The 57,044-nt window shown below is 47.9% G+C and carries 58 protein-coding genes and 1 tRNA gene (2 of these 59 running past the window's edge); 21 read left to right on the forward strand and 38 right to left on the reverse strand.

Annotated elements, in window-relative coordinates:
- On the reverse strand, positions 1-312 hold the 5' end (the start) of the coding sequence (locus GWC95_RS03155) for an NmrA family NAD(P)-binding protein (protein WP_161817213.1). It extends 579 nt beyond the left edge of the window; 312 of the gene's 891 nt are visible here — the first part of the coding sequence; its start codon is at positions 310-312; its stop codon lies beyond the left edge, outside the window.
- 53 nt (positions 313-365) lie between these two features.
- Entirely contained in the window at positions 366-794 is a 429-nt protein-coding gene (locus GWC95_RS03160; protein WP_161817214.1) for a MarR family winged helix-turn-helix transcriptional regulator, read from the reverse strand.
- A gap of 126 nt (positions 795-920) precedes the next feature.
- Between GWC95_RS03160 and ruvB the strand changes: the two genes are divergently transcribed.
- Positions 921-1,952 (forward strand): Holliday junction branch migration DNA helicase RuvB, encoded by a 1,032-nt coding sequence (gene ruvB, locus GWC95_RS03165; RefSeq protein WP_161817215.1) that lies wholly within the window; start codon positions 921-923, stop codon positions 1,950-1,952.
- Between the two features lie 129 nt (positions 1,953-2,081).
- Here the strand turns inward: ruvB and GWC95_RS03170 are convergent, their stop codons facing one another.
- The 6 genes from GWC95_RS03170 to GWC95_RS03195 form a co-directional block, all read right to left on the reverse strand.
- Positions 2,082-2,777, reverse strand: a complete 696-nt coding sequence (locus tag GWC95_RS03170) for a response regulator transcription factor (RefSeq protein ID WP_161817216.1) — start codon at positions 2,775-2,777, stop codon at positions 2,082-2,084.
- 234 nt (positions 2,778-3,011) lie between these two features.
- The gene (locus tag GWC95_RS03175) at positions 3,012-3,245 is read right to left on the reverse strand and encodes a helix-turn-helix domain-containing protein (RefSeq protein WP_161817217.1); all 234 of its coding nucleotides are present in this window, start codon (positions 3,243-3,245) and stop codon (positions 3,012-3,014) included.
- Between the two features lies 1 nt (position 3,246).
- Complete coding sequence (locus GWC95_RS03180) at positions 3,247-4,134, reverse strand: DUF2975 domain-containing protein (RefSeq protein WP_161817218.1); 888 nt, start codon at positions 4,132-4,134, stop codon at positions 3,247-3,249.
- Positions 4,135-4,242: 108 nt separating this feature from the next.
- Complete coding sequence (locus GWC95_RS03185) at positions 4,243-4,875, reverse strand: DUF2975 domain-containing protein (protein ID WP_161817219.1); 633 nt, start codon at positions 4,873-4,875, stop codon at positions 4,243-4,245.
- A 72-nt stretch (positions 4,876-4,947) separates the two neighbouring features.
- A complete protein-coding gene (locus tag GWC95_RS03190; RefSeq protein WP_161817220.1) occupies positions 4,948-6,849 on the reverse strand; it encodes a RecQ family ATP-dependent DNA helicase in 1,902 nt (633 codons plus the stop codon).
- A 95-nt stretch (positions 6,850-6,944) separates the two neighbouring features.
- Positions 6,945-9,098 carry a heavy metal translocating P-type ATPase gene (locus GWC95_RS03195; RefSeq protein ID WP_161817221.1) on the reverse strand — a complete coding sequence of 718 codons (2,154 nt, stop codon included), beginning with the start codon at positions 9,096-9,098 and terminating at the stop codon, positions 6,945-6,947.
- Positions 9,099-9,305: 207 nt separating this feature from the next.
- Between GWC95_RS03195 and tsaE the strand changes: the two genes are divergently transcribed.
- Both tsaE and GWC95_RS03205 read left to right on the forward strand, forming a co-directional pair.
- Positions 9,306-9,713 (forward strand): tRNA (adenosine(37)-N6)-threonylcarbamoyltransferase complex ATPase subunit type 1 TsaE, encoded by a 408-nt coding sequence (gene tsaE, locus GWC95_RS03200; protein ID WP_161817222.1) that lies wholly within the window; start codon positions 9,306-9,308, stop codon positions 9,711-9,713.
- Positions 9,714-9,794: 81 nt separating this feature from the next.
- The gene (locus tag GWC95_RS03205; RefSeq protein WP_161817223.1) at positions 9,795-11,006 is read left to right on the forward strand and encodes an alanine dehydrogenase; all 1,212 of its coding nucleotides are present in this window, start codon (positions 9,795-9,797) and stop codon (positions 11,004-11,006) included.
- Positions 11,007-11,027: 21 nt separating this feature from the next.
- On the opposite strand, the gene GWC95_RS03210 is transcribed toward GWC95_RS03205, so the two are convergent.
- Together GWC95_RS03210 and GWC95_RS03215 are read right to left on the reverse strand one after the other, a co-directional pair.
- On the reverse strand, positions 11,028-11,501 hold the full coding sequence (locus tag GWC95_RS03210; protein WP_161817224.1) for a response regulator: 474 nt from the start codon (positions 11,499-11,501) through the stop codon (positions 11,028-11,030).
- A gap of 163 nt (positions 11,502-11,664) precedes the next feature.
- Positions 11,665-12,258: a biliverdin-producing heme oxygenase gene (locus GWC95_RS03215; protein ID WP_161817225.1), complete on the reverse strand. Its 594-nt coding sequence runs from the start codon at positions 12,256-12,258 to the stop codon at positions 11,665-11,667.
- A 171-nt stretch (positions 12,259-12,429) separates the two neighbouring features.
- Between GWC95_RS03215 and GWC95_RS03220 the strand changes: the two genes are divergently transcribed.
- Positions 12,430-12,945, forward strand: coding sequence for a pyridoxamine 5'-phosphate oxidase family protein (locus GWC95_RS03220; protein WP_161817226.1), 516 nt, complete (start codon positions 12,430-12,432; stop codon positions 12,943-12,945).
- A gap of 33 nt (positions 12,946-12,978) precedes the next feature.
- Here GWC95_RS03220 and GWC95_RS03225 read toward each other — a convergent pair whose 3' ends face one another.
- From GWC95_RS03225 to GWC95_RS03245, 5 genes are all read right to left on the reverse strand, one after another.
- Positions 12,979-13,911 carry a hypothetical protein gene (locus GWC95_RS03225; protein ID WP_161817227.1) on the reverse strand — a complete coding sequence of 311 codons (933 nt, stop codon included), beginning with the start codon at positions 13,909-13,911 and terminating at the stop codon, positions 12,979-12,981.
- A gap of 74 nt (positions 13,912-13,985) precedes the next feature.
- Complete coding sequence (locus GWC95_RS03230) at positions 13,986-14,192, reverse strand: hypothetical protein (RefSeq protein ID WP_161817228.1); 207 nt, start codon at positions 14,190-14,192, stop codon at positions 13,986-13,988.
- Positions 14,193-14,256: 64 nt separating this feature from the next.
- On the reverse strand, positions 14,257-14,754 hold the full coding sequence (locus GWC95_RS03235; protein ID WP_161817229.1) for a DinB family protein: 498 nt from the start codon (positions 14,752-14,754) through the stop codon (positions 14,257-14,259).
- A gap of 108 nt (positions 14,755-14,862) precedes the next feature.
- Positions 14,863-15,825 (reverse strand): helix-turn-helix transcriptional regulator, encoded by a 963-nt coding sequence (locus GWC95_RS03240; RefSeq protein WP_161817230.1) that lies wholly within the window; start codon positions 15,823-15,825, stop codon positions 14,863-14,865.
- A 63-nt stretch (positions 15,826-15,888) separates the two neighbouring features.
- Positions 15,889-16,179 carry a hypothetical protein gene (locus GWC95_RS03245; protein ID WP_161817231.1) on the reverse strand — a complete coding sequence of 97 codons (291 nt, stop codon included), beginning with the start codon at positions 16,177-16,179 and terminating at the stop codon, positions 15,889-15,891.
- Between the two features lie 101 nt (positions 16,180-16,280).
- On the opposite strand from GWC95_RS03245, the gene bla reads away from it, so the two are divergent.
- Positions 16,281-17,153, forward strand: coding sequence for a subclass B3 metallo-beta-lactamase (gene bla, locus GWC95_RS03250; protein WP_161817232.1), 873 nt, complete (start codon positions 16,281-16,283; stop codon positions 17,151-17,153).
- Between the two features lie 19 nt (positions 17,154-17,172).
- Here bla and GWC95_RS03255 read toward each other — a convergent pair whose 3' ends face one another.
- From GWC95_RS03255 to GWC95_RS03275, 5 genes are all read right to left on the reverse strand, one after another.
- The gene (locus tag GWC95_RS03255; RefSeq protein ID WP_317164075.1) at positions 17,173-17,820 is read right to left on the reverse strand and encodes an ABC transporter ATP-binding protein; all 648 of its coding nucleotides are present in this window, start codon (positions 17,818-17,820) and stop codon (positions 17,173-17,175) included.
- Positions 17,821-17,909: 89 nt separating this feature from the next.
- A complete protein-coding gene (lpxA, locus tag GWC95_RS03260) occupies positions 17,910-18,707 on the reverse strand; it encodes an acyl-ACP--UDP-N-acetylglucosamine O-acyltransferase (protein WP_161817234.1) in 798 nt (265 codons plus the stop codon).
- Positions 18,708-18,805: 98 nt separating this feature from the next.
- Positions 18,806-20,218 carry a bifunctional UDP-3-O-[3-hydroxymyristoyl] N-acetylglucosamine deacetylase/3-hydroxyacyl-ACP dehydratase gene (locus GWC95_RS03265; protein ID WP_161817235.1) on the reverse strand — a complete coding sequence of 471 codons (1,413 nt, stop codon included), beginning with the start codon at positions 20,216-20,218 and terminating at the stop codon, positions 18,806-18,808.
- 130 nt (positions 20,219-20,348) lie between these two features.
- Positions 20,349-21,401 carry a UDP-3-O-(3-hydroxymyristoyl)glucosamine N-acyltransferase gene (lpxD, locus tag GWC95_RS03270; protein WP_161817236.1) on the reverse strand — a complete coding sequence of 351 codons (1,053 nt, stop codon included), beginning with the start codon at positions 21,399-21,401 and terminating at the stop codon, positions 20,349-20,351.
- A gap of 107 nt (positions 21,402-21,508) precedes the next feature.
- Positions 21,509-22,723 (reverse strand): HD domain-containing protein, encoded by a 1,215-nt coding sequence (locus tag GWC95_RS03275; protein ID WP_161817237.1) that lies wholly within the window; start codon positions 22,721-22,723, stop codon positions 21,509-21,511.
- Between the two features lie 289 nt (positions 22,724-23,012).
- On the opposite strand from GWC95_RS03275, the gene porX reads away from it, so the two are divergent.
- The 7 genes from porX to GWC95_RS03310 all read left to right on the forward strand — a co-directional run bounded on the left by porX (position 23,013) and on the right by GWC95_RS03310 (position 31,058).
- Positions 23,013-24,575, forward strand: a complete 1,563-nt coding sequence (gene porX / locus GWC95_RS03280) for a T9SS response regulator signal transducer PorX (protein ID WP_161817238.1) — start codon at positions 23,013-23,015, stop codon at positions 24,573-24,575.
- A 144-nt stretch (positions 24,576-24,719) separates the two neighbouring features.
- Positions 24,720-24,992: a hypothetical protein gene (locus GWC95_RS03285; protein WP_161817239.1), complete on the forward strand. Its 273-nt coding sequence runs from the start codon at positions 24,720-24,722 to the stop codon at positions 24,990-24,992.
- Between the two features lie 64 nt (positions 24,993-25,056).
- Positions 25,057-25,833: an MBL fold metallo-hydrolase gene (locus tag GWC95_RS03290; protein WP_317164076.1), complete on the forward strand. Its 777-nt coding sequence runs from the start codon at positions 25,057-25,059 to the stop codon at positions 25,831-25,833.
- Between the two features lie 37 nt (positions 25,834-25,870).
- Positions 25,871-26,791, forward strand: coding sequence for a ComEA family DNA-binding protein (locus GWC95_RS03295; protein WP_161817240.1), 921 nt, complete (start codon positions 25,871-25,873; stop codon positions 26,789-26,791).
- A gap of 105 nt (positions 26,792-26,896) precedes the next feature.
- Positions 26,897-27,712: a coiled-coil domain-containing protein gene (locus tag GWC95_RS03300; protein WP_161817241.1), complete on the forward strand. Its 816-nt coding sequence runs from the start codon at positions 26,897-26,899 to the stop codon at positions 27,710-27,712.
- A gap of 178 nt (positions 27,713-27,890) precedes the next feature.
- Positions 27,891-29,033 carry an acyl-CoA dehydrogenase family protein gene (locus tag GWC95_RS03305; RefSeq protein WP_161817242.1) on the forward strand — a complete coding sequence of 381 codons (1,143 nt, stop codon included), beginning with the start codon at positions 27,891-27,893 and terminating at the stop codon, positions 29,031-29,033.
- 105 nt (positions 29,034-29,138) lie between these two features.
- Positions 29,139-31,058 (forward strand): ATP-binding protein, encoded by a 1,920-nt coding sequence (locus GWC95_RS03310; protein WP_161817243.1) that lies wholly within the window; start codon positions 29,139-29,141, stop codon positions 31,056-31,058.
- Between the two features lie 65 nt (positions 31,059-31,123).
- On the opposite strand, the gene GWC95_RS19575 is transcribed toward GWC95_RS03310, so the two are convergent.
- From GWC95_RS19575 to GWC95_RS03335, 6 genes are all read right to left on the reverse strand, one after another.
- Entirely contained in the window at positions 31,124-31,285 is a 162-nt protein-coding gene (locus GWC95_RS19575; protein ID WP_202630191.1) for a hypothetical protein, read from the reverse strand.
- Between the two features lie 120 nt (positions 31,286-31,405).
- Positions 31,406-32,647, reverse strand: coding sequence for an ATP-dependent Clp protease ATP-binding subunit ClpX (gene clpX, locus GWC95_RS03315; RefSeq protein ID WP_161817244.1), 1,242 nt, complete (start codon positions 32,645-32,647; stop codon positions 31,406-31,408).
- Between the two features lie 134 nt (positions 32,648-32,781).
- Positions 32,782-33,429, reverse strand: a complete 648-nt coding sequence (locus GWC95_RS03320; RefSeq protein WP_202630192.1) for a ClpP family protease — start codon at positions 33,427-33,429, stop codon at positions 32,782-32,784.
- Between the two features lie 78 nt (positions 33,430-33,507).
- Positions 33,508-34,200, reverse strand: coding sequence for an ATP-dependent Clp protease proteolytic subunit (locus GWC95_RS03325; RefSeq protein WP_161817245.1), 693 nt, complete (start codon positions 34,198-34,200; stop codon positions 33,508-33,510).
- Positions 34,201-34,417: 217 nt separating this feature from the next.
- Positions 34,418-35,779 (reverse strand): trigger factor, encoded by a 1,362-nt coding sequence (gene tig, locus GWC95_RS03330; RefSeq protein WP_161817246.1) that lies wholly within the window; start codon positions 35,777-35,779, stop codon positions 34,418-34,420.
- Between the two features lie 140 nt (positions 35,780-35,919).
- Positions 35,920-36,333 (reverse strand): hypothetical protein, encoded by a 414-nt coding sequence (locus GWC95_RS03335; protein ID WP_161817247.1) that lies wholly within the window; start codon positions 36,331-36,333, stop codon positions 35,920-35,922.
- Positions 36,334-36,532: 199 nt separating this feature from the next.
- On the opposite strand from GWC95_RS03335, the gene GWC95_RS03340 reads away from it, so the two are divergent.
- The 5 genes from GWC95_RS03340 to GWC95_RS03360 all read left to right on the forward strand — a co-directional run bounded on the left by GWC95_RS03340 (position 36,533) and on the right by GWC95_RS03360 (position 43,107).
- On the forward strand, positions 36,533-36,868 hold the full coding sequence (locus GWC95_RS03340) for a DUF6686 family protein (protein WP_161817248.1): 336 nt from the start codon (positions 36,533-36,535) through the stop codon (positions 36,866-36,868).
- Positions 36,869-37,092: 224 nt separating this feature from the next.
- Positions 37,093-38,016: a DUF6607 family protein gene (locus GWC95_RS03345; protein ID WP_202630193.1), complete on the forward strand. Its 924-nt coding sequence runs from the start codon at positions 37,093-37,095 to the stop codon at positions 38,014-38,016.
- A 92-nt stretch (positions 38,017-38,108) separates the two neighbouring features.
- Positions 38,109-40,187, forward strand: coding sequence for a TonB-dependent receptor plug domain-containing protein (locus GWC95_RS03350; protein WP_161817249.1), 2,079 nt, complete (start codon positions 38,109-38,111; stop codon positions 40,185-40,187).
- A 12-nt stretch (positions 40,188-40,199) separates the two neighbouring features.
- Entirely contained in the window at positions 40,200-40,793 is a 594-nt protein-coding gene (locus tag GWC95_RS03355) for an HmuY family protein (protein ID WP_161817250.1), read from the forward strand.
- Positions 40,794-40,932: 139 nt separating this feature from the next.
- A complete protein-coding gene (locus GWC95_RS03360; RefSeq protein WP_161817251.1) occupies positions 40,933-43,107 on the forward strand; it encodes an outer membrane beta-barrel protein in 2,175 nt (724 codons plus the stop codon).
- A gap of 234 nt (positions 43,108-43,341) precedes the next feature.
- Here the strand turns inward: GWC95_RS03360 and GWC95_RS19580 are convergent, their stop codons facing one another.
- From GWC95_RS19580 to arfB, 10 genes are all read right to left on the reverse strand, one after another.
- Positions 43,342-43,731, reverse strand: a complete 390-nt coding sequence (locus GWC95_RS19580) for a hypothetical protein (protein ID WP_202630194.1) — start codon at positions 43,729-43,731, stop codon at positions 43,342-43,344.
- A 148-nt stretch (positions 43,732-43,879) separates the two neighbouring features.
- Positions 43,880-43,961, reverse strand: a tRNA-Leu gene (locus GWC95_RS03370).
- Between the two features lie 112 nt (positions 43,962-44,073).
- On the reverse strand, positions 44,074-45,606 hold the full coding sequence (locus GWC95_RS03375) for a PAS domain S-box protein (RefSeq protein WP_161817252.1): 1,533 nt from the start codon (positions 45,604-45,606) through the stop codon (positions 44,074-44,076).
- A gap of 100 nt (positions 45,607-45,706) precedes the next feature.
- A complete protein-coding gene (locus tag GWC95_RS03380) occupies positions 45,707-46,930 on the reverse strand; it encodes a serine hydrolase domain-containing protein (RefSeq protein WP_161817253.1) in 1,224 nt (407 codons plus the stop codon).
- A 138-nt stretch (positions 46,931-47,068) separates the two neighbouring features.
- Complete coding sequence (locus tag GWC95_RS03385; RefSeq protein ID WP_161817254.1) at positions 47,069-48,331, reverse strand: DEAD/DEAH box helicase; 1,263 nt, start codon at positions 48,329-48,331, stop codon at positions 47,069-47,071.
- Positions 48,332-48,561: 230 nt separating this feature from the next.
- Positions 48,562-49,032 (reverse strand): GAF domain-containing protein, encoded by a 471-nt coding sequence (locus tag GWC95_RS03390; RefSeq protein ID WP_161817255.1) that lies wholly within the window; start codon positions 49,030-49,032, stop codon positions 48,562-48,564.
- A 49-nt stretch (positions 49,033-49,081) separates the two neighbouring features.
- On the reverse strand, positions 49,082-50,590 hold the full coding sequence (locus tag GWC95_RS03395) for a lipopolysaccharide biosynthesis protein (RefSeq protein ID WP_202630195.1): 1,509 nt from the start codon (positions 50,588-50,590) through the stop codon (positions 49,082-49,084).
- Positions 50,591-50,737: 147 nt separating this feature from the next.
- Positions 50,738-51,805, reverse strand: a complete 1,068-nt coding sequence (locus tag GWC95_RS03400) for a cytochrome-c peroxidase (RefSeq protein WP_161817256.1) — start codon at positions 51,803-51,805, stop codon at positions 50,738-50,740.
- On the reverse strand, positions 51,802-52,536 hold the full coding sequence (locus tag GWC95_RS03405) for an MbnP family protein (RefSeq protein WP_161817257.1): 735 nt from the start codon (positions 52,534-52,536) through the stop codon (positions 51,802-51,804). Before GWC95_RS03405 ends, GWC95_RS03400 begins: the two co-directional genes overlap by 4 nt.
- On the reverse strand, positions 52,537-52,944 hold the full coding sequence (gene arfB, locus GWC95_RS03410) for an alternative ribosome rescue aminoacyl-tRNA hydrolase ArfB (RefSeq protein ID WP_161817258.1): 408 nt from the start codon (positions 52,942-52,944) through the stop codon (positions 52,537-52,539). It abuts the gene before it with no gap.
- A 35-nt stretch (positions 52,945-52,979) separates the two neighbouring features.
- On the opposite strand from arfB, the gene dtd reads away from it, so the two are divergent.
- The 4 genes from dtd (at position 52,980) to GWC95_RS03430 (ending at position 55,282) form a co-directional block, all read left to right on the forward strand.
- A complete protein-coding gene (dtd, locus tag GWC95_RS03415; protein WP_161817259.1) occupies positions 52,980-53,432 on the forward strand; it encodes a D-aminoacyl-tRNA deacylase in 453 nt (150 codons plus the stop codon).
- Between the two features lie 73 nt (positions 53,433-53,505).
- Positions 53,506-53,895 carry a group III truncated hemoglobin gene (locus GWC95_RS03420; RefSeq protein ID WP_161817260.1) on the forward strand — a complete coding sequence of 130 codons (390 nt, stop codon included), beginning with the start codon at positions 53,506-53,508 and terminating at the stop codon, positions 53,893-53,895.
- A 40-nt stretch (positions 53,896-53,935) separates the two neighbouring features.
- Positions 53,936-54,262, forward strand: coding sequence for a nucleotide pyrophosphohydrolase (locus tag GWC95_RS03425; protein WP_161817261.1), 327 nt, complete (start codon positions 53,936-53,938; stop codon positions 54,260-54,262).
- A 45-nt stretch (positions 54,263-54,307) separates the two neighbouring features.
- A complete protein-coding gene (locus tag GWC95_RS03430) occupies positions 54,308-55,282 on the forward strand; it encodes a YihY/virulence factor BrkB family protein (RefSeq protein ID WP_161817262.1) in 975 nt (324 codons plus the stop codon).
- Positions 55,283-55,289: 7 nt separating this feature from the next.
- Here the strand turns inward: GWC95_RS03430 and GWC95_RS03435 are convergent, their stop codons facing one another.
- Together GWC95_RS03435 and GWC95_RS03440 are read right to left on the reverse strand one after the other, a co-directional pair.
- Entirely contained in the window at positions 55,290-55,802 is a 513-nt protein-coding gene (locus tag GWC95_RS03435; protein WP_161817263.1) for a hypothetical protein, read from the reverse strand.
- Positions 55,803-55,992: 190 nt separating this feature from the next.
- Positions 55,993-57,044 carry the 3' portion of an aminopeptidase P N-terminal domain-containing protein gene (locus tag GWC95_RS03440; protein ID WP_161817264.1) on the reverse strand. The gene runs 367 nt beyond the window's last position, so 1,052 of the gene's 1,419 nt are visible here — the last part of the coding sequence; the start codon falls outside the window, past its right edge; it ends in the stop codon at positions 55,993-55,995.

Below are 57,044 nucleotides of genomic sequence, written 5' to 3' on the forward strand. Positions count from 1 at the left end.
AACATACCTGGCGCCGGAGGTCCTGATTGCATCAGCATAATTCTTGCCAACGGCGGCGATCTCTGCTTTCCAGTTGGTGGGGTTGTGCATGGGAGGCACCATCGTGTAAACCGCATCTGCTCCCGCAAAAGCCGTGGCGAGAAAACCTGCATCGGTTACCGAGCCGATGGCGGCGGTAACGCCGGCATTGGTGAGCGTTGTGAGATGAGCAGCATTGCGGCCGATAACAGTTACCTGGTGGCCGGCTCTCAACAGGGCCAGGGAAAGCGGAAGCGAGATGTTTCCTGCACCGCCTGTAATTACATACTTCATGAGATGGTTTTTAGATTTGATATTTGTATATACAAATAATGAGTGAAAAAAAATTATATTTCTATTTTATCCGAAACCTGGTGCATGTTTTTGAGCAACTGCCTGCATTCTTCTTTTCCAAAAATCTTTCCATAGCGTTCGGTTGCTTCGTCAACACATGCTTTCATGGTTGGTTTCAGGTCTTTTGCCTTTTGCGTTGGGTACACATTGGTTTGTTTCCCCTCCGATGCACGGATCACGAGCTTTTTTTCTTCCAATTTCTCCAGCAAACGGGTAATGGTGCTGGGTGTCAGTTGCAGTTGACCGGCAAGCTGCCCGGCCTGTATACCCGGTTCATCCAGCGCAAGCATCAATAAATAGGCGTGGCTCGGCGAAAGACCAACCTTTTTCCAGGTCTCTATCGCGATCTTTTCTACTTTCCTCGCCAGGGCATTGGCGGTGAAATAAAGACAGCCAGCATATTTACTATCGCATGTTTTCATTGACAGAACAAAGGTAATGGGTTTTTGTTTGTATGTACAAATATTTTTTTTGGGGCCGGTGCCGTCTATTGGTGGTTCACTACTTCCAATCGCCCCCGATCAAACAAAACGCTTACTTTTGAGTTCATGCCCAACAGCAATCTCAATACTGATCCCGGAAATTTATCTTCTTCAGACAAGGAGTTTGAGAATACGATACGCCCCAGGGAGATCGACGATTTCTCCGGCCAGCCGCAATTGATCGAGAACCTTAGCATCTTCATCAAGGCCGCCAAGCTCCGTGGAGAGGCATTGGATCATGTGTTGTTTCATGGGCCTCCCGGTCTCGGTAAAACCACGCTCAGCCGTATCGTGGCGAATGAGCTGGGTGTGAACATCAAGGAAACATCGGGCCCGGTAATTGAAAAGCCCGGCGACCTGGCGGGCCTGCTAACGAACCTGCAACCCAACGATGTATTGTTCATCGACGAGATCCATCGCCTGAGCACGGTGGTGGAAGAATACCTGTATGCGGCCATGGAAGATTTCAGGATCGATATCATGATCGATACCGGGCCGAATGCGAGAAGCGTTCAGATCAATCTGAACCCGTTCACCCTGGTGGGTGCCACTACAAGAAGCGGTTTGCTTACGGCGCCGTTGTTGTCGCGCTTTGGCATTAAATCAAGGCTCGAATATTACAATGCCGAGGTTTTGAAAAAGATCATCGAGCGGAGCGCGGCCATCCTTCATACTTCTGTTACCAAAGACGCGGCGTTTGAAATTGCCAGAAGAAGCCGCGGCACACCGCGTATTGCCAACGGTCTCCTTCGCCGCGTGCGCGATTTTGCGCAGGTATTGAACGATGGGCAGATCGATATCGGCATTACCCAACATTCTCTCAAGGCATTGAATGTGGATGAGCACGGACTGGATGAAATGGACAACCGCATCTTATCGGCCATCATCGACAAATTCAAGGGTGGCCCTGTAGGACTTACCACCATCGCCACAGCCGTTGGCGAAGAAGCCGGAACGATCGAAGAAGTATACGAGCCGTTTTTGATACAGGAAGGCTTCCTGCAGCGCACACCACGCGGAAGGGAAGTTACCGCCAAAGCATACGAACACCTGGGAAGAAGCCCTTTCAGGGGAAACGGAACCAATTTGTTTTCGTAAAAGTGAACGGTTGAAAAACAGGAGACGTAAAAAGTCAAACGATTAAGATCGGGTAAACAAAAGGGGTTAAAGATGTAAACACATTCTTTAACCCCATTTAATTTCTTTGATCACGTAACCGGTTGCGGCCTAAGGCGCCACCAGCCTGAACCCGTTGCCATGAATGTTCACGATCTCAATGTTTGGATCGTCTTTCAGGTATTTGCGGAGTTTGGCGATGTATACATCCATACTGCGGCCGTTGAAATAGGTATCGCTGCCCCAGATTTTTTTAAGGGCGCGTTCCCTTGGCAAAAGGTCGTTCTTGTGTTCTGCAAGCATTTTGAGCAGTTCGTTTTCTTTTGGAGAAAGCGTTTGTGTAAGCTCATCGTGTTTCAACTCACGGAGTTTCGGGTTGAAATGATATTTGCCGAGGTCGAACTCAACATTATCGCTAACGCGGTTCTCTTCTTCGTTGCGTTTAAGGATCGCTTTGATCTTCAGCAGGAGTACTTCGCTGTCAAATGGCTTGGTGATGTAATCGTCTGCACCCAGCTTATAACCCTGGATGATGTCTTCTTTCATCGTTTTTGCGCTCAGGAAGAACAGGGGAATATCAGGATCCACATCACGGATCTCTTCGGCCAGTGTAAAACCATCCATGTTAGGCATCATTACATCCAGCAGGCAGATATCAAATTTCTCGCGCTGGAAAGCGGCAAGGCCTAGGCGGCCATCCCTTTCAAGCGTTACGTCGTAGTCGTTCAGTTCTAAATAATTCTTTAATACCATGCCAAGATTTGCGTCGTCTTCGCATAAGAGTATTTTACTTTTTTTGTCTTCCATATATTCTTATTTAACGTGAAATAAAGCCAAAAGAATGCGAATTCACATTGTGTCCGCGCAATCTTTTGTTAAAAAGACCGTGCCAGCCTTTCTATATCCACCTAAGTTACTAAATTATCGCGAAGCACCGATACACAGGAACCGATGACCGATTTTAACGAAGCGACGTTAAACTTTGACCCGGCGCTGAATTGGAAAAAAATCACTGATCTTATCAATGGGATGATGCCGCCCTCACCTGTTAAACAACTTATCATACTCTTCCTCTTCCATATATTCCAATAAATCTCCGGGCTGGCATTGCAGTATTTTACAGATTTCTTCGAGCGTTGAGAAACGGATGGCTTTCGCTTTCCCGCTTTTTAAAATGCTCATGTTGGCGATGGTGATGCCTATGCGGTCGCTGAGCTCTGTGAGACTCATCTTCCGGCGGGCGAGCATAACATCAAGGTTGACTACTATGGGCATATTAAATGGTTAAATCCTGGTCCTGCTGTAATTTATATCCTTTTGCAAAAGCGCTTGCAATGGCGAGTAAGATTGTTCCAAAAAGAAGCAAATTCAGTTGGTTGGTGAATACATCGGAAAAAGAGATCACAAAAGCGTCGGGGATCTTCTTGATAAAGACCAGGCCGACCAGGTAGGGCATCAACAACTGCAGCAATACACATCCTAATGTGGTATAGGCAAGGATCTTGAGCTTCCGGATGTTTCCCCTGGTAAATACATTTCCCGAAGATATATTGATCAACACGATGATGGGCAGCACGATGTAAATATAAATGGCAACGCCTATGGCAATAATCATTATGGCGCCAAAAAATTTGCGCATCACGTCGTAACTGCTTTTTTCGATCGGTATCAAAACCGTTTGCGTGCGGGTAAGGTACGCTACATCAATGGCAGTACTGTCGTTTCGCTTTTTGACCAGGTAATTTTTCCCATCCTGGTAGGCATAGCGGTACGGTGGTGTGAGCGCGTAATTGGGTATGGCGATGAAATAGTTTGGATTCAAATGGCTTTGCCCGTCTCCATAATAATCGTAGTAGTAACTGGAGGTTTGTATCAAGCCTAAAAAACCTGCGCCGATCCTGTAATCCGGCGATAATGTGTTGCGGCTCTTGTTCATCTCCTCAACTTTATCGATGCTGTCGCGTACGATCTTGTATTGGTAATAAGGCAGCGAATCAATATGGGTAGGAACTTCTTTTGGTGCGATCTGATAGGCAGTATCGATTATTACATTATCAGCGATCATTTTATCACGCTGGTAAGCAACCGAAAAAAAACCGATCAGTCCCAACCCAAAAACGATGGTGAGGAACAAGGTTGTGTTGGGTACTATTTTTTTTAACATGACAAACGTTTTTTAATAATGATTATCCGAGCGGCTTCTTTACATTTTTTTATGCTGCGATAGCGACAATTTGATCAGGTCATAAACGGTTTTTCATATCGATTTTTTTTAAACGGTCAGGTCCTGCTCTTCCTGCAGTTTTACACCGCGTTTGTAAATAGAAGCGAATGCCAGTAATACAAGCGCGAAATTCGACTCTACTATCATGAGGATCGGGAAGGAGTGAATGCTTGTAAATGCCCGGTCCGTGCGCCCTTCAACGAGTTCGGGGATCAGTACGATATCGCGGTACATAACCAGCAGGGCATGCGCCATTATCAGGTACCCAAGCCACCGCAATGCATCGGAAATATCGCGCCTGAAAAGATTGTTCTGCTGGAGTTTTGGTATGACCAGCACAATGATGAGGCTGATCACAAAAAGAAAGAACAGCGAAACCAGGTCGATGCCATCCGCGGGATCGGTCAACAGGATGCGTTCAAAAGGGTCGGGATGCTGGATCGTAAGTTCATGACTGTAGTAAACAACCGCCTTTCCGTAGAAAGCCTTTGTTTTTCTTTCAACACTGTCTTTCGCAAAAGGTTTTACCGGGATGGTGATCAGATCGCTGTTCGAGAAGCCAATGACGATAAACAACAAACTAAAAAGCATCATCCCCAAAAAACTACGCCTGATCCTGGGCAAAAGCGGGAAACTTTGCGCAAGCGCAGCGGACACGGAGCGGAACAGGTTTGGCTTCATATTGCAATAAATATACCGCAATAGTATAAATATTTATTGATAAACGATAAATATTTATTTAAAAGGATTTATTTATGAAGATGGATTTGACACAAGTCCCTGTTCGTCAATCGTTATCAACTGTTCGGACTGCAGGTGATCCAGTACCGACCAGATCTTTTCCTTGTTGAATTTATTGAGTTGATCCAATAAAGTTGTCAATCGTATCGGCGCCGCATTGCTGATGTGTTTTTGAATGGCCTCAAACTCTTCACTGCTCAAGGCCTTTCTTTTTTTTGCCAGGCAATTATCGCACACGCCGCATTCTTTTGAGGCGCTGTCTCCAAAATAAGAAGCGATGTAAAGGCTGCGGCATTGGTTTTCAAGTTTAATATAGCTGAGCATGGTTTCAACACGCTCCGTATACAATTTCTTACGCAACAGGTAACGGTCCTGGTTGATCTGTAAATATTGTGCAGACGCGCGGTTGAGCAGGTAGTGAATTTGTGGCGTGTCTTTCTGCGGCAGGTATTCGATGATGCCATAGGAGCGCATCAGGAGCAATTGTTCATGAACTTCTTCCATCGTAAGGCGGCACAACCTCGCCAGTTGTTTTTCATGAACCGATACGCGGTTGTCGAGAATGCCTGCATAGGTGCGCAGCAAACATTTGATCAGCGGTTCGGTATGCGGATAGCTGTCTTCAAAAAGCTGCAGTGATTCTTTGGACGCAGTAAAGTTTACCTGCGATGGCAGGAAGATGTTTTCTGAGAATGTGATGTGCCCTTCCTGTTCCAATACTTTCAGCGTATTCACCACAAGCATCCCATCCAGTTTAAAATTTTTGATGAAGGTCATCAGGTCAAAATCATAATACTGCCCTTCTCCAATACCCACCGGCACCTGCAGATAATCCGCCAGCGCCTGGTAGATCTTTTTGATCTCGCTGATGGGCGGAAAACGCTTGTCGGGCATGGCGGCCAGCGCCTGCAGGTTTTCTTCCTGGTATACGAGAACGGCGTAAGATTTTTTCCCGTCCCTGCCCGCGCGGCCCGCTTCCTGGTAATAGTTCTCGAGGCATTCCGGTATATCAAAATGGATCACACTGCGCACATCGGGCTTATCGATGCCCATTCCGAATGCATTGGTACAAACCATTACCCGTACTTCGCTGTTGATCCATGCATGTTGTTTCGCGTTACGGATCTCCTGTGGCAAACCTGCGTGGTAATAGTCGGCGGGTATGTTCTGCAACGTCAACAGGTGCGCAAGTTCTTTGGTTTGCCGCCTGCTGCTGCAATATACAATGCTGCTGCCCGGTATTTTGGTGAGCACTTCTATTACCTTGTTCACTTTGCTGTCTACCTTAAAACAACTGTATGAAATATTCGGCCGCTCGAACGATTGCCTGAACACATTGCCCTGCGTGAACTTTAATTTTTGGGTGATGTCTTCCTGCACCACCGGCGTTGCCGATGCTGTGAGTGCGATCATCGTTACATCCGGCAGCTCGTTGCGGAGGGCGGCGATGCGGAGGTAGGGCGGACGAAAATCGTATCCCCATTGCGATACGCAATGCGCCTCGTCAACCACCAACAAACCTACATTCAGCGCAGGCAGATATTCTTTGAAGAGATTTGTTTCCAGTCGCTCGGGCGACAGGTACATGAATTTGAAATCCCCATGCGTTGCCTGTTGCAGGATCTGTTTTACCTCATAGAAACTCAACCCGCTGTGCAGCGCCACTGCCGGAATGCCTTTTTGCAGGAGGCTCTCTACCTGGTCGCGCATCAGTGCAATAAGCGGGCTGATAACCAGGCACAGCCCATCGGTCAATAACCCCGGCACCTGGAAGCAGATCGATTTTCCACCACCGGTGGGTAGCAGGGCAAGCGTATCGTTCCCGTTCAATACAGAATGGATGATGTCTTCCTGCATGGGGCGGAAGCTGTCGTGTTTCCAATAGTATTTCAGTATCGATTGGGGTGATTCCATCGCGTTGTGAAAGTACGCCGTAATGGCGATTGTTGTGAGCGTAATAATACGTGGTATGGATCAGCTGGTGATGTTCAACCGGCCTGCACAAGCCACTAATACACTTTTTTGAAATTCAGCCGTACGGAGTTGATGGCGAGCACAACATCGCTCAGTCCCATCACCAGTGCCCCAAAGGTTGGGTTCAATAATCCAAATGCTGCAATGGGGATCGCGACCACGTTGTATGCGAATGCCCAGAACAGGTTTTGTTTAATGGTGATGTAGGTATGTTTTCCCAGCCCGAGCGACAATGGCAGGTTCTTTAAACCATGGTTCATCAAAACAACCTGCGCGCTTTGCATGGCAATCTGCGAGGCATCGCTCAGCGAGATACCCACCGTTGCTTTTGCAAGGGCGGGTGCATCGTTGATGCCGTCGCCCACCATGGCGGTGGGGGCCTCCTGGTTCAGCGCGGTGATCTTTTCGAGTTTTTGTTGTGGCGATTGTTCTGCGTAAATATCGTCGATACCACAGGCCTGCGCTACCTGCTCGCATTTCTCCCTTCGGTCGCCGCTGAGCAGGATTGTTTTGATGTTTTTCTGTTTCAGCAAACGCACCACTTCTTTTGCTTCGGGCCTGATCTCGTCTGCCACATCTATCCATCCCAGCAATGCATTATTGCGGATGATGTAGATATTGTGCGTGGCATCGGTTGTAAGATGCGAGGCCGTTTTGTAAGAGCCCGCCGTATATTCATTGCCTTCTTTGTCTGTGGCACGCATGCCCAGCCCTTTCACCTCTTCGATCTTTGCCCAGCGGATCTCGTCCTTTGTCTTCCATTCCCCCGCAATTGCTTTGGCAATAGGATGGGAGGAGTATTTTTCCAGGGAGAAGGCGATGGATCTGAATGCGGCAAGCTGTCTGTCGCCGTTTGCAGGGTCTGTATCCTCAACCTGGTTGCCCAGGATCTTACTTCCCGCTATGCGGAATGCGCCTGTGGTAAGCGTTCCTGTTTTGTCGAACACCACCTGTTTGATGCTGTTGAACGATTCGAGGCTCTTTGCATTTTTAAAAAGAACGCCGTTACGCGCCGCGCGGCCGAGTCCTACGGCAATGGCCGCGGGGGTTGCAAGTCCCATGGCACACGGGCATGCGATCACCAATACGGCGATCGACCGCAACAAGCTATTGCTGAAAGATTGATCTGCGGCAAAATAATTCAGCAGGAAAACAACCAATGCGATGCTGATCACTGCAGGAACAAAAATGGCGCTGATCTTGTCGGCCAATTGCTGAACGGGCGGTTTTTCTGTTTGTGCATCCCGCACCAGCTTCAGGATGTTGGCCAGAACGGTGTCTTCGCCAACTGCGGTAACATATGCTTTCACGGTGCCGTTTTCGAGGATGCTTCCGCCGATGAGTTTGTCGTTCATCTTTTTTTCAAGCGGCGCGCTCTCGCCGCTGATGATCGCTTCGTTCACACTGGCCTCGCCCCATAAAACCTTACAATCCATCGGAACGGTTTCGCCACTGTTGATCAACAGGAGGTCTCCTACTTTCAGCGTCTTGCTTTCTACCGGGAAAACATGTTCTGCATGGTTTTCGTCATATGCGATCATGTTTGCCATCGATACCTGGCTCACCGCGAGTTTGCGCAGTGCGGATTGGGTGGTTTCAACCGACTTGTCTTCCATCCAGTTGCCCAGGAAAACAAGTGTGAGAATGGTGGCCGTGGTTTCATAAAACATATACTGCGCGGCTTGTGCAGTAAGGGTTCCGTATAAACTGTATGCAAGGGAAGCGATCGCACCGAGGGCGATCAGTACATTCATGTTGGGAATGCCTTTGAGAATGCTGTTGATGGCGCTGCGCCCGAAGAAATCCATCCCTACGATAAAAACAGGGATCGTGAGCGCGAGCTGCACATAAGGATCCATCAGGAAATGAATGTGAATGCCCGGTATCATGTGCAGCATCAATGGCGCGGTAAAGACAAGGCAGAAGACAAAACGTTGAAAATGGTTTTTGAACAGTCGTTTGTCTTTTTTTATTTCAGATGGATCGCCGCTCACAACCTGGTAACCCAACTGCGCAATGCCTTTGGCGAGCTCCTGTTTAGAAACATCGGGCGCCATGCCAAAACTAACATCGCCGCCAATGAAGTTAACTTTTACATCCTGTGCCCCCTTGCCGCGGAGAAATTTATCTACCGTTAGGGCGCAATTGGTACAGCTCATGCCGGTTACTTTCCAGTCTACTCGTTCCAATGTATTTTAATTTTTAATTTTTGATGATTGAGGATTGATGGGTATTACTTCCCTTCCTTGCAAAGTTACCGCGCGTCGTTTCCGGGCGGTTTTCGAATTGCGATCAATAAATACAACACTGTGTCATTGTTGGCCGGTATAATTACAACGTTGTGGCAATGTTTTGGTTCATTCCGGCAGATCCGTTACAATTGCTAATTTTGCCTCATGGATGCAACTTTCACACTCGACCAACTCAAACCCACCGCCATCGCGCTTTGGAACGAAGGCAAGAGCCACAAGGTATGGGCTTTTCATGCTGCAATGGGAACGGGTAAGACCACTTTCATTCATGCACTCTGCGAGTCGCTGGGCGTGCGCTCTGCCATCAGCAGTCCAACCTTTGCCATCATCAATGAATATACAAGTCCGGAAGCGGGCACCATCTTTCATATGGACTGGTACCGTCTCAAGAACGAGGAAGAGGGTGTGAATGCGGGCGTTGAAGACAGCCTTCAAAGCAATGCCTACTGCCTGGTGGAATGGCCCGAAAATGCCCCCGGTCTTTTGCCGGATGATGCTTTTCATGTATACCTGGAGGTGGTAGATGAAAAGACAAGGAGGGTGAGGAGTTAAGGGTTGGGTAGCGAACCCGGTTTTTTTTAAAAACACTGTTAACACCCCGTTCCAGACTCCAAACTTCACTAATTTTGCCGCATGGCTACAAAACCGTCTATCAGTCCGTCTTTCACTTACGAAACGCTTGAGGAGACCCTCGATGTAAAACCGAAGGGTGAGAAGCTGAACATCGGTATCCCCAAAGAGATCGCGTTCCAGGAAAACCGTATTGCGCTTACGCCGGATGCGGTGGGTGTATTGGTGGCCAATGGCAACCAGGTAGCGGTGGAACACAATGCGGGCGAGGGCAGCCATTTTTCCGATAAAGATTATTCAGAGGCGGGTGCGCGTATTGTTTACGAGCGCGACGAGATTTTCAAATGCCCGATCCTTGTGAAGAGCGCGCCGCCGGTTGAAGAAGATATGCCGCTGCTGCAGATGAACCAGACCATTGTGTCGCCCATTCACCTGTCTGCGCTCAAAAAAGAATACATCGAGAAGATGATGGAGAAACGCATTACGGCGTTGAGTTTTGAGAATTTCAAAGATGGGAGCGGCACGTACCCGATCGTTCGCAGCATGAGCGAGATCGCCGGTAGTGCGGTGATGCTGATCGCGGGCCAGTACCTCAGCAGCTTTAACAAAGGCAAGGGCGTATTGCTTGGCGGCATCAGCGGTATCCCGCCCACCAAAGTAGTGATCATAGGTGCGGGCATTGTGGGCGAGTTTGCCACACGCAATGCACTTGCATTGGGCGCTTCGGTGAAGGTGTTCGACAACAATGTATACCGGCTGAAGCAACTGCAGAATAACCTGGGGCAGCGCATCTGGACCAGCGTTCTTGAACCGCGTATCCTGTCGAAGCAATTGAAAACATGCGAGGTGGCCGTGGGTTGTTTGAGCAATGAGTATGGCCGTGCGCCTGTTGTGGTAACAGAAGAGATGGTAGAGGCCATGCGGCCGGGAAGCATCATCATTGATGTGGCGATAGACCGCGGCGGTTGTTTTGAAACGAGCGAGCTTACCAGTTACGAAGAGCCAACATTTGTAAAACACGATGTGATCCATTACTGTGTACCCAATATACCAAGCGGCTTTGCACGCACGGCGAGCCAGGCCATCAGCAATGTGTTGATGCCATTGGTACTCGACATTAGCGATGAAGGTGGTATCGAGGAAATGGTGTGGCACAATTTCAACCTGCGCGAGGGCATCTATATGTTCAAGGGTGCGCTCACCGATTTCTACATCAGCCAGCGCTTTGATCTCAAGTATACCGATCTGAATCTACTGATCGCCAGCAGGCGCTGAGAAAACAACCGTTAGAACCCGTTAGTCTTTCAGCCTGAAAGTAAAGTCGTCAAACGAAACAGGAAGCCCGAACTGCGAAGCATTTTCCGTGATATAACGCAGCGTTGCCATCAACTCATGGAAATCCGATGGTTTTCTAACGAACAGCGCCGCGTTGAGCCGGTGTGTTTCTTTGATCACCTCTTCATTGCCGGCCGTTGTAAATACAATCACCTTTAAATTTCTCCCAGGTATTGTTTCTTTCAGAGATGCAAGTGTTTCAAGCCCGTTTTTTTGTGGCATGTTCAGATCGAGAAAGATAAGATCTGGTTCTTCCTCTTTGTGCGCCAACGCATGCTCAAGGGCAATTCCATTTTCAAATTCGTCGAGCTGAAAAGGAAGGCCAAGCTCCTGCAGGGCGGCCCTGAACAGGTACCTGTCGTCCGCATCATCGTCGGCATAAAATATTTTTATTGTGTTGGCCACGCCTTTGTTGTAGGCGATAAATGTATTCAAAAAATAAATTCACTTTCCACGGCCCACAATATTTTAACTACCGCAAACGGTTGCGGTAGTTAAAATGTGTTCATGAAAATGATGTGTTAAGATTTTCCCGGGAGCGTGAAATGGAGAAGAACGGAAATAAAGGGAAACATAATTTGTTTTCCTGTCCCACATCTTACTTAAGCGATTCGTCTGTCATCAACTGATCAAGCAACCGGTAGGTTCTCAATGCCCCGTCTATGATGATCTCCTTTTTGTCGTTGTTTTCCGCGATGGCCGCAAAATTTTTGAGGAAGCGCTGCCACATGGCGTCTGAACGGTCGCCGTGCATAACAAAATAACTGATCTTGTCGGCCGTTTTTTCGCCGAGCGCGGCTTTGAGGTGTTCCTGCACCAGGTGTCCGCCAAGGGTAGAACTTTCCAGCACATACAAAGCGCCGAGTGCGGCATATGCGTCAGGATACATCGACCTGAAATAAGCTTCCGGTAGTACTTCAAAAGAAGTGGTATCTACTTTTAATTTCTGCAGGTCGTTTTCAATCGCGGAAGTTTTTTTTCTTTCCTGCAGATCGGGCACAAGATCTTTGAGTTCAGGAAAAATATAATTCTCAAAACCAGCAATAAAACCATACAGCGCCGAAAGGTATTTTTTATAGTAGTCTTCCGTTACGTCTTTTCCCATCAGGTGCACAGACAAAATATTTTGTCCGAACCGGGCGCGCCAGTCTGCCGTTCTTTCCAGTAATTCTTCGATAAATGGATTTGTCATATACATACTTTACCTAAAATGTAGAAAAAAGCATACCGCTGCCTGTGGAATAAATTATACATGCGTTTCCTGTGTTTAGCGAAGGGTATTGCTAATACAGCATTCTTTTAAACAACAACGGTTCATATGCTGAGGGCACGCCAATTGTGGGTGTATGTTAAAATCAATGTTATGGGAGATGTTAAAAACCTGGTAAGTACAGAAGCGATCGAAAAGATCAGGGAACTGGCGAAGAATGCAGACATCTGCATGTTTACCACTTCGCTTTCGCAATTGCCGTTAACGGCGCGGCCAATGAGTACGGTTGATATTGATGCCGAAGGAAACATATGGTTCATCAGCATGCGCTCAAGCGCGAAGAACCGGGAAGTGACGGCAGACAAACGGGTTCAGCTTTTTTATGCATCGCGCAACAGCAACGAGTACCTGAGCGTGTATGGTGAAGCGGAAGTGGTTATAGACAAGGAATTGTTTAAGGAGAAATGGGTGCCTGAAGCAAAAGCGTGGATGGAGAAGGGAACAGACGATCCCGAAATGAGCCTTATCAAGGTAACGCCCGTGGATTCTTATTATTGGGATACCAAACACAACAAACTTGTTGCCCTTGCAAAAATGGCAACCGCCATCATTACCGGAACAAAAGCCGAAGACGACGACGGCGTGCAGGGGAAAGCGATCATTTCCTGAGCAGGTTCAGCGCATGGAAGAGTGCCTTGTAATTTAGGGCCGCTTTACCGGTGCCAGCTTGCCGCTGCTGTCTTCAACATGCAGCAATGAGGTATCGAGCCCATCAAGAAATATAACGGCATGCAGGGACGAAAACTTTGTGGCATCCTGTTGCCATGACCAGGCTTGTTTTCCTTCCGGGGTAAACTCAAGCAGTTGTGTTCCGCTGTTGCCGAAGCCTGCGCCATGGCCCTGCCAGTTGATCACGGCGTAGTTTCCATTGGGAAGTATTTGCAGGCCGGCGAAAAAATTGGGTTTAGCAGCAGGCGGGGCGGTTATCGTGCGAAGCAGGTTGCCGTCTTTGCCAAAGAACTGCAGGCTGACTGCATAACCGGTGCTTACAACCGTTTCACCGTTTGCCAGTCGAATGGCCTGCCAGGCATGTGGCTTGTCTTTATTGGCAATCTTTGCCTGCCAGGTGATGTTACCCGAAGCATCGCCTTCAAACACGATTTCATCGGCGGTAACGAGAAATGTATTGGACGCTGTTTCGCGGATCAACCTGACATAACCAAAACCCGGGTAAACAATTTTGCGCTGCACTTCACCCGAAGGGTTTACCTCTACCAGCACAATGCCTTGTTTTTCCTGCCAGTTGGCGCCAACGAGCATGGTATTGCCATTCTTTAACCTCCGTGCAGAAACGGTTCCGGGAAAGCTGGTAAGCTCCGACACTTTCTTTCCCGTTGCAATATCGTGTTCCTCGTAACCATTGCCTGTGCCCACGAGTACGCGGCCGTTGCCAACAAGCTGTATATCGCGCCCCGCAGGAATGGGGGTGTACCAATTTTTTTCGGGATGCGCCTCGTCTATAAAAGCGAGTTGTGAAATGCCTTCATCGCGCAGTAAAAAATGCCGTTGGGTGTTTTGACCCAGCACTGCGGATGCGGATAACAGGAACAGGGCGATGGACAGGAGCGTTTTCATTGCGGGCCGTTTGGTGTTTGAAAGATAATAATTTTCGGGGTTGAGGACGCGCAGATCTTTTGTGCCGCTTACTGTCAAAGTTCAACACAATGGAAGCCGTGCATCTTCAGTGTATCAATAACCATTGTAGATATATCTTCAGGGCCGTCTATGCGCAGGATCTTGTCGCAGTCCCACAGGTCAAAGTTCCATTGGTGAATGGATTTGATCCCGTCGAGGTGCGGTTTCAGCTGGTTGATCTTTGTGATGGAATCTACGGTTGTTTTAAAAACCAGTATCATAGTGCATGTTTGGTTTACAACGGGCGGAAACCGCTAACAATGCGGTTTCCGCCCGTGTGGGTGATCAAAAACTCATATCATCTGCGCTCGGCCCATAGCTGCCGGGGATAGGAACATCGAGCAGGCGGAGGAACACGCCCAGTTGCGCGCGGTGATGGGTTACCTGGTTAAAGGTTACGCGGATCCAATCTATCTTCGGTTCTGTGCTGTAAATGGTATCGCCATTGCGGAGCGTCCACATTTCGCTGAGCGTTTCTTCTTTAGCTTCAGCAAGCGCTTTTCTGCCTTCGAGTAAATTGGCCTCGAAAAAATCCACCAGTTGTTTGGTGTCGTTAATCGGCTTCTGTTCGTAAGGGTTTGCCGCAAAATCGAGCTCGTTGGTGTCCAGGATCATTCCGATCCACAACGAAAGCTCTGCAATATGCGTGGTAAGCTGGCGGATGGTCATGCTTTTGGGATGCGGCTGCCAATCGTACTTATCGTTTGGCACGATCGACAACATTTTACGCGTAATAACCGCTTCTTTCTCGAACTCTTTCTGGAATTGTTTGATGTGTGACATTTTCTTTGTTTTTGGTTTAGGATACAAAGAAAACCTGGGGTAGTGACAACAGTATGTCAACAGGATTCCACGAAATCAAACTTTTTTTTCGGGGGCGGTGCCGGAAGCTCAGGAGCGGGCAGGGGGGGCGAGTTTCTTTCGCAGCTTTTCAACAAGATCCCGCACCACATCCGTTAATTCCAAGGGCCTCACGATCTCTGCCTGTTCACCAAACAACAAATAGAATTTGGCAAAGCCGGTAAGCGATTCGGTGAGAAATGTCATTTCAATTTTATCATCCACCTCGCGCTGCGATACAAAGCCGTTGTAGAACTTTTGTTCACCGAAATAACGCATGATCTCTTTGTTCACAAGTATAATGATGGTATGGAGTTCCTTTTCTTTGGATACCCTTGATAGGAACGATTTCAGCGCCGGATGTGTTTTATTGAAACGGATGGCGGTAATGGAGAGGTATTTGATATGGTCTACCCTGAAGGTCCTGTAATCTTTCCTGAGCGTGCACCATGCAATGAGGTACCAATACCGTCCCATGAAAAAAATGCCAACCGGCTCGATGTTGCGGTTGCTTTTGGATTGCGAATGCTCCGCAAAATAATCGATGTTAACAACCGAGCTCTCTGCTATCGCTTTCAGGATCTGCTGCAGGTAGGCCGTTTCATTTTTATGCCTCGAAAAATAGGGGCTCTCCACCACCTCGATATGCTGTTCCATATTTTCGAGATGATCGCGTTCTGTAAGGCGAAGAACCGACCTGATCTTGAACATGGCCGCCTGGTACATTGCCTGTGTGGAATGATCCGTTAATTTTTCAACGAGTTTTTCGGCAGTTAACAGAGCCGTGGCCTCATCCCGGGTAAACATAACGGGCGGCAGGCGAAACCCTTCCATGATCGAATAACCAACACCGGCCTCGCCGATAACAGGAACGCCGGCTTCTTCGATTGTTTTGATGTCGCGGTAAACGGTACGCAGGCTGATGTTGAACCTGTCGGCCATATCCTGCGCCTTCACCACGCGGCGTGATTGAAGCTGGATGAGAATGGCGGTTACGCGGTCGATGCGGTTCATGTGAATTCTGGATATTGGATCGTGATTCGTCGGTTGTAACCTGTTGGAATAATCGGGTGGCTATTATTCAGCCTCTTTGTTCATAAAATACAAATGGCTGATCACGTTGTTCTTCTCATTGTCGGCAGCCGTGCGCAGCTGCTCGCAGATGGTATTGCATTCCTGCGCGGCTTTTTCATGATCGGTTTTGCCGGTTTTGATCAGTTGTTCGAGTTCGATCTGCCTTTTTAAGATCTCTGCAGAAAGAAAAGAATTGGCAATGGTTCGCGCCATCAAAAATTCAAGCACGTGGCCCATATTGAGTTGGTAACCTTTTCCATCGCCGGCCAGCTGCTCAATGTCAGGATCTTTCATAACAATAACTTTTGCGGTTGAAATCGTTTCAACAATTATACGGCTAATCTGTTAGATTATCTTGTTTTGTGTTTACTACCTTTGGTACAAAGAACCGGGAAATGAAAACAAAGATCCTCATCCTGCTGTTTGTATTTTTTGTGTTCAGGTTGCCCGCGCAAAAGATCATCCCTCCGCCTAATGTGCAGCCATCCTGGTCGCAGCCCTTTGCACCTTTTCATATTGTTGGCAACCTGTACTATGTGGGAACGTATGACCTGGCTTCTTATCTCATCGTTACAAAAGCAGGAAACATCCTCATCAATACCGGGCTGGCAGAATCGGCGCCGCTGATCAAAAAAAATATTGAAACGCTGGGCTTCCGGCTCCGCGACATAAAAATATTGCTTACCACACAGGCCCATTACGATCATGTTGGTGCGATGGCCGAATTGAAAGCGTTGACCAGGGCATCCATGATGACGCTGCAGGGAGATGTGGCCGTACTGGCCGATGGCGGAAATTCCGATTATGTTTTTGGTGGAAAAGGAAGCACATTCAAACCCGTAAAAACGGATCGTGTGTTGAGAGACAAGGATCTTATTACACTTGGTGAGACCACGCTGACCGTGCACAACAGCGCGGGACATACAAAAGGTTCAACCAGTTTCTCTTTCCCGGTGAAGGAAGGAAACAAAACGTACACGGTTCTCATCGCCAACATGCCAACCATACTGGATGATGTGAAACTGGCGGGCATGCCGGGTTACCGTGATGTGGCAAAAGATTTTGCGGCAACATTTTCATCCCTGAAAAAAATGAAATTTGATATATTCCTCGCATCACACGCGAGCCAATTTGGGCTGCATGAAAAATACAAGGCGGGCGATGCTTACGATCCTGAACGGTTTGCAGATCATGGAATGTTTTTGACGAACCTTGCGGCGCTGGAAGAAATTTACAAAGCACGTTTGCGTAAGGAAGGAATACGGTGATGCATTGTTGCCGGTTTGATCAGGCTGGTCTTTTGTGATCGATAATATTGATGCGTTCATCGCAAAAGCTCATCTCGTTTGCATCGTTGCTGCTTACGATAATGAGTTTGTGCCTGCAATATTTTTCAATAAGGGAATGGTACAGGTCGTAACCAGTTTTGTCGAGGTTGGTGCAAGGCTCGTCGAGCAACAGGACGGGAACATCCGAAAAAACGGCCTGTGCAAGTTTTACCCTCTGTTTCATTCCACTGCTGTAATAGCGGATCTGTTTGTCCATTGCATTTTCCAGGCCAATCTCGGTTAAGATGTCTTCAACGCCAAGACCTTCGAACAAAGGTTTGAACTGTTTGTGAAAATTGAGAAATTCCTTTGCCGTCATCTCCTCGATCAGTTCAAGATAAGGTGCGGCGATGGAAACCTGCTGGTGGATCTTTTCGGGCTGAATTTCGTCAACACCGTTGCTGCTTTTATAGATGATCTTTCCTTCGCTCAATTGCAGGCTCCCTGCAATGGCCTGCAGCAAAGTACTTTTGCCACTTCCGTTAGGGCCGGTAATGGCGTAGGAGCGCTGCGTTTTAAAAGTATAGTTGACCTTAAAAAAAATGAAATCGCGGTTGAAGCGTTTGGTGGTATTTACCAGTTCAACGGTTCCTGTTTTTGGATGCACCCCGCCTTTTTTTAACAGGGGGTTGGTGCCTGGAATATTTTGCGGGGATTCATTCATTGGATAGCGTGCTGTAACGGCAATACTGAAAATTAATCTTCCTCTGTTGCACCTTTGATAAATCTTTTGATAATTCCCCTTCCGCTTTCTCTTATGAATGTTACGATCTCGTCTCTCTCATCGGTTGCGGGCAATTCTTCTTCAATGAATTCGAGTGCCTGGGTTGTGTTAAAGCCTTTGTTGTAAATGGTCCTGTACACATCCAGTATACCGTTGATCTGTTGCAACGGGAAGCCGCGGCGTTTCAACCCAACACTGTTCACACCTCCATAGCTCAACGGGTTCCGCACGGCTTTGATGTAAGGGGGAACGTCTTTGCTTACCAGGCTTCCGCCTGCAATAAATGTATGCTGCCCTATGTTTACAAACTGGTGCACGGCGCTTACGCCACCTACTACGGCCCAGTCGCCCATGGTTACGTGCCCTGCAACCTGTACACTGTTGCTCATGATGCAGTTGTTGCCGATGAGGCAATCGTGCGCGATGTGGCTGTAGGCCATAATGAGACAGTTGTTGCCAACCCTTGTTCTGCCACGGTCTTCGGTACCGCGGTTGATGGTAACAAATTCGCGGATGGTTGTATTGTCGCCGATCTCTGCCGTTGTTTTCTCCCCGCTGAATTTCAAATCCTGTGGAATGGCACCCAGTACGGCGCCCGGGAACACCCGGCAGTTTTTACCGATGCGTGTTCCGTCCATGATCGTCACATTACTGCCTATCCACGTGCCTTCGCCGATCTGTACGTCGCCATGAATAACGGTGAACGGATCGATCTTCACATTGGGTGCGATCCTGGCATTGGGGTCAATGTATGTATAGGGGTGCGTCATTGGCTTTGGTTGTTGGTTATGATGATTTTGTGGGGGTGGTTAGCGGTAATTGGTGAAGAGTCTTTTTTTAGAACTCGCCACGTACCATTCTCACCCCGCTAAGTGTTCTGTCTCTTTACCACCTGGGCAACGAGATCCGCTTCGGTGGCAACTTTGCCTCCTACGTAAACGGTACCGCGCATTTCGCAGATGCCGCGGCGGATGGGGCCGGTGAATTCCATTTTCAGCACCATGGTATCGCCCGGGCGCACCATCTGTTTGAATTTACAGTTGTCGATCTTCAGGAAGTAAGTATCGTATACGCCTTCGGGCATTGAATTGATACAGAGTATCCCCCCCGTTTGCGCCAGTGCTTCGATCTGGAGAACACCGGGCATTACCGGGTTGCCCGGGAAGTGACCGGGGAAGAACCATTCGTTGAAGGTTACATTCTTGATGCCTACGATATAAGTATCTGTTAACTGGATGATCTTATCTACCAGCAAAAACGGGTGGCGGTGCGGCAATGTTTTTTCGATCTGCTCCAGTGTATAAACCGGTGGCATCGAAGGATCGTAAACCGGCACATCTTTTACATGCCTGTTCTTTTTGATGTATTGTTTGATCTTCTTCGCAAATTCAACGTTGGTGCTATGTCCTGGCCTGTTCGCAATAATGCGGGCCTTGATGGGATAGCCGATCAGGGCAAGGTCGCCAACTACATCCAGCAATTTATGGCGCGCCGGTTCATTGGGGAAGCGGAGCTCGAGGTTGTTGAGGTAGCCCTCGCTTTTTACTTCAATTTTATCGCGCTTGAACACTTTTGCGAGGCGGTTCATCTCATCGTCGGTAACGGGTTTATCAACCACCACGATTGCATTGTTGATGTCGCCGCCCTTGATCAGGTCGTTGTCGAGCAAAGCCTCCAGCTCGTGCAGGAAACAGAAGGTGCGGCAGGGCGCTATTTCTGCCTGGAAATCTTTGATGGTCTTCAGCCCCGCATGCTGCGTTCCCAAAACCGGGCTGTTGAAATCGATCAGCGTGGTGATCTGGTAGTCCATAGAGGGGAGGGCCACCATTTCCACCCGTTTGCCTTCGTCGTAGTGGTAAATGTTTTCGTCGAGGCTGTACCAGGCCTTGGTGGCTTCCTGTTCCACCACGCCCGCTTCTTCGATGCGTGCGATGAAGGGGGCGGAGCTTCCATCCATAATAGGAATTTCGGGGCCGTTCAGTTCAACCAGCGCATTGTCTACGCCCATGCCTACGAGGGCGGCCAGTACATGTTCCACCGTGCTCACCTTGGCATCGCCAACCTGCAACGTGGTTCCGCGGCTGGTATCGGTTACCAGGTCGCAATCTGCCTTGATAATCGGTTGGTTGGGCAGGTCAACTCTCTGGAACTGGATACCGAAACCGGGATTGGCGGGTTTCAGAGTCATGTCTACCAATACACCTGTATGTAAGCCGGTGCCGCTGATACTGATGGGATTGCTAAGCGTATGCTGCTTGTCAGGATTGAAATTACTATCCATTTGTACTTGTTTTGGAGCCGGCAATAGCTAAAGATCGCCAACCTGCCTGCCGTTATGTTTTATCCGACAGGCATTGTTTTCGAAAATATATTCAGCAAAAATAGGTTTTCGCGACGGTTAATCAGACTTTTCAGCCATTTCCGCGGCCGGCGAGGAGTTGTTCCACCAGTTTTTCCAGTTCTTTAACCCTTTTTTCAAGTTCGGGAAGGTTGCGGGTCATGCTTTGCAGACGAAGCGAGGCAGAATAATCGTGTGCCGGGGAGCCGTTGAGCGCTTTGTTGGGTTCCTTAACCGATTTGGTTACGCCGCTCTGGGCGTTGATCTTGGTGCCGTCGGCGATAGAGAGATGGCCAACAATGCCTACCTGTCCGCCGATCAATACGTTTTTACCCAGCTTGGTGCTTCCGCTTACCCCTGCCTGTGCGGCTATTACGGTATTGGATCCCACTTCTACATTGTGTGCGATCTGTATCAGGTTATCGAGCTTAACGCCTTTTTTTATGATCGTAGAACCGATGGTTGCACGGTCGATCGTAGTGTTGGCGCCGATCTCCACAAAATCTTCGATCACCACGTTGCCGATCTGCGGAACTTTCTGGTAGCTGCCATCGGGTTGCGGCGCATAGCCAAAGCCATCGCTTCCAACAACGGTGCCTGCGTGGATGGTCACATTTTTCCCGATCACGCAGTCTACATATATCTTAACACCGGCATGCAGAATGGTATTGTCGCCCACTTTTACATTATCGCCCAAAACCACGCCGGGAAAGAGTTTTACGTTGTTGCCGATCACTGCTTTCTCCCCGATGTAGACAAATGCGCCTACGAAAATATTATCTCCCGTAACGGCTGTTGGCGCAATGTAACTGGGTTGCTGGATACCTGCCAGCTGCTGTGTTTTCAGCTCCTGGTATTTGGAAAGAAGGGTGGCGAAGGCGGTATAGGCATCCGGCACACGGATGAGCGTGGCCGAAACCGGTTGCCTGAGCTCCAGTGAATCGTTGACGATGATCACCGATGCATTGGTATTGTACAGGTATTCTTCGTATTTGGGATTGGCGAGAAACGACAACTGGCCCGCGCCGGCCTCTTCTATTTTACCGAAAGTAGCCACTGTGGCGTCGGCATTGCCTTCGAGTTTGCCATTGATGAGCAGGGCTATTTGGGTGGCGGTGAATTGCATTTTCTGGTCTGTGGTCTGTTATGGTTCGTGGCCACGGGCGGTGAGCGGGGGGCCTTGTGTCTTAAATATAAACGTAAAACTAGCTACTATGGTCTGTCTGCCACAAATTAATCCAGCAAACAAATGTAAAATTTTTTAACCGCGGCGGAAAGGTTTTGCTGGATGAGCGCATTTTCAATGCCCGAAATATCCTTTACCGTACCGTCTTTGAACAGGATGTTGATGCGTTCATCCTTTGTCTGGTACAGCGTATTGGTGGCCTCCCCGGTGAAGCAGAAATAACCGATGTCTTCCATTCCGATGCCGAATTTCTCCGCCGTTTCGTGTTTTTTCTTTTCGATATAATTTTCATCGAACGGCTCGGCCTGGATCCTTGCCTTGTACAGTTTGCGGTTGAGAAAACGGGTGCAGAGAAGCGATAGTATTTTATCGGGGTGTTTGCTCCATCTTTTGATGGCATGCATCACATCATGGTCATCTATCGAACAGAATTTTTCGAGCGCCGCAGTATTCATCTCTCCATTGAATTTTCCGAGGAAAAAATCCAGGTCCGACAGGGTCGAAAGCATTTCATCCTCCTCCCGGTAAATGGCGCGAACGCGTTCCAGTATTTTTACCAGCATCTTTTCGGCGGCCACCACGGTTTTGTGGAGGTAAACCTGCCAGTACATCTGCCGCCGGGCCACCAGGAATTTTTCAACGCTGTAAATGCCTTTTTCTTCTACCATCAGCTGGCCATTGTGTACCACCAGCATTTTGAGTATGCGGTCGTAGCCGATCACGCCTTCGCTTACGCCGGAATAAAAGCTGTCGCGGCTCAGGTAATCCATCCTGTCTACATCCAGTTGCCCGCTGATGAGCTGGTGCAGGAACGGTTTGTGGTATTGATCGGTGAATATTTTAATGGTGAGATCGAGCTGCCCGTCCAGTTCCTCGTTGATCACCTGCATGATCTGCAGCGATAGCTGTTCGTGGTGAACGCCCTTTACCACAATGTGTTCGAGTGCGTGCGAAAAGGGCCCATGGCCGATATCGTGCAGTAAAATACCTGCTTTTACGGCAGTCTCTTCTTCTTCGGTTATCTCAACCCCTTTGCTGCGCAGTTCCATCACCGCATTACACATCAGGTGGTAGGCGCCGAGCGAATGGTGCAGCCTGGTGTGCACTGCACCGGGATACACCAACTGCGCCATTGCCATCTGCTGGATCCTCCGCAAACGCTGGTAATAGGGGTGGGCGATGATGGAAAAGATCAAAGGGTGGTTGATGGTGATGAACCCGTAAACAGGGTCGTTGATTATTTTTCTTTTTTTGATAGACATAGTTGTATAAATGCAGGAGACGAGAATCCAGGAAGGCAAGATAGTTTTGAAAGTTTCAACTTTCAAAAGTTCAGGCCTGTTGAAGATTTGTTAAATCAATTCATCTCCGTCTGCAAAAGTACAAATAAGAATGCCGATGCCATAGATTTACTTATTGTGCAAACAACCGGCCCCGGTTTAAAACAATCTTATCGCAGCCATTTCTACTAACTGATTTCGTAATTTTAATGATCCGGCCCTGGGCTATTGCCATGGGTCTGCCGCACACCGTTTCAAAAAACCAACCAGAATGGCCATAGCAAAAATCGTTTGGGTAGATGATGAGATCGAGAGCCTGCAATCGCAGAAGATGTTTCTCGAAAACAAGGGGTATGAAGTGGTAACGTTTACCAATGGCTTTGATGCCATCGAATACGTAAAAGTGAATCCTGTAGATGTGGTATTGATGGATGAAACGATGCCCGGCATCACCGGTCTTGAAACGCTGGCGCGGATAAAAGAGGCGAACACGAGTATTCCCGTGGTGCTCATCACCAAAAATGAAACGGAGAACCTGATGGACGATGCCATCGGCAGCCAGATCACCGATTACCTGATCAAGCCCGTTAACCCCAACCAGGTTTTGCTGAGCCTGAAGAAGATCATCGATAACAAACGGCTGGTGGCAGAAAAAACCACAACGGCCTACCAGCAGCAGTTCCGCGAGTTGTTTATGGCGCTGAACAACAACCCCGATTACAATGAATGGATGGAGCTCTATAAAAAATTAGTGTATTGGGAGCTGGAGATGGAAAAAAGCGATAGCCCCGAAATGCGCGAAGTGTTTTATACGCAGAAACAGGAGGCGAATACGGAGTTCTGCAAATTCATCACCAAAAATTATACATCGTGGCTCGACCCGAAAAGTTTTTCGGCGCCGATCATGAGCAATCATCTTTTCCAGTTCAAGGTATTGCCGCATGTAGAAAAGGGAGAGCCCACATTTTTTGTGTTGATCGATAACCTTCGTTACGATCAGTGGAAAGCCATACAACCCATATTTGCAGAGAGTTTCAGGATCCTGGAAGAGGAAACGTTTTATTCTATACTCCCTACTGCAACACAATATTGCCGCAATGCTATTTTTGCAGGGCTGCTTCCGATCGATATCGAAAAACAATTTCCGCAACAATGGAAAAACGATGATGAAGAGGGCGGGAAAAACCTGTTTGAAGAAGAATTTTTCAGGGCGCAGCTGAAGCGGTTGAAGAAAGACGACATCCGTTTCAGTTACAACAAAATTGTGAACCACCAGGATGGACAGCAACTGGTGAGTAACATACACAACCTGCTGCAAAACGACCTGAACATCATCGTATATAATTTCGTGGACATGCTCAGTCATGCCCGCACCGAAATGGAAGTGCTGAAGGAACTTGCGAGCGATGAAACCAGTTACAGGAGCATTACGCGAAGCTGGTTTGAACACAGCCCGCTGCACCAGGCGCTGAAAAAGATTGCCGACAAGAAAGTGAAAGTGATTCTTGCCACAGACCATGGAAGTGTGCGTGTAAATACGCCGCACAAGGTGATCGGCGACAAGCAGACCACGGCAAACCTGCGTTACAAGCATGGGCGCAATCTGAATTTTGAGGCGAGGGATGTGCTGGCTTTCCGCGACCCCAAAGAGGCGGGGTTACCGGTGCCGAATGTGAATTCGTCGTTCATTTTCGCGAAAGAGGATGGGTTTCTTTGTTACCCGAATAATTACAATCATTATGTGAATTATTACAGGAACACATTCCAGCATGGCGGCATCAGCCTGGAGGAGATGATCGTGCCGATCATTAAGATGGTGAGCAAATCGTCGTAAATAATGGTTTAGAGGAGGCGAATACAAGGCCCAACGCGCTGTTAAATGTGAATAACTACTGGGTATTTGCCGTTTTGGGTGCTTTTGTCTTTCGTTATCTTTGTAGGGTGAGACAGATCACGACAGACCATTCAGACAAACGGTATGAAATACACACAGGGAACTCTAGATAAATTGGGCGATATCCTCGGGGAATCGGGGTATGTAGTGAGATACGAGCGTGGAACTTTCCAAAGCGGCTGGTGCCTGCTGGAAGCGAGGAAGATCGTGGTGCTGAACAAATTCCTCAGCGTTGAAGGAAGGATCAACACGCTGATGGAAATCATCCCGCAGCTCGAGATCGAGTTCGATAAACTTACCCACGAATCGCAGAAACTCTACGAAGAGGTAATAAAAAAAGCAGCCACCGAAGCATAGCCTCGGCAAATACCTACGGTAAATACGCTATTCTCTCTTGCCGGAATTGGCTTAGATTTGAATTGTGAGCGCAGCATCTCTTACCATAACTTTTTTGGGAACAGGAACGAGTACCGGGATACCGATGATCGGTTGTGAGTGTGCAGTATGTACATCGGCCGATGCGCACGACAAGCGCCTGCGCAGCAGCATACTTGTAGAATCGGCCGGCACAAGGCTCGTGGTGGATACAACACCCGATTTCCGCTACCAGATGTTGCGCACAAAAACCAGACACCTCGATGCGATCATTTACACGCACCCGCACAAAGACCATATTGCAGGTTTGGATGATGTGCGTGCCTTCAATTTTTTTGATGAGCGGGCGATGGATATCTACGCCAACCTCCTGACCGGCGAAGCCATCAAACGCGATTTCTATTATGCATTTTCAGAAAAAACGTATCCCGGTGTTCCGCAGCTGAACCTGGTCACGATCGATACATCGCCGTTTGAAGTGGGTGATATAGAGGTGCGGCCCATACAGGTGATGCACCATAAGATGCCGGTACTGGGTTTCAGGTTCGGGGATTTTACGTACATCACCGATGCGAATTATATTGACGCAGCGGAGAAAGAAAAGATAAAAGGATCCGCCGTTCTTGTGCTCAATGCGCTCCGCAAAGAAACGCACCTGTCGCATTTTACGCTTTCGGATGCAGTGTCACTTGCCAATGAGCTTGCGGTGCCGCAAGTATATTTTACACACATCAGTCACCAGCTAGGAAAACACCAAGACATCAACCGCGAATTACCGGCACACATACGGCTCGCGTATGATGGATTAAAGATCTGCCTGTAGCCTCCTTTAAATACACGAACAATTAAAATGTTACGGTATGAAGAGGGTCATCAAAGACTATTTTACATTCAGCAAGAAAGAGCGCATAGCCATTGGGGTGCTGCTGCTGTTGATCGCATGTTTTATTGCGATGCCTTATTTCTATCCAGCCAGGCGCAAACCGCCACCGGTAAATCCTGTATTGGCGTCATACATTGCCAGGACTGCAAGGCAGGTGGGCGATAGCATGGAGGAACCCGCCGGGTCTTCTTACGGATCGGTTGGGCACAAAGAGCGTACAGTTGTTAAAAAAGAAAATTTCTTTTTTGACCCGAATACGATCACGCAGGAGGATTGGCAGCGATTGGGTTTGCCGGCGAAGACTGCGCGCACGATCATCAACTACAGGAGCAAAGGCGGGCGGTTTCGCAGTGCGGCAGACATTCATAAGATCTGGGGTATCAAAAAAGAAGATGCAGATCGGTTGATCCCATTGGTACGGATGGAGGAAAAGGAAACCGTTCGAAATGATGCACCCACCAAAGAAGAGACCTCAGTTAGACCGGCGGGCAGAAAAATAGTTGCGATCGATATCAATACCGCAACAGAAGAAGAATGGAAAATGCTGCCGGGAATAGGCGTGGTGCTGGCGAAACGCATTCTGAAATTCAGGGAGCATGCGGGTGGTTTTGTTTCGGTTGATGAGGTTCGGAAAACCTATGGGTTGGCGGATTCGGTATACCAGCGTATACATCCTTATTTAAGAACGGATGAACGATCGTTGCCCAAATTGGATTTGAACCTGGTGTCGGCCTACGACCTGAAAAGAAAACTGCAGGTAGAAGATGCGGTGGCGAAAGCCGTGATCGTTTACAGGAAACAGAACGGGCCTTATCAATCGGTCGTTGATCTTAAAAAGATCAGTTTGATAAGTGACACTTTGTTTGCGCGCATTTCGCCGTTTCTCATCATTAATTAAAAGGATGAATCGATTGCATCGTTCATCTTAATCTAACAACATGTCAGGTGTGAAGATCAGCGCTGGTTCCGTGTTTATCTTTGCATGCGACTCAAAACAAATCTTATGGAAGTGAATGTAACAAACCTGGAAAAGATACTTTCCAATCTTTCGATACAAATGGTGGAAATAAAAGAGTTGGTGGTGGTGGGGTTTGATAGCGTTGAAAAGAGGATGGATGTTCTTGAAACGAGAATGAATGTTCTCGAGACGAGGATGGAATCCCTCGGGAATAGAATGGATGTTCTCGAGGCGAGAATGGAATCCCTCGGGAATAGAATGGATGTTCTCGAGGCGAGAATGGAATCCCTCGGGAATAGAATGGATGTTCTCGAGACGAGAATGGACGCTCTCGAAAAGCGAATGGATGTTCTTGCGCAGAGGATGGACGCACTCGAAAAAAGAATGGATGTTCTTGAGAAGCGGATGGACGCTCTCGAAAAACGAATGGATGCTCTCGAGAAAAGGATGGATGCTCTTGAAAGAAGAATTGATATTCTTGAGAAGAGGATGGATGCTCTCGAAAAACGAATGGATGCTCTCGAGAAAAGGATGGATGCTCTTGAAAGAAGAATTGATATTCTTGAGAAGAGGATGGATGCTCTCGAGAAAAGAATGGATATTCTTGAAAAAAGAATGGATGCGCTTGAAAAGCGAATGGATGTCGTTGAACAACGAATTACCATTCTTGAAGAAAGAATAACCCTTGTTGAAGAAAGAATAAGCCGCCTCGAAATACGGGTGGATGTTTCGGAGCGCACCACTGCTTCCGGGTTCAAGGAAGTCAAAATTCGGTTAGAGATCCTGATCGTGGAGGTCCGTAAGATCGATACGGTAACCCGGTACAGGGAAATACACAAGAACCAGAAAAGGCTGGAATAAAACCGCCTCTTTCTTATTAAAAACACAAATTATGCAGGAACCGTAAATTCTGTTTGGTTGTAACCCCGATTCCCCTATTTTTGCCGAATACTAACAAACAATAGTTTGTTTAAAGGAGGTTGCCGAGTAACGATTGCTTGTTCTTAGGCAACCTCCGTCTATTTAAACCATACCCATTATGAATTTTCAACCGGATGAATTGACCCAACAGGTGGCCCAGACTGCGAAGGATTTCGCCAACCAATACATCAGGCCGCATGTAATGGAATGGGATGAGTCGCAGACTTTTCCCATCGAACTGTTCAGGGAACTGGGTAAGCTGGGTATGATGGGCGTTCTCGTTCCTGAAGAGTACGGCGGCGCAGGATTGAGTTATTTTGAGTATAACGCGGTGATACAGGAGATCGCCAAGGTTTGTGGCTCGATCGGTTTGAGCGTGGCTGCGCACAACTCGCTTTGCACCAATCATATTCTCACCGTTGGAACGGAACCGCAAAAAAAACAATGGCTTCCCAAACTCGCAACGGCGGAATGGATCGGCGCCTGGGGACTCACAGAGCCCAATACAGGCAGCGATGCGGGGAACATGAAGACTATCGCGGTTAAAGACGGCGATCATTGGTTGCTCAATGGCACCAAAAGCTGGATCACACATGGCAAATCAGGTGATATAGCCGTGGTGATCTGCCGTACAGGCGAACCACGAACCAGTGGAAACTCCACGGCGTTTGTGGTAGAACGCGGAACCCAGGGCTTTTCGGCCGGCAAAAAAGAAAACAAACTCGGCATGCGTGCCAGCGAAACAGCCGAAATGATCTTCGAAAATTGCCGTATACCCGATTCAAGCCGGCTTGGCGAGGTAGGCGATGGTTTCAGGCAGGCGATGAAAATACTCGATGGAGGAAGGATCTCCATTGCAGCGCTTTCGGCCGGCATAGCCAAAGGCGCTTATGAAGCGGCGCTTCAATATTCGCAGGAAAGGCATCAATTTGACCAGCCGATCTCGAATTTCCAGGGTATCAGCTTCAAATTAGCAGACATGGCAACCGAAATTGCTGCGGCCGATCTGCTGATCTGGCAGTGCTGCGACCTTAAAAAGCGCGGCGCAAAAGTGACCAAGGAAGGCGCCATGGCAAAGTATTACGCCAGCGAGATCGCAGTAAAAACAGCCAACGATGCAGTCCAGATCTTTGGGGGTTATGGGTACACAAAAGATTTTCCGGTTGAGAAGTACTACCGTGACGCAAAATTGTGTACTATTGGAGAAGGAACTTCTGAGATCCAGAAACTGGTGATCTCAAGAGAGGTTCTTCATGGATAGTCTCTTTTCGATTGCTTGCTTATATCAAAAGCCCTCCAACGAGGGCTTTTTTATTACGTCTTTTAATTTATTTAATTAACTTTCTCGACCATTTGTAGTAAAACTGTGACAAAAACTAACCGCTTACATATACTCGTGTTGTTCGTCGTGTCTGCCTGTCTTCATTTTACGAAAGCAGGGGCCGCAGATAAGAAACCGCCTCCTTCCGAAATAAAAAAAATCGATTCCCTTAACGAGCTCGCTTTCAGGCAGAAACGATTTGATGTGGCCCTGGCGCTCAATAACCTCTTTAACGCCGAGAACCTTGCAGTGGCCTCCAATTACCAGAAAGGGCTTGCCACCACCTATCTCTACGAGGGAGGGATCTTTAACCAGATCGGCTACGATAAAAGAGCACTTTCTACCTACTACAGGGCGCTGCAGTTGTTTCGTACGCTCAAAGACACGCTGAGCATTGCCAAGGTAAGCCAGCAAATAGCCCTGTCCATGCAGATGGACGGCAAAATGGATGAGGCCATCAATCTTTACAACCAGTCGCTTCGTGTATACATCGGCATAGACAACAAGCAGGAGATTGCCAACATCAAAAACAGCCTGGGCACCATTGCCACCAGCATGAAAGAACTGAACGAAGCGGAACAGCTTTTTAAAGACGCCCTTCGCATCAGTATTGATAACAAATATGCCTACGGTGAAAAGAAATCGTATTACAACCTAGGCATACTAGAATCGCAGCGCAACAATTTCAGCTCGGCAGAATCGTATTTTAATAAATCGCTCGCAAAAGACAGCCTGCTCAAAGACAAGTACGGGATCGCGTTGAACCAGCTCCAGCTCTCATCCATGTTCATGAAACAGCACAATATGGATGCTTCCATCGACATGGCTAAAAAAGCATACGGCAACGCAGCCTCTGTTTCTGCATTGAATCTTTTGAAGGATGCGGCCACCAAAGTTGTGGATGCATATCGCCAGAAAGGAGAGATCCTGAAAGCTGCGCAGTGGCAGGATTCGCTCGTAAAGGTGCTGAAAGCGCAGGCGGAGAACGAGAAAGAATACGCCAACAATTTTATTGACGTGATCAAGAACCAGGACGCGAAGAACACGAATGCCGAAAAAGAGGTTGAGAAACAAAGGCAGGTTCAGAAAGACCAGTTACTCATCATTACCGTGGGTACTTTTATCCTGATCATCGTTGCCGTACTGGCCGTGCTTGCCCTGGTGAACTACCAGCGCCAACGCTTCTTTGGCAAGGAGCTGAAACAGAAGAACGAGATCATAGAAAAGAACTCTGCTTCGCTTGACCAGCTCAACAAAGAGATCTCGCACCAGAACCAATTGCTCGAAACGGATAACAAAACAAAAAACAAACTCCTCTCGATCATCTCGCACGATCTCCGCACGCCATTGGTTAATACAAAAGGTGTATTGAACCTCGTAAACCAGGGCATGGTTCCGCCGGAAGAAGCGGACCGCCTGCTGCAGCTGCTGGAAACACAGTACTTGGGAACGACATCTCTCCTTGATAACCTGTTGTTCTGGATCAAAGGCCAGATGGAAGGGAAAGAAGACGATAAAGTGACGGTAAGTTTGTACCAGCTGATGAAAACGCTGCAGGAAGAACACAGCCTGCCGTTGGGTAAGAAAAAAATTGAACTGAAAAACCTGATCGATCCCGAGCTTACCATTGTCACGGAAAAGGAAATGATCCGCATCGTGTGCCGCAACCTCATCAGCAACGCGATCAAGTTTACCAATGAAGGCGGGTTTATCGAATTAACATCGCACACAGAAGGAAACCACCTGTACCTGACCGTAAAAGATTCCGGCATAGGTATGACGCAGGCCGATATCGAGAAGGTGAACGCCAAACAATACTACAACACCACGGGAACATCCTACGAAAAAGGGAGTGGGTTTGGGCTGATGCTTTGCCGCGACCTGATCTCCAAAGCCGGCGGCGAACTGATCATTGAAAGCGAGCCTGGAAAGGGGAGCGCGTTTACGATCAAAATGCCCTGCTAATTGCCGAAAAAAATCAGTGGCTTGCCACAGTATAAAGCTATGCCAGGCCACCGTTCGATGTTTCGTTAGTCATCGCTTTTACTGCCCGCAGAAAACACCTGGTCCACTGCCCCGCCCAGCATCGGGAACTTTTCTTTTACAAAATTGGCGATGGTTTCAACAGCTTTGTGGGCCTGTTCCGTATTCAGGTTGGCTTCTTTAACGAGGCGTTCAATGAGTTCGTTCATGGGGAGAAATTTGAAGGGTTGGTAAATTCCGTTTTCTATCTCCATCGAAATTACTCGCTGAAAATAAAAAAGCGATAAGAAGTTATTCCCATCGCTTTGGTAAAAAATGTATTCCTGTGTTTAGGCAACTTTTAAAATAGAAAGCTTGCTCTTACTGAACATCTGCTCCGCATACGTGAGCGTAATGTGCAGTTTGGTCACATCCGTGCCTGGCAGCTCGAACATCGCGTCGGTTAGAATGCTTTCGCAGATGCTGCGCAATCCTCTTGCGCCAAGTTTGTACTCGAGGGCTTTCTTCACCATAAAGTCGAATACCTCGTCATCGATCACCAGTTCAATACCTTCCAGTTCAAACAGCTTGGTGAATTGTTTGATGAGTGAGTTTTTAGGTACGGTAAGGATGTTCCTGAGTGTTTCGGTATCGAGCGGGTTGAGGTGTGTGATCACCGGCAAACGGCCCAGCAGTTCGGGTATCAGCCCAAAGCTTTTCAGGTCCTGCGCATTGATAAACTGCAGCAGGTTTTTACGCTGGTGCTCCTGTTCTTCCTTGTTTACGCTGAAGCCGATCGCATTTGTATTGACCCTCCGGGCGATCACTTTGTCGATGCCATCAAACGCACCTCCGCAGATGAAAAGGATATTTTTCGTATCTACTTTTATCATTTTTTGTTCGGGATGCTTGCGTCCGCCCTGTGGTGGAACCAGTACTTCCGTTCCTTCGAGCATTTTCAACAATCCCTGCTGAACACCTTCACCACTCACATCGCGGGTAATAGAAGGGTTGTCGCCTTTGCGGGCGATTTTATCCAGTTCATCAACATACACGATACCACGTTCTGCAGCCGCCACATCGTAATTGCAGTTTTGCAGGAGCCGTGTAAGCATACTTTCTACGTCTTCGCCTACATAACCCGCTTCGGTAAATACGGTGGCATCCACGATCGCAAATGGAACGTTGAGCAATCGGGCGATGGTTTTGGCCAGCAGGGTCTTGCCTGTGCCGGTCTCGCCCACCATAATGATGTTGCTTTTTTCTATCTCAACTTCATCCTGCTGCTGCCTGTTGTTGACCCTTTTGTAGTGGTTGTATACGGCCACCGACAATACCTTTTTGGCATCGTCCTGCCCGATCACGTACTCATCGAGAAATTTTTTGATCTCGGCCGGGCGGCGCACATTGAGTTTGAAATTGTTGCCTGTGCTGCTGCCTTCCTGTTTGGAGCTAAGCTCCTGCGCAATGATCTCCTGCGCATGTTCCACACAGTTCTCGCAGATATGGCCATCCTGCCCGGCAATGAGGATCTTGACCTCATCCCGGTTGCGGCCACAAAATGAACAGTGTAATTGTGATGCTTTCGCCATAATTTGTTTTTTTCCTTCGCACACCCTGCCTTTTTACAGACACGTCTTTCCCGCTATTCGTTGCAAAGCTATAACAGTTCAGGTTGCTGAACGTATTTTCTATTGTAAAAGCTGCCTGCCTGGTAGGTTCCGGCCTAGATTTTCCTCAAAACAGCATCCACGATGCCATAATTAACGGCTTCTTCGGCATTCATCCAGTAGTCGCGGTTGAAATCTTTCATTACCTGCTCAACTGTTTTACCGCAATTCTCGGCCAGGATCCTCGCACCGATCTCCTTGGTTTTGATGATCTGGTTGGCCTGTATCTCAATATCTGCGCTGGTTGCCTGGAAATATCCGCCAAGGCTCGGCTGGTGGATCATCACCTCGCCATGCGGGTACACAAACCGTTTGCCTTTTGTTCCCGCACTCAATAATATAGAACCCATACTCGCTGCCAATCCCATACAAACCGTACTTACCGGGCTTTCGATCAACTGCATAGTATCATAAATTACCATGCCACTGGTTACAACGCCACCCGGGCTGTTGATGTAGAATTTGATCTCCTCGGTCTTATCCGCATCCAGCAAAAGCAGTTTGGTCACGATCTCACGGGCAGATTTGTCATCTACCACGCCCCAGAGATAAACCGCCCTTTTCTCAAAGAACATCTTCTCGAGACGTTTATTCATAAAATCGTCAACCGGCCCCTGTTTGTCTTCTTTTGGTTTGGGATCGTCTTCATTTTCGTCGTCGTCATTCATCAGGAAAGGGTTTGCTGTATATTTCAGGTTGCTCATTTTTTTGATTTTTTTGGTCTTTAAATAGGTAATCCTCAATCGCGCGTGGTTGGTCAATTGCTGTCTACGGTTCCCGTATCAGCTCTTTTTTTCTTTTCTTGGATTCGTATACAATACCTCGTCGATCAACCCATATTCTTTGGCCTCGGGCGCCGTCATCCAGAAATCACGGTCACTGTCGCGCTCGATCTCTGAAACGTCCTTGCCGGCATGCAACGCCGTAATCGTATACAGTTCATGCCTCAATTTCTTGATCTCCCTTGCAGTGATCTCGATATCCGTTGCCTGTCCGCCAATCGCACCGCTCGGTTGGTGAATCATCACGCGGCTGTGCTGCAGCGCGGTACGTTTCCCGTGAACCCCGGCGCAGAGAAGGATCTGGCCCATGCTGGCGGCAATACCGGTACAGATGGTGGCCACGTCCGGACTGATGAACTGCATCGTGTCGTAAATACCGAGCCCGGCATAAACGCTTCCGCCCGGGCTGTTGATGTACATCTGGATATCGCGTGTCCGGTCGGTACTCTCAAGAAACAAGAGCTGTGCGGTAACGATATTGGCCACGTAATCGTTGATGCCCTCACCAAGAAAGATGATGCGGTCCATCATCAGGCGGCTGAACACGTCCATACTGGCCACATTCAGGGGCCTTTCCTCAATGATGTAAGGGGTCAGGTTCGTAAATCCATTGGTTTGGTAATTATGCAAAGTGGCGCTGCTGATACCGCGGTGTTTGACAGCGTATTTTTCGAATTCTTTTCCTTGATTCATTTCTTTCTATTTTCGCTTTGAAGATAAGTGATTTGCTATTTCAGAACCATTTCTATGGCAAATACTATGCAAACGCCCTGGCTACGACAATGTGGCGGTTTGGTGTTTGCCGGCTTTGCGCTCCGGTCGACTTTTTTCTATAAAAAAGCCGGACCACGAAGGCCCGGCGTATGATTTATCCTCTGGGTACAACTCCGTCGCGGGGTTGTTACGGTGATTAATGGTGGTGGTGGTGCAGTTTTTTCGCGAATTCTTCTGCGCTGATCTTTTCTTCTTTCGAAGTTACCTGGCCCTCAAGCGCGGTAAACATTTTATCCGTGCTGATGCGGTGGTAGCTGTCTTCTACGAATTTCCTGTCCTGCATCATACGGTTCGCATAATCGTCAACCCACTGCTGGTTATCACCGAGCGCGCCCAGCTGGCCACCCATGTAACTGAACAGTTGTTGCTTTGCAAACTCGCGGATGTCTTCCGGCAAAACCTCGATCTTATTGTCTTCAATGAGCTTGCTGCTGAACAGGGTCCATTTCAGCTGGTTGGCAAAATTCGGGTAGTCCGCTTCTGCCTCTTCGGCAGTCTTTGGTTTTTCGCCACCGGTTTGCAACCAGCGTTTCAGGAAGGATTCAGGGAACTCGAGCTTTGAATGATCAACCAGCTCGTGGTAGATCTGGTCGTACACCTGGTTTTTTGCCTGCTGCTCAAAATGATTTTCTATCTCTGCTTTTACCGCTGCGCGGAAATCAGCTTCTGTTTTGATCTCGTTGTTTGGATATACGCTTGCAAAAAATGCCTCGTCGAGCGCTGCTTTCTCAACCAGGCCAACTTTTGTGATCTGGAGCTTGAAATATTTGTCCGCATCGTCTTTCGTCAAACCAAGATCACCCAGTATGGCTTCGAGTTCTTTTTCGCCAAAGGCTTTGCTCAGTTGAATGACAACCGAATCATCGTTTTTCTTCCCGATGAATTTTTTGCGTGTTTTTTCCTCAAAATATTTAACCAGCAGGGAATTGTCTTTGCTCACACCGCCCTCTGTTTCGTTGCCGTCTTTGTCGGATTCGATGAATTTTACGTTCAGAACGTTGTCGTCACCGGTAACCGTTTCCGGCTCGGTCATTTTACCGTTCCGCACCTGGAGGCGCTCCACTTCTTCCTGTACCATTGCATCGGTAACCTCGATCTTGTATCGGGTTACTTTGATCTTTTTAGGATCTACGGTCACTTCCGGTTTCAAGCCCACTTCAAAAGAAAAAGTGTAATCGCCGGCATTGTTCATATCCAGTTTGGCTGCGTCATTGTCCAGGGGCAATGGCTGCGCAAAGATTTCGAGTTTTTCGTTGTTGAGGTAGTTGTTCAGCTCGCCTTCCACTTTGCGGAGGATCTCATCGCTGAAAACGCCCTGGCCATACATTTTCTTAACCAGTCCCGCAGGAACCATTCCTTTGCGAAACCCGGGAATGTTCGCCGTTTTTGCATATTTCTTCAGGCTTTGTTCAAAGCCACTATAATAATCTTCTTTGGTAAGCTGAACCGTCAGCTTGTCGTTCAAAAGCCCGATGTTCTCCCTTGTTACAGACGCCATGGTAAATAATTTTAAAATTTGGGCTGCAAAGGTAAGGATTTTACGGGTATAAGCTATAAGCCATGGCCCGCGCCCGGTGGGCTTTTTCGTTTTTTACGGTTTTCGGCGTAAAACAAGCTTTTCCCGGGCCGGACTGCGCCTTATTTCAGCATTTTCTCCACCCTCACCAGTTTACCGGCTTCGTACATGCCCTCCAGTACCAGGTAGAGATCGGTGGAAATGTCGTTGTTGTAAAAGCTCACCGTGATCTTCTGGTTGTTCCTGTCTGTAAAAAGATAAGGCTGCCAGAGCAGGGTCGTGCGTTTGTCGAGCGCCGCCCTGCGGTTTTCGGCCACGGAATAATCGGGCGAATAGAACTCTTTTACCGTTGAATAACCCACCACCTTGGTTTTAGGCAGGGCAGACACCGAATTGGCATCGGGCTCGTTTCCTTTTTTAAGGTAAACGGCCAGGGCGGGTTTGTCGGGGCTGTAAATTGTAAAAGTGTTTGGAAGAATCTTTGCCCTGCAGCATCGACGTAATGGATTGGTTGGCGCGCAGTAGTTTGCGCCCATATACATGATAAAAATTGATGATGGGATATTGACGGTAAAATTCTTCCCTATTTAACGGTTTTTTTAACCGATTGGCGTCAGGGAGAAAGGTGGAAATGCCTGGTAGTTTCTGTATTTCCTCATTCCGTAAGCTGATTTCCGCATTTTGCAAGCTTATGGCACGGGTGGTTTTCATATTTGCATGCTAAACCGGTACAACATGTGCAATTTCAAAAGCTGGTATTTCGATGATAATGGGTACGTGATCGAGTGCGCCGAGTGCAACCATCTCCGTGTTTGCTTTGGCAGTACGATGCTGACGCTGAACTGCATCGACTATCGCGCTTTCTACGATCTTGTTTGCTGGAAAAAAGAAACGCATCTTCCTGTTGTCGATCAGCATACAAAATGCATCGTGATCGCAACGCCCTGTAAGTCGGTCCAGATCATACTCTCCGAACAGGAGTTGAACGATCTTTACGAAATGCTCCAGCATGCGGATACAGAAATGAAAACGCAGCAGTTGCTTGATCTTTTTGAACGGCGTGATCCTTAATTTGTTTTCACGATTCAAAAGTATATTGATTCAATAATTACAGTTATCGTTGTTTCGAACTTCAACCTGTTGTTCAAGGTGATGCAACAAATTTGAAATTGTTCCTGACAGTTTCGTGACGCGCACAACATCCTTTTCCTCTTCCCGTAAACCTTTTTCCCGATGCGGCATCCGGCGCTCATTGTGTCGATGCAAATTTGCATTCGTAAAAACAAATTAACTGTATGAAGAAGATATTGTTCCTGTTTGTGGCAACGCTGCTTATCACTACTTCGTTTGCGCAAAGCAAAAAGGAAAAAGATGCCATCAAAAGCCTTTGCGGGTGTTTTGATGTAGATTTTATGTATGCCGAAACCTTCTCTCCCAACAGCGCATACTCTTTTAAAAAACCTTACGATGCACACGGACTCGAATGGGTTTTCCCGATCGAGTGGAGCGATAAAAAAATTGTTCTGCAACACCTGCTCGTGATCAACGACAGCGTGATCGTAAAGCACTGGCGCGAAGACTGGGAATACGAAAAGAAAGACTGGCTCGTATTCAACCACGATGCATCGTGGAAACACGTAACATCAAACGAGGCCGTTAAAGGCGAATGGACACAAACCGTTTGGGAAACGGATGATGGCCCACGCTACCAGGGCAGCAGCAAATGGATCAGTAACGACAATAAATTTTACTGGCAGAACACGGCCGATGCGCCATTACCACGAAGAGAATATTCATCACGCAGCGATTACAATGTACTGCAGAGAGGCAACCGCATCATCATTACCGATACGGGGTGGGTGCATGAGCAGGACAACAACAAAATACTGAGGGCGGATGGAAAAGCCGACCAACTGCTTGTGCAGGAGAAAGGGTTTAACATCTACCACAAGTCAAACGAAAGCAACTGCGATCCCGCGAAAAAATGGTGGGCGAAGAACGAAGCTTTCTGGAAAGAAGTGCGCAGCGCATGGGATGAAATACTGAATGGAAAAAATACAGTTCATCTTTTGGCAAAGGTGCAGGAGCGATCGATGGGACAGGAGTTTGACAAACTGCAGAAAGAAAATTTATCTGCATCGCAACTCAAAGAAAGAATAACACAGGTACTGCAGAAGTTTGTTCAGCCGGATACGCGAACGGTATCGGCAAAAAATTAAGCCGGGATAAATCAACCTTTTACTGGTAAGCCTTGCACCGTGTGTAAACCCCGGTGATGGCCGTGCCTTTCCTTCAACGTAAATGAAATTACATGTACCAGAAACAGCTATTGCTCATCCTTTTCACTTTTGCCGGCGGATTTGTTCTTGCGCAGCAAAAAGATACGGCGTCTTTTACCGAGCTCGATGAAGTGGTGGTTACGGCTACCAAAACAGAAAGAAAATTATCCAATGTTGCCGTACCTGTAAAAGTGATTTCCGGCAAAACAATACAGCAAAGCGGATCGTTGCGGCTGAATAATATTTTGCAGGAACAGCCGGGATTGTATATCACCAACAGTTTTGGCAATGGTGTGCAGGTGCAGGGTTTATCGCCTGATTATGTTTTGATATTGGTAGACGGCGAACCGCTCGTGGGAAGAAATGGCGGCGTGCTCGATCTGAACCGCATCACCGTTAACAACATAAAGAAGATCGAGATCGTAAAAGGCCCTTCTTCGAGTTTGTATGGAAGCGAGGCGATGGGCGGTGTGATCAATATCATCACGCAAAACGCTTCGAACAGCGCGCTGGATGCATCGCTCCGCTATGCAAAATACAGCAGCATCGATGCAAATCTCTCAGGATCCTTTAAACACAAGGGTTTTAGCTTTTCAGCTTTTGGCAACAGGAACAGCTCTGACGGGTTTTCAAATTCAAATGCGACCGTAGGGAAAACCGTTAATCCATTTTACAACTACACAGGGCAAGTGAAGATCCAACAGGAATTCAGCGCCAACCTGAAGGCAGGCTTGGGTTTCCGTTATTTCTACGAGAAGCAGAACGACCTGTACAGTACCGGTTCAGACATTGCGTATGGAAACCCTGACATAAAAGAATACAATCTTGCTCCGTTTGTGTCTTATAAGGTGAACGCAAACCTAAGAACAACAATCAGGACTTATTTTTCCCAGTTTCAATCAGAAGCAAAGGACTACCTGAAAAGCAACAACAGTTTGTATTACGACGATTTTTTCCAGCAACGCTTCTCAAGGGTTGAGTCGCAGACAGATCTTAACATCGGTTCTTCCAACAATCTTTCAGCCGGCGGCGGCTATACATGGGAGCGGTTGAATACGAACCGGTACTCGGGTATCCGCACAAACCATATCGCTTATGTTTTTCTGCAGGATGAGCATCGGTTCTCCGGTAAACTCACCGCCATTGCGGGGATCCGCTACGATGATAACGCGGCGTATGCGAGCAGGCTCAGCCCGAAACTTGCCTTGCGTTACAAGGCAGATTCGAAACTCGCACTTACAGCATCGTATGGTGCAGGGTTCAAAGCGCCTGATTTCAGGCAATTGTATCTCAACTTCACCAACAACGCGGCGGGCGGTTATACTGTTTATGGGGCGAATGAAATTACGTTTGCACAACTTGAACAACAGAAAACAGCGGGTATTCTTGCAGACATTTCCGCGTTTGGCTACCAGTTGCAATTGTTGAAGCCGGAGTATTCAACAGGTTTAAACGTTGGCGCAACGTATCAATTCAGCAGGAAATTGGGCATCAAGCTGAATGTGTTCCGGAACGATATCTCGAACCTGATCGTTACCAGGATCATAGCTACAAAAACAACAGGCGCGCCGGTGTACAGTTATTTCAACGTCAACAGCGCATTCACAGAAGGTGCGGAAAGTGAAGTGACCTATCATTTTACAAAGAACTTGCGTGCAGAAGCCGGTTACCAGTTTATGATCACCGCAGACAAGGAGGTATTGCGACAGATCAAGGCAGGCCAATTGTATGGAAAAAAACAAGGGTCACTTGTGTCGGAAGAAGTAAAACGAAATGAATATGGTGGCTTGACCGATCGTTCAAAACACATGGCCAACCTCAAGTTCTTTTACGAGAAGAGCAACTGGTTTGCAACGGCACGCGCCGTTTACCGGGGCCGCTGGGGAGTAGCAGATAAAGACGGCAACCTAATCTTGAACCGCGACGATGAATATGCGAAAGCCATGTTGCAACTCAACCTAAGCGCGGGTATCCATTTTAAAAACGGGCTTGGCATTAAAGCAGGTGTAGACAACCTGTTGAATTACCAGGACAAAGTTTACCAGGCAAACCAACCGGGCATCACCTGTTACGCAACCGTTTCTTACGCATTGAACAATCCTAACAAATAAAAATACACATTGATGAAAAAGAACCTTACCAAATTCGCATCGCTCGTTTTGCTGGCGGTAACATTCGCATCGTGCACAAAAAAAGACGATACCGGAACCGTATTGTTAACTACTTCGCAGGGAAAAAATATACCCGGAGAAGGAACCGATAACCACTATACTTTCTTTTCGCTCGAGCGGAATGAAGTTGTGCCCCTGGCAGACTCCAACACAACCAAATGGGACATTGCCGTGCGCAGCACCAGCATCATCACAAACAGCGGAACAAGCGGGCCGGGTGCAGGTGGCGCCTATGTTCAGAAAGCAACCACATTCGATAATTTTAAAACCATACCGGCGGATTCTGTTTTCCGTACAGATGCATCGGCAGCGCCCGCGATCAAAACAGGATCCGGCAACGGATGGTACAACTATGATTTCAATACCAACATCATTTCGCCTATCCCCGGGAACATTCTCGTGATCAGAACGGCAACGGGCAAATACGCAAAGGTTGAGATCCTCAGTTATTACAAGAACGCACCCGCTACACCATCTGCAAACGATGTTTCGAGGTTTTACACGTTCCGTTTTGTATACCAGGCCAATGGTTCGAAAACCTTTTGATGCTATCGGTTTGTATGGTGGGATGCAAACGACAGGCACATCATTTAACAGCAAACCGGTAAACAGCGGCCATCATTTTAAAAATGATGGCCGCTGCTTTTTCAACGCCGGAACTACAGAAAAAGCTATTTTCGTTGCCATGAGACGTACGCTGCTATTGCTGGGCATTCTTGGTTTACCAGCCATACCGTTGTTTTCACAAGCGAATCAAAAGGACACCACCCGCTCCGGCAAGGACACGATGGTTTCTAAAAAGCCTTTGGATGAGGTTACGGTTACCTCCCGTACGCAGGTGATAGAAGTTGGGTCTGCCCCCGGAACGATCGTTTACAATGTTGCAAGATCCGCAGATGCAGTTGGACAAACAGGATTAGAGATACTCAAGAAAGCGCCCGGTGTTTCTGTAGACAACAATTCCGTTATTTCATTCAATGGCCGCACAGGAGTTACCATTATGATCGATGGAAAACTTACGTATCTCTCGGGACGGGAGATCATCGATCTTTTACAGGCGATGCCTTCTTCGTCGATCCGTTCAATTGAATTGATCGCCAGTCCGGGTGCGAAGTTCGATGCATCCGGTACCGCGGGCATCATCAACATACGCACGATCAAAATGCAGGGAACCGGTTTCAACGGCTCCGTGAACATGGGCGCAGCTTATGGGATCACCATGCGGCAGAACACAGATGTGTCGGTGAATTACCGCAGGAACCGTTTTAATTATTCTTTCGCTTACGCTCACCTGTTCGGGAGATATACTTATGATTACGGAAGCAACCGTTTCCAGAACAGCCGTTACTACGATGCAGCAACCTACGACGAAGACAAACGCAAACGTGTAAACACCAGGTTTGGGATTGACTATAGCCTGGATGAGGAACAAACCATTGGTGTTTTATTTTCTGCCAATTTTATTCCCGGCGGCGGCCGGACAGAAACCCATACCGTGATCAGCGGATCCGGATCAACTGCTACAGAGAATACACTGGATGCGGTGAATGATTACTACCATCAATCAACGGAACGGTATAACTACAATTTCTTTTACCAATATGCAGGGAAGAACGGCAAACAACTTTCGATAGACCTGGATTATGGATCTTTTGCGAAAAACAATGCGAACCTGCAATCGAATATTTATAAGAATGCGTCTTCGGTTGTAGTGAACCAAAACCTGTACCGGACATTGAACCGGATCGATATAGATCTCTATGCCTTCAAAGCGGATTATGTCACATCCCTGTGGAAAGGAAAATTTGAAACAGGATTGAAATACGCTTCTGTTCGTTCTGTGAATGATGGAAAATTTTACCATGCCGTATCGTTCGACAGTTTGGACAACCGCCGCTCCAACCGTTTTGCATTTACCGAATCGATCCTGAGTGCTTATGCGGCCTATGGCAAAACGATGGGTAAATGGATGGTACAGGCCGGTGTGCGTATGGAACGTACGGTGAACAACAGTGATACGTTGCGCAAGGCCTACCTTAATTTCTTCCCGTCTGCAAGCATCAGTTATCAATACAAACCGCGCGAAACGGTGAGTCTTGCTTACTCACGGCGCATAGACCGGCCGGCGTATCCCGACCTGAACCCGTTTGTATATATGCTGGATGAACTTTCATTCTGGCAGGGAAACCCTTATTTACAACCGCAGCTCACCCACCGTTTTCAATTGCAATGGGTGTATCGCAACACGACAGTGTTGGGCCTGAGCTATGCAAACACGGAGGCTTTTTCCGGGAGGGTGAATGATACTACGGGCGGCAACAAGGTGGTGATGATCCCCCGAAACATAGGCACACAGAACAGCGTGGCGCTTACATTGTCGCAAAACATCCGCGTCACAAAATGGTGGGATATGACGCTGAACGCTACGGTTTCTTACCTGCACAACCAGGTTAATTACTTATCCTTTGCGGGCTTCCAGGCAAAGCAGTGGTCGGGGCGTTTTAATGTGACGCAACGTTTCCAGGTTTCGTCCAGCCTGGTTACAGAAGTAACCGGTATGTACCAGTCGCGAAGGCTTACGGCGGCGAATGAGCGCAATCGGCCAACGAGTCAAATTGATATAGCTTTTGTAAAGTCCATTAGCCCGAAATGCACCATCCGTTTGGCGTTTTCAGATATTTATAAGGGCAGTCGGCTTGAAACGCAGCAGGACAACGGCGGTTATTACATCCGCAGTTATGGTTACTATGAAACCAGGCAGGTACGGTTGAATTTCAGTTATCGTTTTGCTGATAAGAATGCCAAAGCAAAAAACACGCGTGTGTCTGCGCTTGATGCCGAGAATGGAAGGATCCGGTAGTTGACCGGTCAAAATACAGTTCGGTTAAATCCAAAAAGAAAGGTTCGCGCATAGCGAACCTTTCTTTTTGGATTTAAACATGGTGCGGATGACAGGGGTCGAACCTGCATGCCTTACGGCGCCAGATCCTAAGTCCAACTTACGTGTTGACAACCAATACGTAGTGCATCTGTTTCTGTAAAAAGGGATAGTGTTGCTGATACGTAGTGCAACTTTCAGTGCAATTACTTTAAATTAATCACGATTTTCAGCGATTATCTTATTCACAATCTCTAATCCATCTTCAAGGCTTTCATCTCCCTTGAACATTGAGGTGACAACAGACCCATCACTAAATACCTCTATTTCAATCCTTGAACCCACAACAGTAACACAAATCATTATTGTGTCATCTCTATAGCGTTCCAATCGGTAATGAATTTTGGCTGAGTCAAGTTGTTCTAATATGGTGTAAAGCGTATGAGTTTCTGATGCATTGTCGATTAATTGTTTCGTAATAAAGCCTACTACATAATCAAATCCAGTAGTAATTATTACATCGTTATTTTTAGCAAGTTCAGTAATTGCTTTTTCGATGACTTGCCATTCTCTGGAGGATTTATATTCAGTGTAGGGTGAACTCATTGTCTTATGATTAGTTTATTAAGCGACGGTATATAAATATATGGAAGTATTCCATGTAACGACATAGTGCAACTTTCAGTGCGGGTAGTATTTCATCAAACAAAAAAAGAGTCATACTACTCGTATAACTCTTTCATTTAAAACCAGGTGCGGATGACAGGGGTCGAACCTGCATGCCTTACGGCGCCAGATCCTAAGTCTGGTACGTCTGCCAATTTCGCCACATCCGCAGGAGGGCAAAAATAGTGTTTTGCAGTTGATTTAAAATGAATTTTAACGATCCAAAAATGATCTTGTTCTATTTGCCCCTGTCGTTTACAGGGCGAGTTGCATTGTAACGCCTCAGAACCGCACCGTAAAGGTGCTTCCATTGTTCTCCTCGCTCTCTGCCGTAATGCTGCCGCCGAGGTCTTCCACCTGGTTGCGTATCAGGTACAGGCCGATGCCTTTACTGTCGAACCCCGGGTGAAAACTTTTCTGGAACTGGAAAAGCTGCCTGCCATGCTTCTTGAGATCAATCCCCAGGCCATTGTCTGATACCGAAAGATAAGTGCTGCCTTCCCGGGTATAAGAGCGAATGTTGATCACCGGCGTTACCCCGTCGCGTGTATACTTGAGCGAATTGCTGATGAGATTGTAAAGAATGCTCTGTAAATAAACTTTCGGATAACTGATCACCTGCACTTCAAAATCGGTGGTCACCTGCGGTTGCTTCTGTGTTACCAGGTTCTGTAACTGCAGGCAAACACTGCTGGTGATCGTTGCAAGATCGCACTGTGAATAGGGGATGTCTTTTTCGAGGTGGATCTGTAACACATGGATCAACTCGTTCAGGTTATTCGTAAGGTCATTGCTGATCTTTTTCAAATAATTGAACGCGGTCTTCCTGGTTTCTTCTTCCGGCGCCGTTTCGTACAGCTCGAGCATGCGTTTGATGTTTCCCGCAGGGCCGCGCACATCGTGCGTGATGATGCCCGCAAAATCTTTCAGCTGCCCGATCTTTCTTTTCAGCGCCGCCTGTGTTTTCAGCAACTCAACATTCCTGTCTTCGAGCCACTTGTTCAGTTTTTTCAACTCTGTAATTTCCTGCACCTGCGAAACAAAGAACCTGGGTTCATCATTGGCGTTCCATACAAGCGAAACGCTGAGCATTGCCCAGATATAGTTCCCGTTCTTGTGTATGTATCTCTTTTCAAGCTGGTAGGTTTTGATCTCTTTGCGCAACATGCTTTGTACCAGCGAAAGATCTTTTTCAAGATCATCGGGGTGCGTGATGTCCTGGAAAGATTTCTGCAGCAGTTCCTCCCTCGTATAACCAAGCATTTTGTAAAACGATTCGTTCGCATCGCGCAGCGCACCATCCGGCGCAACAATGGCCATGCCGATGGAAGAATGCTGGAACGATTGCGAGAATTTTTCGTCGCTCTCTTTTAATTTCTGTTGCTCTTCGTGCAACGACCGGTTGGTTAGGATCAGATTGGTTACATCGATAAACGTAACAAACACAAAAAAGCCATCCGCATTGGTTTTTACCCTGCGTGAGTTGACAGACAGCCATTTCAATGGATTGTCGGCCGCCACTATACCCAGTATCACATTGGTTTGCGCCTTGCCGGTGGTCATCGTAATGCCTATCGGCAGATCGATCGATTCGATCATATTCCCTTCCAGGTCAAACGCGCGCCAGGCAGAATCAAACGGCGACCTGTCAAGCAGTTGGTCGCTGCGAAGGTTCAGCAATGCGCTTGCCTGCTCATTGAAACTTATGATCCTGCCTTCGTTGTTGAGAATGATCACGCCTTCCTGTATGGAAGCGGTGATGGATTGAAGAAATTGAATGTCCTGGAAGAAATCGGTCTCTGAAATGGGTAACATCTTACGCACGGATATAGAACAAGGTAAGAAAAAGTTAGGAGTTTGAAGTGCGACGCGGGGCGCAAAAAACATATTCCGCCCCAAAGCACTGACGCTCTGCTCATTTCAACGCTTCAATTATTTTTTTCACAGTGTTGTTCATGGATTTATTATCTGCGATCCACCTCGCTACCACCACAAGCTCGTGCTCGGGGTCTACATACACAAGGTTGTTGCCATTGCCAATGTGCATAAACGCATTCGCCGGCGCATCGGGCAGCATTTTTTTATCATAGTTGAGAAACCAGTTCATAAATCCGTATCCGGTATTTGCGGTTGTTGAAGTAAGCGACTGTTTTATCCACTGTTCGCTCAACAATTGTTTCCCGTTCCAGTTGCCGCGATGCAGTGTGAGCAAACCGTAACGCGCCATATCATATGCATTGATGAACATACCCCCGCCCCAATGCCCGCCGCCACTTACCGATTGAACGGGCTGCCCGTCTAAAACGATCCATGCATTCCGGTAACCCGTCCACCGCCACGTATTGGATGCCCCGATCGGATCCATGATAAATTGTTTGAGCACCTGTGGCAAGGGCCTGCGCCAAACACTGGTTGCCGCGAGCGCCAGCACGTTCACACGAACATCATTGTATTCCCACACGGTACCCGGTGCGTTCCTTTTGCGTGTGAGCCAGGTTGAGGCATTGGCATCGGGCCTGTCGGCCCATTCGGGTTTGCCCCACAGCGTGCCTTCCCAATCACTGGTCTGGCGCAGCAGGTGGTCCCAGCTGATGGTCTGGTTGTGCGCACCTGCAAAAGGCTGCAGCAACTGCGGCTGTCCAAACTGGTCCGCCGGCCGGTTCACCTGCGTTGGTGTGTACAATTCGATAGGCGGAACATAAGGCGCAACTTTGTCGTTCACATCATGGATCAATCCCTGGTCGACAGCAAGACCCACTACGGCCGACAAAAAACTTTTTGTAACGCTGTGCGTCATATCGCAGCGGGAAGGGTCGCCCCAGCTGGCGATGATGTATCCTTTGTAAATGATCAGCCCGGTAGGGTCTCCACGCTCTGCAAACGGGCCGATGCCTTCGCCAAATGGTTCTTTGCCAAAAGTCTGGTAATGGCTGATCTCCATGTTGCGCGGGTTTTTTGATTCCGCCGCTTTGGCGATCTCTATTGCTTCATTTATTTTGCCCGCATCAACGCCGAGATCTGCAGGAAGCCGCAGCTCCCAGTTCTGCGCAGCGGGAAAATAGGCTCTCGCGTTTTTATTTTGCGTGAATGCATTTGATGCGATCAGCAATACGAGCAGGAGTGTGGTTGGTTTTAACATGGATCTAATTTATGAAATTCAAAATTAAACCAGCCGGTACCTTGCACCAGGAAACGCGCAAAAAAAAAGCGGAGCCTGCGCTCCGCTTTTTATGCTGGTATCTTGAACCTGGCATACGGGATGCCTGTTCGTTTAAGGTTATTTGTTTCTGCCCGACTGCTGGTTGCCCGAATACCTTCTCGGATCGTCGCCCCTGAAAGACCTTCTTTCGTTGTAATGGCGTTGCACCGGTTTTTGCGGTAAGGCTTTGTAGGTGGATGTTTCGTCCATCGCATAAGGATGTTCTGTAACCACCGGCACCTGCGCTGCAATGAGCTTCTGAATATCGCGGAGAAATTCTTTTTCTTCCATGTCGCAGAAAGAAAAGGCAATACCGCTTGCACCCGCGCGGCCCGTACGGCCAATGCGGTGAACATAGGTTTCAGGCACATTCGGTAATTCGAAATTGATCACGTGCGAGAGATTGTCAACATCAATTCCCCTCGCGGCAATGTCTGTTGCAACCAGTACGCGCGTAGCACCCGATTTGAAATTACCCAGAGCACGCTGCCTTGCATTCTGTGATTTGTTTCCATGAATGGCTTCTGCAGAAACACCGGCGCGGCTCAGTTCTTTTACAACTTTATCGGCGCCATGTTTGGTGCGTGTGAAAACAAGCACACTTTTGATGGCCGCATCTTTCAGCAGGTGGATCAACAGGTGTTTTTTGTTTTCCTTCTCCACGAAAAATATGGATTGCTGGATCGTCTCTGCCGTAGATGAAACAGGTGTTACTTCAACCTTCACAGGGTTGCTCAGGATCGTGTTCGATAATTTGGCGATCTCTGTTGGCATGGTTGCTGAAAAGAAAAGTGTTTGTCTTTTCGCAGGGATCCTGGTAACCACTTTTTTTACATCGTGGATAAAACCCATATCCAGCATGCGGTCTGCCTCATCCAGTACAAACCATTCGATGTTTGCGAGGTTGATGAAACGCTGGTCAACGAGATCGAGTAAACGTCCCGGTGTGGCAATGAGTATGTCAACCCCGTTGCGCAACGCATTTGTTTGCGGCACTTGCGACACACCGCCGAAGATCACGAGGTGTTTCAGGTTGAGGTGTTTGCCATAAGCGGCAAAACTTTCGTCGATCTGGATCGCGAGTTCCCTTGTGGGTGTTAAGATCAAGGCCCTGATGCCTTTTTGGGCAGGGTTGGCTTTTTTCGATGCGTCAAGCAATTGCAGCATCGGGATGGCAAACGCCGCCGTTTTACCGGTACCGGTTTGCGCACAGCCCAGTAGGTCGCGCCCTTGTAATACAACTGGAATAGATTGCTCCTGTATCGGAGTTGGTGTAGTGTAACCTTCCGTATCGAGCGCCTTTAATATGGGCTCAATGAGGTTTAATTCTTTGAATAACAAAGTATATGATTTAAGTATGAACACCCGAAATCAGATCAGGTGGTATATAGCCTGCCCGTAATTGACTTGATGAAACTTTGTCACGGAAGAGTGATCAGTCTAGAGAGAGTATATGAATGGTGCAAAGATAAGGAATGACCCGCTAACAACCAACTAATGGGAAATTTGAACCTGAAAGAAGGTGTTGTTAACAAATCATTGGCTCCCCCTTGTTCAGCTTTGCTGTTTACTCATTTAATGTTTTGCACGATGGACTCAAGGAATTTCCGATCCACTTCATCAAACGCTGAAAGCGCATCGCTGTCTACATCGAGCACGCCCCACACTTGCCCGTCTCTCAACATTGGAACAACGATCTCCGATCTCGACAAACTGCTGCAGGCGATGTGACCGGGGAATTTTTCTACATCAGGCACGATCAGTGTTTCTGCCTTTGCCCAGCTGGTGCCGCAAACGCCGCGGCCCTTATTGATGCGCGTACAGGCCACCGGCCCCTGGAACGGGCCCAGCACAAGCTGTTCTTCTTTTACCAGGTAAAAGCCAACCCAGAACCAGCCAAACTGCTCCTTCAACGCACCGGCAATATTGGCGAGATTGGCAATCAGATCCGTCTCGCCTTCTATCAACGCCTTGATCTGCGGTAGTAAAGATTCGTATTGTTCCGTTTTGCTTCCTTTGAGGATGGTAAGGTCTTCTGCCATGTTGCAAAGATAATCGCTTTTGTTTTCACGGCCCCTTTGGCTTAAGCGGCTACTTTATGTATTTACCGATCAACGGCATCTTCTGGAACTCTTTTTTCTCCACCAAAAGAATGAACCAGATGTAAATCAAAAACAACACCGCGCCCAAACCCAGGCTCACCACCAGGTTATTGTTGCAGAGCCAGGTGATGCCGTAGTGGATCAAAAAAAGACAGACAACGATCGCGAGATAAGCAGTCATTTTTTTGGTGAGGTAAGGTACGGGGTAAACTTTTTGTCCCCATTTGTAACTCAGCACCATCATCGTTCCATAACAGAAAAAAGTGGCCCATGCGCTTGCCATATACCCGAATCGCGGTATGAAAAAATAATTGATCGCAACGGTTACCGCAACGCCTGTAAGTGTAATGTAGGTGCCCGCAATGGTTTTATTGCTGATCTTGTACCATACACTCAGGTTGTAATACACGCCGAGAAAAATATTGGCGAGCAACAGCACCGGCACAACTTTCAAGCCTACCCTGTATTTGGCATCGTTGATCAATGCCCATACCGGTAAGAAAAGGCTCACTGCGAGAAACATGACCGTGAGCAGCATCACAAAAAGCTTCATCACCCTTGCGTATGTTTTCTGTGCGTTGGCGCCCTCGGCCTGTTTAAAGTAGAATGGCTCCGCTCCCATTTTGAAAGCCTGTACAAAAAGCGTGATCAGCATCGATAATTTGTAACACGCACTGTAAATACCCAGTTCCACCAATCTTTCCTGCGCTGTGCCGGGCAGCCATAGTTTTAAAAAGATCCGGTCGAAGGTCTCGTTCACAATTCCACCGAGCCCAACAATGATGAGCGGAAGCGCGTAAGCCATCATCTGTTTCCAAAGCTTTGTGTTGAAGGTGAATTTTATAAAAAAGAGCTCCTTGCTCAACAACAGCAATGTAACAAACGACTGTATCACATTGGCGAGCGCAACATACACGATGGGATTTTTATTGTTGTCGTAAAACGCGGTTACCCAGCTGTTGGGATCTTTTGCAACCTGGGCCGGGCAATAATATACAAAGAACACTACGATCAATATCATCACCGTAACACCAAAAATATTTACGAATGCATACCGGAGCGGACGTTCCTCCTGCCTGAGTCTTACAAGCGGGATCTTGTTGAGTGTATCAAGCGCAATGATCAAAATGGCAAGTACCATGATCTCCGGAACATCCTGGAAACCCATGAGGTTGCCAATGGGCGCCCTGAACCACCACAAAACAAGCGAGAGAAAAACGGTTGAAAACAGTATCGAAAAAAAAGCAGTGCTGTAGATGGTGCTCTTGTGTTCTTCTTTTGATGAAAAACGGAAATACGCCGTTTCAAAACCATACGTAAAAATAATGCTCGCGATGGGGATGGTTGAATACAACAACGACTGCCGCCCAAAATCTACCATGCTCACATGCGCCGAATAGGTAAGCAATGGCGATAACAAATACCCGATCGATTTTACTACGATGGAGCTTACGCCATACCAGATTGTCTGTCCCGCTAATTTTTTGATTCCGCTCAAAGTTCCTGTTGTTCGGTTTTTATTTGCCCCTGGGGCAGTTGTCTTTACGAAATGAAGGCCCGTCAGCCACAAATATCATCTAAAGTAACAAATGTGCCGGTATCAACGGCCTTGCCTTGTTGCTTGCCTCTGTCTTGTAACGTTTCTTTAAGGATGGATGTCTACCGGCGCTTTCCCATCGAAACCGGGCGGCGAAAAGCGTGGATCCCTGAGAAAGCTTGAATCTGTAAGTGTATTGAGGAATGCAGTGAGCTGGCCGATCTCGAAATTGGACAAGGCGATCTTGTCCTTCAGCAAAGGATCGGTATGGGCCGTTACCACCATGTTTTTGCGGTAATGATCAAATACATTCAGCAGAGAAAAGAACCTGCCGTCGTGGCCGTACGGGAAGGTCATGCCCACATTGCGAAGGCTCGGAACCCTGAACTTCAACGAATCTTCCGGGTTGCCGGTGATCTTTGCCCTGCCGATGTCGTTCAATGCACGGTCGGTGCGGAGGCCGGTGTTGCGGTAGCTGTAGTCGGTGAACATGGGTTCTGCATGACAGGAAACGCATTTCTTTTTAAAAATATCATAACCCAGTTGTTCCGGTAAGATAAAGCTTGCTTCGCCGCGCATTACTTTATCGTATTTGCTGTTGCTGCTCACCATTGTTAACACAAACTGGCTGATCGCTTTTCCGAGGCGTTGCGTGTTGATGGTTTCATCGCCAAAAGCGGCTTTGAAGGCTTTGCGGTATTCTTTGTCAGACTTAAGTTTATCGATCACGTTCGCGATCGTTTCCGCCATTTCATTTTCTGCCGTGATGGGTGCGAGCGGTTGCAGATCGAGGTGGTTGATGCCTCCATCCCACATAAATTCTTTTTGCCAGGCAAGATTGAAGAGACCCGGTGCATTGCGCGTGGTTAAGGCGTTGTTGAAACCATGGCTCAGGTCGTGGTCAAAAGTGTTGAACGCGCCGAACTGCTGGTGACAGGCGCCACATGAAAAATTGCCGTCTTTGCTCAATCTTCCATCGTAAAACAATTTCTTCCCCAGGGCGATGCCTTCTTCTGTCAAAGGATTTTTGGAGAAATCGTAAGCGGGCTGCGGCCAGCCTTTGGGCACGGTGAATTTTACGGGTTTGGGTTTGAAGAAGCGGTTGTCGGCCGTAATCCATCCTGCGCCAACCACAGTGATCGCAAGCAACACCCATATGTGTTTACGCGGCCTCATTTAACGGAATTAAGGGAGAACATCGTGCTGTAATTATCCGCTATGCGCATGGCGAGCGCACCCGGGCTGTGGCACACCGGTGTTTCTGCAATTTTCAGTTCTGTATTTCCTTTGAACCACCGGTCGATATCTGCGTTGATGTGTATTTCGCTGATCGCGCTGCCGGCTGCGCGAAGATCGATATCGATCGTTTTCAAAACATTCATGCCGGCGCGGAACCCGCCCACATGATACGTAAAGCGGTTGCCCGCAGACGAAGAAGATCCTGATGTGCCTTCGATCTTGGCCATTACATATCCCGAGTTCCATGTCCAGAACATCCCTTTCATCGGATCGAGCGCACCGGTTTGAACACCCGATACATTGCGGATGCTGTCTACACCCAGTAAAAAACCAAGACGTACGATCTTCCCTTCGGGCACAGCAAGCGTGATGGTTTTTGTGACGGGGTTTTCTTCATCCACTAAAAAATATTCCGGGGGAAGTTTTTGGGTTTTGCCATCTTCCAGTTGCACCGAAAAATTGGAAACATAATAGCGGAACCTTTCAACGGTGATGGTTTCGCCTACGCTGGTTTTAACTGAGTCGCCCAGCACAAGATCCTTACCGCTTACCTGGTTGTGAAATACGACCGTGATCTTCCTGGCGGCAGGAGATGTATGTAGCGTTCCTGTAAAGGAAGAACCGGTTACTGCAAACAGGATCAGAAGTATGAGCGGAGTAAATTTCATTCAGTAATCGTGCTTGTTTATTTTTTTGCGCAGCTCTTTGTTGTAGGTGTTTCGTTTTTTATGCTCGATTCGTTTTTCCTGTGCGGCCTTGCTGGGTTTGGTGGCGCGGCGCACTTTCTGTTTGGTGAGCGCGATGGAGACCAGCTGGTTCATTTTTTTGATCACTTCCTGTTTGTTGCCCAGCTGCGAGCGCTCCGTTTGCGATTTAACAAGCAGGAAACCCTCATCGGTGATCTTGTTGGCGAGCTTCGTGCCAACCAGTTGTTTTTGTTCTTCATTCAGCAGCGACGAGCTGTTGAAGGCCCAACGACCTTCCACCATCGTTTCCACCTTGTTTACGTTCTGCCCGCCTTTGCCGCCACTGCGCGCGGTTTGAAACAAAATTTCGGGTGTAATGTCTATCTTCATCGGGATAAAGTTCGTATAAAAATTGTTAAAGCATCATGAGAATTGTGATACAACGCGTGAGCGAAGCGTCTGTAACGGTAGACAATAAGGTAACCGGATCCATCAACAGGGGATTGCTTGTGTTTATGGGAATTGAAGATGCCGACACCGATGAAGACATCACATGGCTCAGCAACAAGATCACCAACCTGCGTATTTTTGACGATGCGGATGGGGTGATGAATCTCGGTGTAAAAGATATTGAGGGATCCATCCTGCTCGTGAGCCAGTTCACCCTGCATGCGAGTACCAAAAAAGGCAACAGGCCATCTTACATCAAAGCATCCAAACCAGGTTTTGCGGTGCCGGTGTATGAAAAGATGATCAGGCAACTGGAAACCGACCTGGGCAAACAAATCCAGACCGGCATTTTTGGCGCAGACATGAAAGTACGGTTGCTGAATGATGGGCCTGTTACGATCGTGATGGACTCGAAGAACAAAGAATGATGGCGGGGTGCAGAACCGCAATGGAAAAACCTTTGTTCGATTACAAATCTTTATTAAAAACTCCGGTACCACAATGCCAGATATAGAAACCCGCTCCGACCTTGAAACACTCATGACACGTTTCTACAGCAAAGCGCTGGCGGATGAACTGATCGGTTTTTTCTTCACAGAAGTGGCCCCATTGAATATGGAGACGCATATGCCGCTCATTGTCGATTTCTGGGAAACGATCGTGTTTGGCAAAGCGGCCTACAAGGGCAATGTGTTGCAGGTTCACCAACACATTCACCAGCTCTCCGCTTTCAGGGAAGAACATTTTGCACGCTGGGTTTCCTTGTTTCAGCAAACGGTAAACGAGCTGTTCGATGGCAACCATGCCGAGCTTGTAAAACAAAGGGCAGAATCGATTGCCACGGTAATGAAAATAAAATTATTGCATGGAGGGATCGGCAGGATGAACTGACCGGCCATCACTCAGGAAAACACCAATCAAAACAAAGAACATGACCATCCAACAAGCACAAACCGATGTAGACAACTGGATCAAAACGGTGGGGGTACGATATTTTAATGAGTTAACGAACCTGGGTATACTGATGGAAGAAGTGGGAGAGCTGAGCCGTTTGATGGTAAGGAAATACGGCGAACAGTCGTTCAAAGCGTCCGATGAAGGAAAAGAGCTTGCCGATGAAATGGCCGATGTTTTGTGGGTACTTATTTGCCTCGCCAACCAAACCGGTGTTGACCTTACAACTGCCCTGGAAAATAATTTCAGGAAAAAGAGCATAAGGGATGGGGAGAGGCATAAGGGGAACGAGAAACTTTTGTAATGCTTATTGTGGCGCACGATGCGCGCCGGGCTAAAAGAACCTACCATGAAATGGCACGCAAAAAACATGTGGCCGATACTGAAGGAATCGGTGTCGGATTTTATCGATAACAAATCGTTGCGCATGAGTGCGGCGTTGGCTTATTACACGGTGTTTTCGCTGGCGCCGATGTTGATCGTGATCATAAGCCTCTGCGATATCTTCTATGGGCGCGCGGCGATAGAGGGAAGCATTTTTGAACACATCCAGAAGATTGTGGGAACCGATGCCGCCCTGCAGATAGAGCAGGTGATCAAGAATGCAACCATTTCACGCGACATCAGCTGGGCCTCCATCATTGGGATATGCGCATTGATCTTTGCGGCAACAGGGGTGTTTGCGGAGATACAGGACTCGATCAATTTTATCTGGCGGCTGAAAGCAAAACCTAAAAAAGGCTGGCTCAAACTGATCGTGAACAGGTTGCTTAGTTTTTCGATGGTGGTGAGCCTCGGGTTTATTTTGCTCGTATCGCTTGTGATCAATTCGGTGATGGATCTTGTGGGGCAGCAGCTCACCAAACTTCTTCCGGGCATTGCCGCGTATGTTGCCTACGGGTTGAACGTTCTGATTACGTTTACAACCATCAGTCTTTTATTTGCCATCATTTTCAAGGTATTGCCCGATGCGAGAATACAATGGCGCGATGTGGTGATCGGATCCATTACTACGGCCATACTGTTCATGCTCGGTAAGTTCGGCATCGGTTATTACCTGGGCAAAGCCAGGATCGGCAGTACTTATGGTGCGGCGGGCTCTATCGTCATCATCTTACTCTGGGTTTATTATTCCGCCACCATACTTTATTTCGGCGCCTGCTTTACCCGTGCCTATGCAAAACGCACGGGGCGGAATATTTTCCCAAACGATTACGCCGTATGGATCCAGGAAATTGAACTGGAAAACAAGGCCTCGCTGCAGGTACAGGAACAGCCCGTGCTCACAAACACTTTTGTTTCGGTTGAAGAACCCAAAAAATAATTGCGCATCAATTGCGGTTGCCGTCTTTTACAACTTCAACACCCAGCGTCGAATTGGCCAGGTTGTTGTGGAAAAGGATCTTCGGTTCTGTTCTAACGCCATTGATACTAAGTTCCGCAAGCCCGTAAGGTTTGCTGCTGTTGGCGGCGGTTCTCATAAACAATGTATCGGTATCGCCTTGTTTTACTGAAAAATACACGGTGAGGCCTTTGTCTGCATTGTTGAGCGGCGCACTGATGTAGTATTGATCGCCCTTGTTAACGTCGATCGAATAAACGGAAGGAGCGAGGCGCACGGGATTCATATTGCTTCCCGGTATCAGCCACCTGATCTCAACCGTTCCATTTGGCAATTTGGCGGGGTTGAGCAGGTCCTCGTTTTTGGTATTGATCACGCGGATCGGTATCCATGTATCAAAAAAGCACACGACCGGCCCGGGTTCCTCCACCTTTTTTTCGCAGGATGAGAACAGGGTTGCGGCAGACAAACCAAGTGTGGCAAATAGAAAAAAGCGTTTCATAACAGTCGTGTTTGTGGTCTTTTGACACGCCCCAACCGTTTACCGTTGCAGCCCCGGGGATAATTTTTTAAAACAACCCGGTATTATGCAACCTGCGTTCAGATCTCAAAAAAGAAACGGGACATTTCAATTGAGATTGTTGAAACAATCGATCAATCGAAATGTCCCGTTCAGTAATGTTTGGTTATTACTAGTCGAAAATGCTTTTTTGTTTCATGGCTTTCTCAACATCGGCCACCGTTCTTGGTGCGCCGGCGGAGAGATTTTTGTGCCCGTCTGCCGTGATCAATATATCATCCTCAATTCTCACGCCAATGTTCCACCATTTCTTGTCGCACTTGCTGCCCGGTGCGATATAAATACCTGGCTCAACCGTAAAAATAGCGCCCGGAACCAGCCTGGCCGGGTTGGGATCGTGAACGTCGAGGCCCAGTCCATGCGATGTGCCATGGGGGAAATATGTCCTCACCTGCGTATTGTCGTTCGCATCCGTGATGATCCCCAGTTTGGCCAATCCCCTCGCGATCACCCGTTGTGCCGCCATATGCGGTTCGTTTGAGGCGCTGCCGGGTTTGCAGAGTACAAACGCCGAATCCTGCGCTTCGAGCACGATCTCGTAAATGGCTTTCTGCTCGGGTGTGAATTTTCCGTTCACGGGTATGGTCCTGGTTACATCTGAACTGTATCCATGGTACTCCGCCGCGCAATCGCTCAGGAGCAGGTCGCCGTCTTTCATCAAACGCTGGTTGGTTTCGTAATGCAGCACACAGCTGTTCTCTGCCGACCCGTTGATGCTTGGGTAGCCCGGGTATTCAGAACCGTTCTTTTTGAAATAATACTCCATCACTGCCTGCGCCTGGTATTCCGTCATACCCGGTTTTGCAGCCTTCATAACGGCGGTATGGCCTTCTGCGCTCATCTCCGTTGCCTTGGTGATGAGTACGATCTCTTCGGGTTGTTTTACCGAGCGCAGGGTGCTCAGTATCCTGGCCGGCGAGCGAAAAGGTTTTCCCGTGGCCGTAAGCAGGCTGTCTACAACCGATGCCATTCTCGAAAGCGGGTCCATCTGCGTACCGCCACGTCCCTGCGGGTAATATTTTGCAATGATGTTCTCGTTGCGGAAAGAGGTAAGTACTGTATCTACTTTGCCCAGGTCGAGCGTATTTGTATTGAATTGTTCGTGGGTAAACACGTTGTCGAGTTTGTAACGCTCGCGCACGCCTTCCGCTCCCAATATTTTTC

It is taken from the genome of Sediminibacterium roseum (assembly GCF_009939005.1).
Taxonomy (GTDB): Bacteria; Bacteroidota; Bacteroidia; order Chitinophagales; family Chitinophagaceae; genus Sediminibacterium; species Sediminibacterium roseum.

What these genes read in the sequence shown, in the direction of transcription:
- clpX (WP_161817244.1), bottom strand. Translation starts at nt 32,647, where the DNA reads ATGGCGAAAGCATCACAATTACACTGTTCATTTTGTGGCCGCAACCGG.
- GWC95_RS03400 (WP_161817256.1), bottom strand. Translation starts at nt 51,805, where the DNA reads ATGAGGCCGCGTAAACACATATGGGTGTTGCTTGCGATCACTGTGGTT.
- GWC95_RS03175 (WP_161817217.1), bottom strand. Translation starts at nt 3,245, where the DNA reads ATGCCCATAGTAGTCAACCTTGATGTTATGCTCGCCCGCCGGAAGATG.
- GWC95_RS03325 (WP_161817245.1), bottom strand. Translation starts at nt 34,200, where the DNA reads ATGAATCAAGGAAAAGAATTCGAAAAATACGCTGTCAAACACCGCGGT.
- GWC95_RS03230 (WP_161817228.1), bottom strand. Translation starts at nt 14,192, where the DNA reads ATGATACTGGTTTTTAAAACAACCGTAGATTCCATCACAAAGATCAAC.
- GWC95_RS03190 (WP_161817220.1), bottom strand. Translation starts at nt 6,849, where the DNA reads ATGGAATCACCCCAATCGATACTGAAATACTATTGGAAACACGACAGC.
- GWC95_RS19580 (WP_202630194.1), bottom strand. Translation starts at nt 43,731, where the DNA reads ATGAGTTCACCCTACACTGAATATAAATCCTCCAGAGAATGGCAAGTC.
- GWC95_RS03240 (WP_161817230.1), bottom strand. Translation starts at nt 15,825, where the DNA reads ATGAACCGCATCGACCGCGTAACCGCCATTCTCATCCAGCTTCAATCA.
- bla (WP_161817232.1), top strand. Translation starts at nt 16,281, where the DNA reads ATGAAAACAAAGATCCTCATCCTGCTGTTTGTATTTTTTGTGTTCAGG.
- GWC95_RS03435 (WP_161817263.1), bottom strand. Translation starts at nt 55,802, where the DNA reads ATGAAACGCTTTTTTCTATTTGCCACACTTGGTTTGTCTGCCGCAACC.
- GWC95_RS03420 (WP_161817260.1), top strand. Translation starts at nt 53,506, where the DNA reads ATGCCAGATATAGAAACCCGCTCCGACCTTGAAACACTCATGACACGT.
- GWC95_RS03320 (WP_202630192.1), bottom strand. Translation starts at nt 33,429, where the DNA reads ATGAGCAACCTGAAATATACAGCAAACCCTTTCCTGATGAATGACGAC.
- GWC95_RS03295 (WP_161817240.1), top strand. Translation starts at nt 25,871, where the DNA reads ATGAAGAGGGTCATCAAAGACTATTTTACATTCAGCAAGAAAGAGCGC.
- lpxA (WP_161817234.1), bottom strand. Translation starts at nt 18,707, where the DNA reads ATGACGCACCCCTATACATACATTGACCCCAATGCCAGGATCGCACCC.
- GWC95_RS03265 (WP_161817235.1), bottom strand. Translation starts at nt 20,218, where the DNA reads ATGGATAGTAATTTCAATCCTGACAAGCAGCATACGCTTAGCAATCCC.
- tig (WP_161817246.1), bottom strand. Translation starts at nt 35,779, where the DNA reads ATGGCGTCTGTAACAAGGGAGAACATCGGGCTTTTGAACGACAAGCTG.
- GWC95_RS03300 (WP_161817241.1), top strand. Translation starts at nt 26,897, where the DNA reads ATGGAAGTGAATGTAACAAACCTGGAAAAGATACTTTCCAATCTTTCG.
- GWC95_RS03170 (WP_161817216.1), bottom strand. Translation starts at nt 2,777, where the DNA reads ATGGAAGACAAAAAAAGTAAAATACTCTTATGCGAAGACGACGCAAAT.
- GWC95_RS03245 (WP_161817231.1), bottom strand. Translation starts at nt 16,179, where the DNA reads ATGAAAGATCCTGACATTGAGCAGCTGGCCGGCGATGGAAAAGGTTAC.
- GWC95_RS03380 (WP_161817253.1), bottom strand. Translation starts at nt 46,930, where the DNA reads ATGTTAAAACCAACCACACTCCTGCTCGTATTGCTGATCGCATCAAAT.
- GWC95_RS03350 (WP_161817249.1), top strand. Translation starts at nt 38,109, where the DNA reads ATGTACCAGAAACAGCTATTGCTCATCCTTTTCACTTTTGCCGGCGGA.
- GWC95_RS03220 (WP_161817226.1), top strand. Translation starts at nt 12,430, where the DNA reads ATGGGAGATGTTAAAAACCTGGTAAGTACAGAAGCGATCGAAAAGATC.
- GWC95_RS03340 (WP_161817248.1), top strand. Translation starts at nt 36,533, where the DNA reads ATGTGCAATTTCAAAAGCTGGTATTTCGATGATAATGGGTACGTGATC.
- arfB (WP_161817258.1), bottom strand. Translation starts at nt 52,944, where the DNA reads ATGAAGATAGACATTACACCCGAAATTTTGTTTCAAACCGCGCGCAGT.
- GWC95_RS03180 (WP_161817218.1), bottom strand. Translation starts at nt 4,134, where the DNA reads ATGTTAAAAAAAATAGTACCCAACACAACCTTGTTCCTCACCATCGTT.
- GWC95_RS19575 (WP_202630191.1), bottom strand. Translation starts at nt 31,285, where the DNA reads ATGAACGAACTCATTGAACGCCTCGTTAAAGAAGCCAACCTGAATACG.
- GWC95_RS03430 (WP_161817262.1), top strand. Translation starts at nt 54,308, where the DNA reads ATGAAATGGCACGCAAAAAACATGTGGCCGATACTGAAGGAATCGGTG.
- GWC95_RS03335 (WP_161817247.1), bottom strand. Translation starts at nt 36,333, where the DNA reads ATGGGCGCAAACTACTGCGCGCCAACCAATCCATTACGTCGATGCTGC.
- lpxD (WP_161817236.1), bottom strand. Translation starts at nt 21,401, where the DNA reads ATGCAATTCACCGCCACCCAAATAGCCCTGCTCATCAATGGCAAACTC.
- GWC95_RS03360 (WP_161817251.1), top strand. Translation starts at nt 40,933, where the DNA reads ATGAGACGTACGCTGCTATTGCTGGGCATTCTTGGTTTACCAGCCATA.
- GWC95_RS03285 (WP_161817239.1), top strand. Translation starts at nt 24,720, where the DNA reads ATGAAATACACACAGGGAACTCTAGATAAATTGGGCGATATCCTCGGG.
- GWC95_RS03305 (WP_161817242.1), top strand. Translation starts at nt 27,891, where the DNA reads ATGAATTTTCAACCGGATGAATTGACCCAACAGGTGGCCCAGACTGCG.
- GWC95_RS03235 (WP_161817229.1), bottom strand. Translation starts at nt 14,754, where the DNA reads ATGTCACACATCAAACAATTCCAGAAAGAGTTCGAGAAAGAAGCGGTT.
- GWC95_RS03225 (WP_161817227.1), bottom strand. Translation starts at nt 13,911, where the DNA reads ATGAAAACGCTCCTGTCCATCGCCCTGTTCCTGTTATCCGCATCCGCA.
- GWC95_RS03425 (WP_161817261.1), top strand. Translation starts at nt 53,936, where the DNA reads ATGACCATCCAACAAGCACAAACCGATGTAGACAACTGGATCAAAACG.
- GWC95_RS03355 (WP_161817250.1), top strand. Translation starts at nt 40,200, where the DNA reads ATGAAAAAGAACCTTACCAAATTCGCATCGCTCGTTTTGCTGGCGGTA.
- GWC95_RS03375 (WP_161817252.1), bottom strand. Translation starts at nt 45,606, where the DNA reads ATGTTACCCATTTCAGAGACCGATTTCTTCCAGGACATTCAATTTCTT.
- ruvB (WP_161817215.1), top strand. Translation starts at nt 921, where the DNA reads ATGCCCAACAGCAATCTCAATACTGATCCCGGAAATTTATCTTCTTCA.
- GWC95_RS03215 (WP_161817225.1), bottom strand. Translation starts at nt 12,258, where the DNA reads ATGACAAATCCATTTATCGAAGAATTACTGGAAAGAACGGCAGACTGG.
- porX (WP_161817238.1), top strand. Translation starts at nt 23,013, where the DNA reads ATGGCCATAGCAAAAATCGTTTGGGTAGATGATGAGATCGAGAGCCTG.
- GWC95_RS03185 (WP_161817219.1), bottom strand. Translation starts at nt 4,875, where the DNA reads ATGAAGCCAAACCTGTTCCGCTCCGTGTCCGCTGCGCTTGCGCAAAGT.
- GWC95_RS03390 (WP_161817255.1), bottom strand. Translation starts at nt 49,032, where the DNA reads ATGGCAGAAGACCTTACCATCCTCAAAGGAAGCAAAACGGAACAATAC.
- dtd (WP_161817259.1), top strand. Translation starts at nt 52,980, where the DNA reads ATGAGAATTGTGATACAACGCGTGAGCGAAGCGTCTGTAACGGTAGAC.
- GWC95_RS03205 (WP_161817223.1), top strand. Translation starts at nt 9,795, where the DNA reads ATGGCTACAAAACCGTCTATCAGTCCGTCTTTCACTTACGAAACGCTT.
- tsaE (WP_161817222.1), top strand. Translation starts at nt 9,306, where the DNA reads ATGGATGCAACTTTCACACTCGACCAACTCAAACCCACCGCCATCGCG.
- GWC95_RS03405 (WP_161817257.1), bottom strand. Translation starts at nt 52,536, where the DNA reads ATGAAATTTACTCCGCTCATACTTCTGATCCTGTTTGCAGTAACCGGT.
- GWC95_RS03160 (WP_161817214.1), bottom strand. Translation starts at nt 794, where the DNA reads ATGAAAACATGCGATAGTAAATATGCTGGCTGTCTTTATTTCACCGCC.
- GWC95_RS03275 (WP_161817237.1), bottom strand. Translation starts at nt 22,723, where the DNA reads ATGTCTATCAAAAAAAGAAAAATAATCAACGACCCTGTTTACGGGTTC.
- GWC95_RS03345 (WP_202630193.1), top strand. Translation starts at nt 37,093, where the DNA reads ATGAAGAAGATATTGTTCCTGTTTGTGGCAACGCTGCTTATCACTACT.